44 protein-coding genes are annotated in these 42,287 nt (G+C 56.1%); 23 read left to right on the top strand and 21 right to left on the bottom strand.

The genetic code is table 11. The features are described from left to right. Positions 1-1,395: 1,395 nt before the first annotated feature. On the top strand, positions 1,396-1,869 hold the full coding sequence (locus HX823_RS21810) for a hypothetical protein (RefSeq protein ID WP_177076623.1): 474 nt from the start codon (positions 1,396-1,398) through the stop codon (positions 1,867-1,869). A gap of 341 nt (positions 1,870-2,210) precedes the next feature. Here HX823_RS21810 and HX823_RS21805 read toward each other — a convergent pair whose 3' ends face one another. Together HX823_RS21805 and HX823_RS21800 are read right to left on the bottom strand one after the other, a co-directional pair. Further along, complete coding sequence (locus HX823_RS21805) at positions 2,211-2,375, bottom strand: hypothetical protein (RefSeq protein ID WP_177076620.1); 165 nt, start codon at positions 2,373-2,375, stop codon at positions 2,211-2,213. Next, entirely contained in the window at positions 2,372-3,580 is a 1,209-nt protein-coding gene (locus tag HX823_RS21800; protein ID WP_177076618.1) for a zincin-like metallopeptidase domain-containing protein, read from the bottom strand. The genes HX823_RS21805 and HX823_RS21800 overlap by 4 nt, the downstream gene beginning before the upstream one ends. Before the next feature lie 237 nt (positions 3,581-3,817). Between HX823_RS21800 and HX823_RS21795 the strand changes: the two genes are divergently transcribed. The 3 genes from HX823_RS21795 to HX823_RS21785 all read left to right on the top strand — a co-directional run bounded on the left by HX823_RS21795 (position 3,818) and on the right by HX823_RS21785 (position 5,464). Beyond that, entirely contained in the window at positions 3,818-4,339 is a 522-nt protein-coding gene (locus tag HX823_RS21795; protein WP_108538173.1) for a hypothetical protein, read from the top strand. A gap of 64 nt (positions 4,340-4,403) precedes the next feature. Continuing rightward, positions 4,404-4,775, top strand: a complete 372-nt coding sequence (locus HX823_RS21790; RefSeq protein WP_108538174.1) for a histone-like nucleoid-structuring protein, MvaT/MvaU family — start codon at positions 4,404-4,406, stop codon at positions 4,773-4,775. Between the two features lie 128 nt (positions 4,776-4,903). Next, positions 4,904-5,464, top strand: coding sequence for a hypothetical protein (locus tag HX823_RS21785; RefSeq protein WP_177076616.1), 561 nt, complete (start codon positions 4,904-4,906; stop codon positions 5,462-5,464). 14 nt (positions 5,465-5,478) lie between these two features. Here HX823_RS21785 and HX823_RS21780 read toward each other — a convergent pair whose 3' ends face one another. Then, positions 5,479-6,135, bottom strand: a complete 657-nt coding sequence (locus HX823_RS21780) for a tetratricopeptide repeat protein (RefSeq protein WP_177076614.1) — start codon at positions 6,133-6,135, stop codon at positions 5,479-5,481. 148 nt (positions 6,136-6,283) lie between these two features. Then, entirely contained in the window at positions 6,284-6,994 is a 711-nt protein-coding gene (locus tag HX823_RS21775) for an endonuclease NucS domain-containing protein (protein WP_256350208.1), read from the bottom strand. A 180-nt stretch (positions 6,995-7,174) separates the two neighbouring features. On the opposite strand from HX823_RS21775, the gene HX823_RS21770 reads away from it, so the two are divergent. After that, positions 7,175-8,302: a restriction endonuclease gene (locus HX823_RS21770; protein WP_177076612.1), complete on the top strand. Its 1,128-nt coding sequence runs from the start codon at positions 7,175-7,177 to the stop codon at positions 8,300-8,302. A 102-nt stretch (positions 8,303-8,404) separates the two neighbouring features. Here HX823_RS21770 and HX823_RS31860 read toward each other — a convergent pair whose 3' ends face one another. From HX823_RS31860 to HX823_RS21755, 4 genes are all read right to left on the bottom strand, one after another. Continuing rightward, complete coding sequence (locus HX823_RS31860) at positions 8,405-9,256, bottom strand: hypothetical protein (protein ID WP_218169946.1); 852 nt, start codon at positions 9,254-9,256, stop codon at positions 8,405-8,407. A gap of 18 nt (positions 9,257-9,274) precedes the next feature. Beyond that, entirely contained in the window at positions 9,275-10,069 is a 795-nt protein-coding gene (locus HX823_RS31855) for a DUF262 domain-containing protein (protein ID WP_218169945.1), read from the bottom strand. A gap of 67 nt (positions 10,070-10,136) precedes the next feature. Further along, complete coding sequence (locus tag HX823_RS21760) at positions 10,137-10,961, bottom strand: GIY-YIG nuclease family protein (RefSeq protein WP_177076609.1); 825 nt, start codon at positions 10,959-10,961, stop codon at positions 10,137-10,139. 211 nt (positions 10,962-11,172) lie between these two features. Beyond that, positions 11,173-12,774 (bottom strand): tyrosine-type recombinase/integrase, encoded by a 1,602-nt coding sequence (locus HX823_RS21755; protein ID WP_177076607.1) that lies wholly within the window; start codon positions 12,772-12,774, stop codon positions 11,173-11,175. Between the two features lie 253 nt (positions 12,775-13,027). On the opposite strand from HX823_RS21755, the gene HX823_RS21750 reads away from it, so the two are divergent. Both HX823_RS21750 and HX823_RS21745 read left to right on the top strand, forming a co-directional pair. Then, positions 13,028-13,423 carry a nucleotidyltransferase domain-containing protein gene (locus HX823_RS21750; RefSeq protein ID WP_038848306.1) on the top strand — a complete coding sequence of 132 codons (396 nt, stop codon included), beginning with the start codon at positions 13,028-13,030 and terminating at the stop codon, positions 13,421-13,423. Continuing rightward, entirely contained in the window at positions 13,413-13,862 is a 450-nt protein-coding gene (locus tag HX823_RS21745; RefSeq protein ID WP_038848311.1) for a DUF86 domain-containing protein, read from the top strand. Before HX823_RS21750 ends, HX823_RS21745 begins: the two co-directional genes overlap by 11 nt. A 57-nt stretch (positions 13,863-13,919) precedes the next feature. Here the strand turns inward: HX823_RS21745 and HX823_RS21740 are convergent, their stop codons facing one another. Further along, positions 13,920-15,146: an MFS transporter gene (locus HX823_RS21740; RefSeq protein ID WP_038848315.1), complete on the bottom strand. Its 1,227-nt coding sequence runs from the start codon at positions 15,144-15,146 to the stop codon at positions 13,920-13,922. Between the two features lie 282 nt (positions 15,147-15,428). On the opposite strand from HX823_RS21740, the gene HX823_RS21735 reads away from it, so the two are divergent. Both HX823_RS21735 and HX823_RS21730 read left to right on the top strand, forming a co-directional pair. Then, positions 15,429-15,683, top strand: coding sequence for a hypothetical protein (locus HX823_RS21735; RefSeq protein ID WP_177076605.1), 255 nt, complete (start codon positions 15,429-15,431; stop codon positions 15,681-15,683). Between the two features lie 125 nt (positions 15,684-15,808). Beyond that, entirely contained in the window at positions 15,809-16,474 is a 666-nt protein-coding gene (locus HX823_RS21730) for a hypothetical protein (protein WP_371317973.1), read from the top strand. On the opposite strand, the gene HX823_RS21725 is transcribed toward HX823_RS21730, so the two are convergent. Continuing rightward, positions 16,464-17,426, bottom strand: a complete 963-nt coding sequence (locus tag HX823_RS21725) for a LysR family transcriptional regulator (RefSeq protein WP_177076603.1) — start codon at positions 17,424-17,426, stop codon at positions 16,464-16,466. The genes HX823_RS21730 and HX823_RS21725 overlap by 11 nt on opposite strands. A gap of 158 nt (positions 17,427-17,584) precedes the next feature. Between HX823_RS21725 and HX823_RS21720 the strand changes: the two genes are divergently transcribed. The 3 genes from HX823_RS21720 to HX823_RS21710 are packed head-to-tail and all read left to right on the top strand — an operon-like array spanning position 17,585 to position 21,188. Next, a complete protein-coding gene (locus HX823_RS21720) occupies positions 17,585-18,904 on the top strand; it encodes an MFS transporter (RefSeq protein ID WP_177076601.1) in 1,320 nt (439 codons plus the stop codon). Positions 18,905-18,917: 13 nt separating this feature from the next. Further along, positions 18,918-20,147: a Zn-dependent hydrolase gene (locus HX823_RS21715; protein WP_177076599.1), complete on the top strand. Its 1,230-nt coding sequence runs from the start codon at positions 18,918-18,920 to the stop codon at positions 20,145-20,147. Between the two features lie 12 nt (positions 20,148-20,159). Further along, a complete protein-coding gene (locus HX823_RS21710) occupies positions 20,160-21,188 on the top strand; it encodes a histone deacetylase family protein (RefSeq protein ID WP_177076597.1) in 1,029 nt (342 codons plus the stop codon). A 46-nt stretch (positions 21,189-21,234) separates the two neighbouring features. Here HX823_RS21710 and HX823_RS21705 read toward each other — a convergent pair whose 3' ends face one another. Genes HX823_RS21705 through HX823_RS21695 form a run of 3 tightly spaced genes read right to left on the bottom strand, consistent with a single transcriptional unit; the run spans position 21,235 to position 22,747 of the window. Continuing rightward, a complete protein-coding gene (locus tag HX823_RS21705; protein WP_177076631.1) occupies positions 21,235-22,107 on the bottom strand; it encodes a hypothetical protein in 873 nt (290 codons plus the stop codon). Between the two features lie 44 nt (positions 22,108-22,151). Further along, positions 22,152-22,469, bottom strand: coding sequence for a type II toxin-antitoxin system RelE/ParE family toxin (locus HX823_RS21700; protein ID WP_177076595.1), 318 nt, complete (start codon positions 22,467-22,469; stop codon positions 22,152-22,154). Then, positions 22,466-22,747 carry a type II toxin-antitoxin system ParD family antitoxin gene (locus tag HX823_RS21695; protein WP_177076629.1) on the bottom strand — a complete coding sequence of 94 codons (282 nt, stop codon included), beginning with the start codon at positions 22,745-22,747 and terminating at the stop codon, positions 22,466-22,468. The genes HX823_RS21700 and HX823_RS21695 overlap by 4 nt, the downstream gene beginning before the upstream one ends. A gap of 330 nt (positions 22,748-23,077) precedes the next feature. Here HX823_RS21695 and HX823_RS21690 point away from each other — a divergent pair, with 330 nt between their 5' ends. Continuing rightward, positions 23,078-23,980 (top strand): LysR family transcriptional regulator, encoded by a 903-nt coding sequence (locus HX823_RS21690; RefSeq protein ID WP_095017547.1) that lies wholly within the window; start codon positions 23,078-23,080, stop codon positions 23,978-23,980. On the opposite strand, the gene HX823_RS21685 is transcribed toward HX823_RS21690, so the two are convergent. Then, the gene (locus tag HX823_RS21685; RefSeq protein ID WP_177076627.1) at positions 23,972-24,730 is read right to left on the bottom strand and encodes a substrate-binding domain-containing protein; all 759 of its coding nucleotides are present in this window, start codon (positions 24,728-24,730) and stop codon (positions 23,972-23,974) included. The genes HX823_RS21690 and HX823_RS21685 overlap by 9 nt on opposite strands. After that, positions 24,730-26,034: an MFS transporter gene (locus tag HX823_RS21680; protein WP_038848342.1), complete on the bottom strand. Its 1,305-nt coding sequence runs from the start codon at positions 26,032-26,034 to the stop codon at positions 24,730-24,732. The genes HX823_RS21685 and HX823_RS21680 overlap by 1 nt, the downstream gene beginning before the upstream one ends. Positions 26,035-26,174: 140 nt before the next feature. Here HX823_RS21680 and HX823_RS21675 point away from each other — a divergent pair, with 140 nt between their 5' ends. The 9 genes from HX823_RS21675 (at position 26,175) to HX823_RS21635 (ending at position 34,195) form a co-directional block, all read left to right on the top strand. After that, on the top strand, positions 26,175-26,375 hold the full coding sequence (locus HX823_RS21675; RefSeq protein ID WP_038848344.1) for a hypothetical protein: 201 nt from the start codon (positions 26,175-26,177) through the stop codon (positions 26,373-26,375). Positions 26,376-26,583: 208 nt separating this feature from the next. Next, positions 26,584-27,306: a GntR family transcriptional regulator gene (locus tag HX823_RS21670; protein ID WP_016975198.1), complete on the top strand. Its 723-nt coding sequence runs from the start codon at positions 26,584-26,586 to the stop codon at positions 27,304-27,306. Further along, a complete protein-coding gene (locus HX823_RS21665; RefSeq protein ID WP_177076593.1) occupies positions 27,303-28,091 on the top strand; it encodes an SDR family oxidoreductase in 789 nt (262 codons plus the stop codon). Before HX823_RS21670 ends, HX823_RS21665 begins: the two co-directional genes overlap by 4 nt. A gap of 67 nt (positions 28,092-28,158) precedes the next feature. Further along, on the top strand, positions 28,159-29,091 hold the full coding sequence (locus HX823_RS21660) for a 3-keto-5-aminohexanoate cleavage protein (RefSeq protein WP_071488953.1): 933 nt from the start codon (positions 28,159-28,161) through the stop codon (positions 29,089-29,091). Between the two features lie 63 nt (positions 29,092-29,154). Then, positions 29,155-30,033, top strand: coding sequence for an SMP-30/gluconolactonase/LRE family protein (locus HX823_RS21655; RefSeq protein WP_177076591.1), 879 nt, complete (start codon positions 29,155-29,157; stop codon positions 30,031-30,033). A 73-nt stretch (positions 30,034-30,106) separates the two neighbouring features. Further along, positions 30,107-31,429 carry an MFS transporter gene (locus HX823_RS21650; protein WP_038846289.1) on the top strand — a complete coding sequence of 441 codons (1,323 nt, stop codon included), beginning with the start codon at positions 30,107-30,109 and terminating at the stop codon, positions 31,427-31,429. A 55-nt stretch (positions 31,430-31,484) separates the two neighbouring features. After that, complete coding sequence (locus HX823_RS21645; protein ID WP_038846286.1) at positions 31,485-32,801, top strand: MFS transporter; 1,317 nt, start codon at positions 31,485-31,487, stop codon at positions 32,799-32,801. A gap of 58 nt (positions 32,802-32,859) precedes the next feature. After that, positions 32,860-33,801, top strand: a complete 942-nt coding sequence (locus HX823_RS21640; RefSeq protein ID WP_177076589.1) for a LysR substrate-binding domain-containing protein — start codon at positions 32,860-32,862, stop codon at positions 33,799-33,801. A 31-nt stretch (positions 33,802-33,832) separates the two neighbouring features. Then, positions 33,833-34,195, top strand: coding sequence for a 5-carboxymethyl-2-hydroxymuconate Delta-isomerase (locus tag HX823_RS21635; protein ID WP_038846283.1), 363 nt, complete (start codon positions 33,833-33,835; stop codon positions 34,193-34,195). Between the two features lie 3 nt (positions 34,196-34,198). Here HX823_RS21635 and HX823_RS21630 read toward each other — a convergent pair whose 3' ends face one another. The 4 genes from HX823_RS21630 to HX823_RS21615 all read right to left on the bottom strand — a co-directional run bounded on the left by HX823_RS21630 (position 34,199) and on the right by HX823_RS21615 (position 39,667). Next, positions 34,199-35,134, bottom strand: coding sequence for a LysR family transcriptional regulator (locus tag HX823_RS21630; RefSeq protein ID WP_038846280.1), 936 nt, complete (start codon positions 35,132-35,134; stop codon positions 34,199-34,201). Between the two features lie 137 nt (positions 35,135-35,271). Further along, a complete protein-coding gene (locus HX823_RS21625) occupies positions 35,272-36,459 on the bottom strand; it encodes a cyanate transporter (RefSeq protein WP_177076587.1) in 1,188 nt (395 codons plus the stop codon). Between the two features lie 143 nt (positions 36,460-36,602). After that, a complete protein-coding gene (locus HX823_RS21620; RefSeq protein ID WP_038846275.1) occupies positions 36,603-38,045 on the bottom strand; it encodes an aldehyde dehydrogenase family protein in 1,443 nt (480 codons plus the stop codon). Then, a complete protein-coding gene (locus HX823_RS21615; RefSeq protein WP_177076585.1) occupies positions 38,042-39,667 on the bottom strand; it encodes a 5-guanidino-2-oxopentanoate decarboxylase in 1,626 nt (541 codons plus the stop codon). Before HX823_RS21615 ends, HX823_RS21620 begins: the two co-directional genes overlap by 4 nt. A 111-nt stretch (positions 39,668-39,778) precedes the next feature. Here HX823_RS21615 and HX823_RS21610 point away from each other — a divergent pair, with 111 nt between their 5' ends. Then, complete coding sequence (locus HX823_RS21610) at positions 39,779-40,651, top strand: LysR substrate-binding domain-containing protein (RefSeq protein WP_177076583.1); 873 nt, start codon at positions 39,779-39,781, stop codon at positions 40,649-40,651. A 60-nt stretch (positions 40,652-40,711) separates the two neighbouring features. Here the strand turns inward: HX823_RS21610 and HX823_RS21605 are convergent, their stop codons facing one another. Both HX823_RS21605 and HX823_RS21600 read right to left on the bottom strand, forming a co-directional pair. Beyond that, a complete protein-coding gene (locus HX823_RS21605) occupies positions 40,712-41,326 on the bottom strand; it encodes an NAD(P)-dependent oxidoreductase (protein ID WP_177076581.1) in 615 nt (204 codons plus the stop codon). A 33-nt stretch (positions 41,327-41,359) separates the two neighbouring features. Beyond that, positions 41,360-42,226: an MBL fold metallo-hydrolase gene (locus tag HX823_RS21600; RefSeq protein ID WP_177076579.1), complete on the bottom strand. Its 867-nt coding sequence runs from the start codon at positions 42,224-42,226 to the stop codon at positions 41,360-41,362. Between the last annotated feature and the right edge of the window lie 61 nt (positions 42,227-42,287).

The raw sequence follows: 42,287 nt of genomic DNA, 5'->3' as shown, positions 1-42,287 counted from the left end.
AGACATTGTTGAAGATAAGAGAATGGGTGAGAAAGGCTTTGAAAAAGTTAAAGGCGCAAACGAGAAATTCACAGGCTCATTAAAATTTCAGAGTTTCAAATAAGGAATTTTTTAAAAGGGTATAGAATTTTATTGCAAAGGGGTTGATGCGTTTTTCGCTTAACCCTTTTCTTTTTATTTGCAAATGCTATAATTTGGATAACTAGAAGAAGGTGAGCAACATGAAGAAGGAAAAGATTAGGTTAAATTTCTTACAGAGATTTATAATTATATACGCAGGTATCTAAACGTTGCCAATTGGAAACGTTCTCGTACAAGGTACGTCAAATGTTAATACTGCGTATTATGATGCTCACCTGATTCTCTTTCACGTCGCGCCATTCATTTTTGGATTGATTACGTTGCCAGTTTTTTATTTAATCAATCAGATTGATTACAAACCAAACTTTTCCAGTCCTGATGTTTACGATAAGCGAATCAAAGCGTTCAAGTTGATAATGAATATCCTGGTATGGGTTTTCATCTACAGGGCATCCATGGTCATGTTGTTCGGAGTGCCATTTTGGAGCTTTGCGGGGGAAACGGCAGTTGTGAAGTTTTTCCTCCATGAATTGTATTACGTCGATCTTACACAGATTCAAATGAGCTTTAAGAGAAGTGATCCTTCAGCAATGTTCGGCTCTATGTTTGCGTTTACAATAATTTGGCCGATTACTCTCCTGGTTGGAATGTTCACTTTGGTGCTGATGAAAAATAGAAGCTTACGCAATGACAATAGAAGAACTGCATGAATACAAATGTTGGGATATGAAAAGGCCACTCTTCAGTGGCTTTTTTATTGGGGATAATTTTTCGAGGTGCATTACGGCTTTGCCGTAGAGGGGAGATTTATCTGGTTTTGTACGTTGGTAATTTATTGAGAGCGCTCAATGGTAGGGAAGTACAGTAAAAATCTAACAAAGCATTTATATGCGGTTTAGGCAGAATCAAAACTTGTTCATTGGGGGTAATCAAATTTTTGCTAGGTAATATTAATCCGGTTTGGATGGGTAGAATCAGTTCGCATGAGTTGTTCATAATGGTAATTGTTTGTTTAGTCTAATTATACCATTCTGGTTTTGCCTTATTTGCCATTAGCGAAAATATTCATAATTATTTATTAAGTGTTTATGAGGTGGATATGAATTACTTATTAAGTAATTATGAAATACTTATTAAGTGGTTCTTAAATCATTGGTTTTTACGGGTTGGATACGGGTTGGTGAGGCTTCCGCACACGTCCTGTGTTGAAATTGGCAGGGCAATGCCTCGCAAAAAAGACCAGAATTCAACACAGAGCGCCTATGCTTGAGCGCTAATAGGCGGTTTCCACGGTTGAAAAGGAGAGGGTGGGTGATGAAGGAGTCGTACAAGCTGTTGGTGACACTCAACAAAAACGAGCTTCGCCCTTTGCTGGATGAAAAGAAGATCCTGCTATCTAGTTTGTACAGTCAGGCAATAGCGCACTGCATTGACCACGCGACCAAGCACCGTGACTACACGCTATTCGTGCCTTTGGTTGAGGTCTTCGATACACGCGACTACAAATTGTTCGTGTCAGGTTGGGTTTGTGAACGGCTTGGGTTATTGAGCAAGATGGGACCGAACGGAGCTGTCTTTGCTCGTAGTGGGAATCCGCCGAACGAGCGCATGAGCTGGAAGGTAAGTCTTGAAGAGTTCGCGGCAAGGAAATTCAAGATTGCTTTGCCCGTGAAAAAGCTAGTCCACGACACCAAGCCGGTCGAGAAGGGTAGGAAGAGCCCCAAGAAAATAGACATGCTTGATTCCTGGGCGCGGCTACCTGGGAGTTACGGTAGCGGTAAGCGCTAAAATCTGTTTCTGATGCATTTATGAAGTAGATGTGAAACCCCTATGAGGCTCTTCATAAGCATTGAGCAAATGGCTATGAGCTGGTTCTGAGCTGTTGATGAAACGCATGTGAAATGGTTCATAAGGATTTATTAACCACGTCAGAACTGTTTCATAAGTGTTTATGAAGTGCTTAATAATGTGGTGGATCATGAATTAATTTTTGGCTTCAGTAAAATGATTGATCCATGGTTTTTAGACTGAAGGGATATCAAAACCTTTAATTTACTGATTTGCGGATATCAAAGCCAAAAAAACAGGAATCTCTTCCTGTTTATTTTCTAAGATCACATTATATTTACTTAGTAAATCCTTTCTGGCGGAATTTCTTTATACGGTTCATTTGTGGATTCCTCCACAAAGCATTCCTCTGTAAGCATTCCATGCTCGTAAAGCTCCATCAGCTCTACGTCTCCATCAATGAGATCTTCAAAAGCTTGTTTTCTGTTTTTATCGAAATTATTCATATTTTCAATGTCATCTTCTTTTGTTGTTGTATGGGTGTGGCAGTCTCTACCTGGATGTCGTGGCTGCTGATGGTCGGCGGCTTCACCTGTGGCGTGGAATCCACTTCAGAGCGAGATAGGCGCTGTTTGATGAAGTCAGAGACGGGTAGGGTGGGGTCGAGTTCGTACTTTGCTTTAAGGTCATTCTCAAGCTTGTAGATGATCTCGTTCGCTGTGCGATCTGCATCTGCTGCGGCTTTGAAAACCTGATCAGGCTTGTCTCTCAAGCCCTTTAATGCCCAACCCACATCGTAGGTTTGGTGGTTCTTGAAAAAGGCATCGTCTAACTGGTCGCGCATGCCATCGGTGATGTTGAAGTTCAGGTGCTTAATCACGGCTTGAGCTGACAGATTAGCTACCAACTCTTCATAGGCCCTGTGTTCATCACTCAGAGCATATTTTGCGAGGCTTTCACGGTTCTTGCGACTGGGTACTCCGTATGAGTGACTGACCTCATGCAATAGAGTGGATAGCTCGTGTAGGTCGCTCTTGAAGTAGCTAGACGGGGCAAGGTAGATGGTGTCTTCACCTGGGGAGAAGTAATTGCTGTGTTCCGCCCCTGCGTGCCTTTTGAGCGGTGTGGGCATGGTATCCATTACTGACTGAAGCACGGTCTGTACTTCTGACGGGGTAGGGATCTTGGCGCGCTGCGCCATCTGCGCTTTTATCTTCTCGGGTAGCTCGCCCGTGAACTGCTGCAGGTTGAAGACAGGGGATAGCTTTGAAGCACGTCTATAGATGGCTTTGCCTTCCCCATTGGGCTCCTGGTCATCGTTACCCCCAGTACCTGGCTTTTCGCCGTCTTTTACAAAGCCGATCTGCATACCGAAGTTGTGAACAACGAAGTCTCCCTTCTCGCCCTTGTTTGACAGGCCAGCGTCGTAGCCCTGTTTCGCTGTGAGGTAGTAGGGCAGTTCAAAGCCTTTCTCTTTCCCTAGCATGGACAGAAGCATGGAGTTTTCGAGGTTGTAGACTGTTCCTGACATGGGATTCAGGTATCGGATTTTGAAGCACGGCGAATTCCACACCGGCACGTCTGGATTTTCAGACTTGAGCATTGCGCAGATGCTATCGACCTTCCCCGCTAGGAATCCCTCTAGCTTCTCTTTACTGTTGTCGATGTACTCCTTTTTTTCTTTGTATGATTTTCGTTTAGCTACTGCCATTTGAATTCAGTTTGTTATATGAGTGATTTTACCATTTGTATTTTAGAAGGCATTCGCTACGCGAAATAAAGACTGGGACACCGTATTGAGGCAAACTGTTAGGCATTGCAGGGAAAAGCAATTTTTAAGCTATATCTGCCGGGTTTTGCAGGCACGAAAATATTTCTAGGATCGATCTTGATTGATCCTCAAGACTGGAGCTATGGTTTTGCCTCAAACCAAAATTGAGTGATTCAAATGAAAAGGATTTTGACTGCTGTAGTTATCTCCCTGTGTGTAGCTTCTGCAAGCCATGCTGACGACCGTTTCACCTTTGAGAAGTACCCAGCCTCTGCGGTTTCCAGCAAGGCTCTAGCAAAGGTAGATTGGTCGAGTAACAAAGCCCTACAAGGGCAGTGGCGCATAAAAGAATCTATCGAAGGCGCCGTTGGCAAGAAAGCCGATTTTGCGGGGCACTTTGTGGTCGCTACTTATGGTTGCGGCACGGGATGCCAAGCCACGGTCTTCGTAGATGTGAATGATGGGAAGCTCTACAAAGCCCCAATGCAATTCCCAAGCGAGTCAGACGCGCTTGCCCCAGCTAATGGTGGGGTTGCCCACAAAGCCAGTAGCAATGCAATATTTATGAGCGATTTGCGTTACTACAAAGCTGGTAGCCCTGACATGATGCAAAATGACGGCGTTGTCTTGTGGAATGAAAAGGCAAAAAAATTTGAACTTGTAGCAAAATCCAAACCTTTTCTAGTGAAGATGGATTGACCACTTTTCAGATTTAAATGATTTCATGTATGATCAAATCACAACCCATTTAAAGGTACGCACAATGTCGAAGCTTGCAGAATTCCGTCAGCTTGAAAAACACCTTGCAGAGCAAATGGCCCAACTGGAAGCCTTGAAAGGTGACGCTGGTTTGGCTGAAGAAATCAAATTTGAAGAGAAGCTGCGCAATCTGCTAGGTCAATATGGCAAAAGCTTGCGTGACGTGATCGCAATCCTCGATCCAGCTTCGCTTAACCGCAAAGGTGCTGCTGCTCCTGTAGCTGCCAAAGCAACCCGTCGCGAGCGTGTGGTTAAGGTTTACAAGAACCCGCACACTGGCGAAACAATCGAAACCAAAGGTGGAAACCACCGTCAGTTGAAAGAATGGAAGAGCGAGTTCGGTGCTGACACCGTTGAATCGTGGTTGAGCAAGTAACACCAGCTATCATGCCGCCGCAACGGCGGCATGTGCCTCACCTGTTCTCCTTCTGCCCCTAAATCTATGATGACGTAATTGGGTGTACTATCCCATACTCATTGCGTTTGAACAGGGGTACGACAAGGATGAACAAGGCCACAGCCGCTTTTCTATGGATTTTTTTCTGCGCTGCCTCTCAAGCCCAAGAATTCGACTTCAATGGTGCCGTGTTGGGAATGAAGCTCACTGAGTTTCAAGCTCTTCCCGTAATCAATGGAAAGCTGACCCCTGACGGTAAGGCCGGTTGGTGCGACCAGAGAGCAGGGAAACTGGTGTGTCATCGCGTTGGGGATGATCCATTTGGGCAAATCTATGGTCCTGCATTGGGCGACTACCACTTCGACAAAGACAAAAACGGTGAGCTTCGCCTTTACATGATTATGCTCATGGCCGACCGTAGAAATTATCCGATTGCTGAGTCGGGACTTACCCAAAAATGGGGGGCTGGCAAATCGGTCGTTTCAACTGCAACCAACGGACTAGGGCAAGAAATCAAGGCAACTACTCTGAGCTGGAACAAGCCGGATTCCGCTATCACGCTTGAGGCCCCTTGTGGGAACGTCAAGTACCTTTGCCTGACATACACGCACAAATCCCTAGCTAAAGATGTAGCAGGTTCAGTACCGCCTTCAGGTTCCGGCTTCTAAGACCGTGACGAAAATCATTCGGCGGGTTTTCTATATTTTCTGACCTTATCTAGAAAGCTTTTTGCCGGTTTGAGTGATGAGTATTTTGAATACAAGGCGTAGGAATCCATCATAGCCTTGTCTCTCTGAGCTACAGGCAATAACTGAAAAGCATCAGTTGTCTTTTGACTGGTTTTGGTTAGTTGAAATACCGCATTCCATACCGCAGCTGAATATTTATCACTGATAGATCCGCTGCCATAGGTAGAGGAAATCATTAGAGCGGCACTACCTTCTCCCAGTAAAAATGCCTTTTCGTAGTATTGAATAGCCTTAAGCGCTTCTACAGAAGAATTACTTTCTCTATAGAAATCTGCGTGTCTATTACCTAATTCTCGAAGCGCTGCTATCGACCCTGCTTCACTAGCTTTGGTTAGGTAGCTTTCACCTATAGTAGTGTTCTGTGGGACACCTTTACCGTCCAGGTAAGCTCGCCCAAGGAAATACATAGCGTCAACGTCGCCCTGGTCAGCAGCTAGCTTGAAGTAGTGCACTGATTTGGCATCATCCTTGAAATCCTTTTGGAGGTAGGCCATTCCCAAGATGAGCTGCGCACGGTAGTCACCTTTATCTGCATAGGGCTGAAGAGCCGAAGCGGCTGGGCCAAACTGACTCTGAGTGTACAGAGACATTCCTTGCTCGAGGGTAGGGGGCTTATCGCAGCCTACAAGCATCATGGCTACCAAAACCGCAGAGTACAGGCGCATCCAACACCTCGGGCCGAAGGGATGAGTGCAGCATAGACGCTGATCTGTCTACAGTAGGTAGGGCTGGTATTCATCACCCCCTGAAATTGGCGGCTTTGACCTCGTTCAAAGTGAAGCTGATGTGATACTCGAAAAGCGAGACGTTCGGTACTGCCACGACTGCATGACGCAAATTCTGGCTAATGTCCTTTGCGACAATGACTCCCTTCACCTTCGTTCCTCCTTCCCTGTTCGTAATCAGCCAGCCCATGTACCGGCTTATCTGGCCTATGGCTTTGTCGGCTACGCGACCGCGTTTCAGCTCAAAGACGACATAGGCGCCATCGCTGTCTATTGCCAGAATGTCTATAGGGCCAACACCAGTGGGGTATTCAACGCCGTCTCGTCCTTGGTCATCGACGTATAGGCGCAAGCTTTTGCCATCAACAGACAGTGATTCGATGTTATGAGCAATGAAGTCTCGCAACTGCCATTCCAGCTCAAAGACGCTGCCCCGAGCATCGTCAGGCGTTTCATCACCTTCCTGCTCTAGCTCTTCGTTTTCCAGGTCTTTAAGTGCCGTTTGCGGCGTTCCTGGGTGAAGGATCAAAACCTGTGTCTCGGTTTCTTCAATGACCCAACCCATGCGGGCAAACCCTTTACGAAGCTGCTGTGAGTTAGCTTCGTTAGGGTTCATTGGAGGGGCTTCAGTTGGGTTCTGCCTGCACCACTCTTTCATAGGGAAGAGGCCGTTGGCACCTTCTTGACCCGCTTTCACTATCAGGTATTTCTTAGGTGGCTGCATGAGCTGACTCAAATCCTTTCGTAGCGTAGTAGCGTAGATTACCCAGTTTTGCGACCAGAAAGGTCAATTGTTCTGGCTATTTCCTACCGAATAACTTGCATGTGAGGGTCAGATTTAGCGTCGAAACTCAGATCAACCTGTGGTAGATTTCAGAGAATAAGTGATTTCACGGAAAATAAAATGGCATATGAAACTGGGTTGGGAAATAGGAATTCGTGTGCAGTGATTCTTGATCCATTTTACTTATCTAAAATGATGGATGAGGAATTTAAAGCGTCTGGGGAAATACAAGTTCACCATTTAAATCGACTTGCTAGCTATCTAAATTCTGTCCGTGATTCATTAGACACTAAAATTAAAGGGCTTCGTGATTCGGATATTTATCATGAGCAAGCTCACTACCAAAAAATAGCAGATGATCTTAAGCTTGAAATCGACCTTATCACCGAAGAGGGTAGGTCTGATGACAGTAATCTTAATGATAAATGGTGGTCTGCGCATTTAGTTGCTGAGAACGCAAAAGATCGGAATGTAGGCGAACCACTTAATCAGGAACGATATCAAGATTTAGCATCGGTCGAAATCCACGGGTTTTTAAAATTCGTTGAGAATGGACCCGGTTTGCGTCTCATCCAGCCTAATGCGCTGGAGCTTTTTGCTGAAATTGCAAATGGACTTCGATTTAGTGGTGGTTTAGAAGCAGTCAATGAATTTATATCTAGACTCACCACTTTAAGTCTTGAGGTCAGCAGGTTTGAGTCCGCTTTTGTAAAAATATACAATCAAATTGACTTGATAAGAAACGCTTTTTCTTCGCAGAAAATAACATACATCAATGGCGAGATTGATTACGCAAAAATATATAGAATTCTCAAAAAGAATTTTGGTTATGACTACCCGCATAGCTTGATATGGTGGGGGGCAGTTGTTTATACCGCGATGAATACGACGGAAACTCTGGAAACCTATCAACCCTCCACGCTTCAAGTTGGCTTGGGTTTTGAAAATCACGTAGAGAAACTTTATAGAGGTTTTGGATACTCCGTTTCCACCACGCCTTCTTCGGGTGATTTTGGAGTCGATTTAATAGCTATTTCAAACACAGAAAAGATTGCAATCCAATGTAAGAGATACGCTACTCCCGTTGGACCTGAAGCGGTCATGCAAGTGTATTCTGGTGCCGCATACTATGAATGCACCCGTTTTGCGGTTTTTTCAATTAACGGCTTTACTAATGCTGCTACCGAAATGGCAAAGAAATTGAGAGTTGAATTGTTCAATATCGACGCATCTGATATTGCTCAGTGAAGGTACTCAGTATGTTGAACATAATGGTGATGAAAGAGCCAAAAGGTATTAGGAAGCTGTGCTTGCAGTTTGCAACTGCCAGCATCAGCTTCCTTATGTGCTTTATAGCTCTGGATTTAGCGCTTCATTGAGAGCAGCAGCAATCGCGGCAGATCGTTTGTCAATAAACTTGTCATAGTCATCATCAAGCACGCCGTAGGTTTTTGGGCTGCCAATGAAGTGCGACTTCAATGTTGCTGATAGTTTTGAATTAGTACCTTCGAATTCTCCCACATACAAGCTTGGTGCCTTTGCACGAATCTTATTATTTGAAGCCGAATCAATCAGAGTGATATTGGCAACCAAATTTGGTTCGCTCTCTTTGAAATTTTTATTAACGAAAGCCTTGGGGAAAAAGTGATGGTAGTTTCTGCTGGACGCAATTTTCAGGTTTGAGTTATCCAATATCACGTCGCTGTTATCGTCAAGGTTTTTAGGCTTTTGAGAGGCGAGTAAACAAAGTATAGTTTTAATGTACGAATTACCCGCAGAGAACCAGGTTTCAGCAATGTCTTCAGCAGATACTTTAAGCTCATCCCCTGGGTATTTAGGTTTGCGCTCCTTTAATATTTGAGCAATTTTTTTCAGGTCTTCCGCTATTTTGGTTTCGGTTGAGCCACTATAACGCCAGTTCAATCCGACCCAATAGAAAAATTGCTTCAATAACTTTGACTGTGTTTCAGTTGGACGCTTGTTGTCATTTTTGTAAAAGAAATAAGTTAGCGGAACTAGTAATGAGGAATAGGGGAGAAGTTGGGATACTGGAACATGTAGAGTTGTTCTGATGAAATCAACCGCAGAAAACATTGACGAAACCATGGGGTCCCAATTCGTAATGAACTTCTCACGTCCAATTTTTAAAATATCTTTAGCGCGGATACTACCTACTGCAATGGCTGCGACAGCCTGAAGCACTGTAGCTGCAGGAATCGTTTAAAATTTTGCTCTGACTAAACTTTTTGAAACCTCATCGCTACCATAAATTAACTCTTCATACTTCAAAGCAAGGTCAAACCCCCTAGCTTCATCGTAGGTCATAGCTACCATGATTTCAAATAAGGTCAGCGGTTTACCGCCTGTATTTATCCGGGCAAATACGTCACAAGCAATTTCAATTGGATAGTCTTTGATAGTGATCGTTGCAAAGTCATATGTTGTTAAATTAGTTTTGTACTCTTGAAATTTCTTGGCTTTTTCTTTTCCGATATCTTCAATGAAGTCTAATGCGTCCGAGGTTAGGAGGTCATGTACAGAAACATAAATCTTGTCCTCCTCTTGCTGGCTCGTTACTATCTGTTCGTCGGTCAAAGGATCGTAATCAAGATTTACATAAATATCTTTGTAATCAATTTCCTTTTTGTCTTTGGTTATGCGAATGCCCTTGCGAATAGCATATAGGGAGGTGATGCGTTGCTGACCGTCCAGTATGTATTGCGCATAGTCGCCTTTAGGCGTATCTGGTAATTTATGGTTGCCAATGTCTTTTACGGACCGCAAGGTATCCTTGGTCTTCCATAAGATGAACGTGCCGATTGGATAGCCTTTGAGAATGCTGTCGATTAGTTTGGCACTTTGTTCTTTATCCCAAACAAATTCACGTTGAAACATTGGCAGTTTAATTTGGCCAGAATCAATTTCAAGGAAAAGCGCTTCATATTTTTTGACGGCGTTTTCCGGTCGTAGAAGAAATTGAGGTTCTGCCTGGATTACCTTGCTTTTAACTGCCATGTATATTTCCTTATAAGTATTGCTTTCACAATAGTAATGAATGATTTTTTAAGGTTTCGTATTCTAGTCAGTTGCCATTCAATCCACTGTCACGAGTCAATAGTCTCTTTTTCCAGTGAATTTCCTTATCCTTCATCTCGTCAGCGCCAGTGTGCTTATCGGCAATTTCTAAGATGCTGAACCTGAAATGTTCAGAAAACGACTCACCCCGTTTCAGGTGAAGGTCACGTATTCGGGTGTTACCGCCATGCCCATTCTTTGAGTAAGTCACCCAACGATCCCACAAGCCACCTGTGCCCGTGGCAGAGCCTACATATAGCTGGTGTTCACCCTCGGTGCGGTCGGATATCAGGTAAACGCCTGCAACGCTGCTCAAAGCAGTCTGCCACGACACGATCCCTTCCCTGGCGATGATTTTCAATTCTTGGAAGCTAATGTCTACATCCTTAAAGCCGGGGAATCTCCCCACGGTCATTTTCCTTTCTAGGATTTCGGACAGCTTCATCGTGGGCATGCATGTCTTGAGGTACAGGTAGTTGGCCCTTGGTTTTTTGTACTCCAGGACCAGTCGCCCCGCCAGTTCTTCGAACTCTGGCACTCGGCGGTATTCGTAAACGTAGTCACGATGGACCTTGTCTTGGCGTACCTCTTTCACTTTCAACGAATCGTAGATCCCAGCTAGGAGCCAGTTCTTGGACTCTGGAATCTCAACAAGGCCGATGACGTATCGGCACTCGAAATTCTTCCTTGACTGCCACGACTGCCACTCATCAAAGTCACCAGCCAGGTACACGTCCATTGGGTGTTCGATCCCATTGTGCTGTGCCAAATGGATCTTGGTGTTATCGGGTGTCAGGGAAGGCAAGAGGCTGGTCAGGAACTGCATGAGCATGTTGGTAGAAATCCTCGGGCGATTCGAGAATCTAGCATTTGACGCATTCCGCTGCGCGGGGATATTTGCCTACCGGGTGTGATGAGTAGATGCAGGATTTCGAAAAAGAAAAAAAGGCGCTTCAGCCCGGTCTTTTTGGATACTGAGACGTGGGCTGAACGGAGCCAGTGGTAACGGGGTTTTGGGTAGTGATGAATAGAAGATCCTCTACCTAGTCAGCAAATTCATATTTCAACTTTTTTATCGCCTCAAATTTCTGTTCTGGAGACGCACCGTCACTGTAGATGTCCCATGTCACTTCACCAGTTTCATGCCCAACAATACATTTGACGGTCAATTCTGCGACGCCAGCGCGTTGGAGCTGTGTAATTACCGTGCCACGAAAGCTGTGAAAAACGTACTGTTCGTTAAAACCCATCGAAGTTTTCAATCGCCCAAAAGCCTTGCTCAAAAAATCTGACCTAATTCCATACTTGTTTCCAGCCGGGGAGGGCACCAAGAACCCATCCTTGGAGTTTTCTTTCATGCGTTTAATAATTGGGAGTAAATCGGGATGGATCGGCACCTTACGAATTGAGGAGCGGTTTTTGCCCTCATCCAAGGAAATACAGTAAACACCTTCGTCATCCACCAAATCTCGTTGAATTTCTAGCTGGCATATTTCTTCAATTCTCATGCCTGTGAAAGCACCAATGCGAATCGCATCCATCAAGTGTTGCCGGTTTTTACCTTTAACTTCTTTAGCTTTGGCATAAATTTCTTCGGCTTGTTTAACCGTGTAATTTTTACGCTCTGCTTCTACTTGAGCTTTACCTTTACGTGATGTAGGGAATTCGTGGTTTTGAAATGGGGGTTTCATATTCTGATATTTAGCTTCGAAACGTGTAAGATTATTCATTCCCCATTTGTAAAATGTATTGCCTGCCAAAACGTATTGTTTCTTTGTTTTAGGTGAAAGGGATGTTTGCGACTCAAGGTAGAGACGCACGCTTTTATGTTCCAATGGCAATTTTTCTTTTTTTAGCCAATCGTTAATCTTCTCCAAGCGGCTAACTTGCATGTCTACTGTCTTGTCAATGACTTTCCGAATCTTCTTTTGATACTCTGAAAACTTTTCTAGGTTTGCTTTGGTAAAGGGCGTTTCAGGTGCGTGTGATTCATAATGTTTAGCGGATTCCACCACATCTTTTCGCTCTGTAATGGTGAACTCATCTGTTTCGGAAAGTTCTCCCATAAGCATTTTTAAATCAAGCTGAGTGGTTAATCTGTTTAAGTACTTTACTGCGGCGACGATGGTTTCAAATCCTAACTTACCTTCCTTTTCAATGATCATGCTGTGTTTGACGTACCAGACATCAAACTCTTCTATAAGGTCTTCATATTCCTGATCAGAAATATAGCCTTGAATATGAATGTGCATAACCCTTTCTTTTTGTTCATCCCTTTTCACTACTAATTCAGTTTCGCCAAATTCAGCGCCATTGCCGATCAGGTCGTTTACCAGTTTGGCTAGATAATCCTTTTCTTTTTCCGCCTTTGTAGCCATGTACGACACGGCTACTTCTTTAACCTCTTCAAAATCCATATTCAGCTTTAAATCACCGCTTTCGTCACGCAGCAATTTTCGCTTCGTTTCTATCTCAGCTTTCCACCGCTTGATGTGAGGAATTTTAAGATTTTGTGCATCGGCTTTAGAGCCAGTCTTCAAGGATTGGGAAAACTGACTCTTCCCAAAATATTCTCGTAGGTCCTCTGGGATGACGAATCTGGCGTGCCATGTGCCCGCTTTGAGGATAAGATTGTCCGCTGCCATGCTAGGGCTCGCCTTTTTCGGTGGAGATACTGTTTTGTACCAGTATTTTGTACCAAAATGAAGCGGGATCTTCGCAGGGCTTGGGGTGTAAGGGCTGTAGAGAAGGTGGCGTATTTTCCCTATCTCTCCGCCATTATTGAATAACGAAAAACCCCCGATAACCTAAAGGTTGTCGGGGGTTTTTTGTTTGGGGCAGAAATTTGAAGATGAATTCTGCTACGGTCACTCATCGGATGGCACCATGAGTCGCAACATGAACGTTGAAGCAGTGTTGGCGCAGTTATTGGCGAGTGTCCCTGATCTGATGGCTGTCTATGTGTTTGGCAGTCAAGCGACGGGTGAGGCGAATGCCGACAGCGATCTCGACCTGGCAGTGCTTGCTGCCGGCACAGTGGACCCGCTACTGCTGTGGCAGACAGCGGGGGAGCTTGCTGACATCGTGGCGGTGCCCGTCGATCTGCTGGACCTGCGCGCGGCCTCCACGGTCATGCAATATCAGGTAATAACAACCGGGCGTCGGCTCTGGAACAAGGACAGTCAGGCAGGTATTTTCGAGAGCTATATCCTCAGTGAAAAAACCGCGCTGGACACTGCAAGGGCAGCGCTGTTGGCCGATATTCAGACGGAAGGAAAAGTGCATGGTCGATGATGTGCTCCTCAACAAGGCTTCGAGCATTGAGCGCTATGTGGCTCGCGCTCGCGAGGAGTACGACAAGGACCCTGACAGTTTCGCGACTGATTTCACTCGGCAGGATGCGGCGATTCTCAACATTCAGCGTGCCTGCGAAGCTGCACTGGATATGGGGCAGCATTTGATCCGTCGTGAGCGGCTGGGCGTCCCTCAGGGCGCACGTGACGTGTTCCAATTGCTATCCCAAGGTGGGTGGGTGAGCCCGTCCTTGTTGACCAACCTGAAGAATATGGTCGGTTTTCGTAATATCGCCGTTCATGAGTATCAAACCCTTCAATTGCCGATCACCGTTGCGATCATCACTCAGCATCTAGGGGATTTTCTGGCGTTTAGCTCATTTATTCTGACTAAGGATGCAAGTCAGTCAGGTGCCACCACCGATACTCATCCCCATTAAACGAAAAAGCCTGCTGAGCTCAACACTCAGCAGGCTTTTTAGTCAGTACTTCTCTGGTCAGGCAGGTTGCGCCGCCAAGCTATTGCTGACATTGCGCCCCAGCACCAGCACCGTCACAAAGCCCACGCCCACCAACGCCGTCGCCAGGCTCAACAGCACCGAAGTGCCCATCTGATCAACGATCCGCCCGCCAAAGAACGACCCCAGCGCAATGATCACCTGGAACAGCGCGACAAACAGCGGCATGCCACGCTCCACATCCTTGGGCGCTACCACAAACATCCAGATACTGGCGCAGGCCGGGAAGGCGCCGAAGGCGAAGCCCCAGAGCGCTATCAGCATGGCGGCGCCGGTCAGGCCGGTGGCGAAGTAGGGGAACAGGGCGGTGCTGGTGCCGATCATCAGCGCAACCAGCAGCAGGGTGTAGCGCACGCTGCGGTTGGCGGCGAATCCGGCAAAAATGTTACCCGCCACACCGGCTATGCCAAACATCAGCAGCAGTGAGCCGATAGTCGGGCCATCGAAGCCGGAGCTGTTCTTGAAGAAGGGCGCGACGTAGGTGTACGCGGCAAAGTGCGCCAGGCCGATCAGCAAGACCGCGATCAAGCCGACCCGAGCCCGTGGGTTGATGAACAACGCTGGCAGGTCGCTGACAAGAATGGCTTTTTCCGGCTTGAGCAATGGCAGCAGAAGAACCTGCGCCAACAGCACCGGCAGGCCCACCAGCGCGGTGACCAGGAAGGTCATGCGCCAGCCCATCAGGCCGCTGAGCCAGGTGCCGACCGGTACGCCGAGTACGGTGGCGAGGGTCACCCCCATCATGATGATCGAAGTGGCCTTCGCGACGTCCACGCCTTTGGGCGCCAGGCGGCCGCTGAGGGCGATGGCCGTGGCCCAGAAGCCGCCAATGCTGATGCCCAGCAATACACGGCCGAACAGTAGCAGGCTGAAGTCGCTGGCGAAGGCCACGACCATATTGGCGATGATCATGATCAGTGTCAGGCCGATCAGCAAGTAACGGCGATCCATCGCGCCAATGATCACTGACAGCAGAGGCGCGGCGATCGCGGCCATGATGCCGGGTAGGGTGACCATCAGTCCGGCGTGGCCGGCGCTGATGCCAAGGTCGGCAGCGACGTCGTTGAGTACGCCCACCGGCAGAAACTCGCTGGTCACCAGGGCAAAGGCGCCCACGGCGACCGAGAGAATCGCCAGCCACTGCTGTTTGACGCTCTGTTGATTATGTTCGGGAAGGCCGCGAGGGGCCTGGCTGGCACTTGGCATGGTGTTGGGTTCCAGGGTGAACGTCGCCCGAAGCCAGGCGAGGGGGAAGGAATTAGGGGGCGATTATAGGAATCAGTGCAGAAAATCGGGCAGGCGCTCGTTTCGATAGTAATCATCAGTGCTATCGATGCGACGCTCTAGTACGCACTACGTGGGCCATACACCTTTCATACAGGCTTCCCCAACGCGGCCTACAGGGAGGACATTGCAGTAGCACCGGCGACTTATTACCTTGTGATGGCGCACTCGATCCCGCGCGACCCACTGCAAAGGAATTGCATCATGAGCAAGAACACGAAAAAAACCTCCGGCAAGATAGCGGCTCTGGCGGCCGATACTCTCAATGATCCAGACACTTCAGCCATTGCCAAAAGCCTTGCCGCTTCAGCGCTGGCACAGCGTAGTACCGAGAAGCAGACGAGCGCTGAGCTGGAGGAAAAGGCGGGCAAGGTGCTTCAAAGCGACAAGTACAGTGAGGACACTAAATCCTTGGCGGCCTCGGTTCTCTCCCAAGCCAATAAAGAGCGGGGACGTTGAGTAAAAGACTCGCTGTTCTCCTGGTTTGACCACTCACATCAACCGGGCGTCCATCGGGCGCCCAGGAATGGCGACGGAATAAACCCAGGTCCTCAACCGTTAACCCTTCAGAGCTGCCGAAGTCCGTGCATACGCTGGATTTCTGTTCGGGATTATCGATTGAATTGGAGAGGTCCATGCTTGTTTATCGGAACACACTCAGCGAAGCATTGCCGCTTCGTGAACGTGCGGGCGCGATCGGTTTGGTGTTGAGCCTGGAAGGCGCCCGTTACTATGTATTCGTCAGTCGGCAATCACGCGATCAGGTCGCCAACAGCGCTGTGGGCAATAAGCTGAGGGTCAGTGCGCAGCTGCTTAAAGTCCCACCCTCCCCGCAGATACACCAGGTGAAGTACGCTGAATTGCTGCCCATTGCGCGGGACCTGGCAACGCAACGGGGGGTGGAAGCCGAAAGCCGGCATGCCGAAGAATTGTTGATTGAGCACTTTGATGAGTGCGTGCAAAACTTCGTCGCTTTACGCGGCCGTCCGCCGGCAAAAGCCGAGGTGTTTCTGTCCCACTGTCCGTGCCAGTCAAAAGACCCAGGCGCCAGCCCGGCGCGTACGCTCGCCGGTACTTATTACGAGGCCACCTGCAAGGCCAAGTTGATAAAGTTTTGCACGAGCGCTACCCGTGCCGCGATTTCATGGAAGGTGTATTACCAATTCGATATCGGCACATCGAAGCTCGATATCAATGAAAACCTCGGCAATCTAACGATGTGCAAACAGCCGGCGTTCATCAACTTTTAGAAACGTGCGCGCCGTGGTCAGCCAGGCGCGTTGCAAGGCTCTGAATAAACACGGCTTCCGCCCGACTCATCTTCTGCTCTCGATTCCACAGTAGATGAATGTCCACGTCCGTTATTCCCTCATCCGGCGGTAACCGCCAGAGCAGCCCGTTTTTCACATCCTCCGCCACCACATGGATCGGCAGGCAGCCCAGGCCGAAGCCGGCGATCACCAAGCGCCGCACTTCTTCCAGGCTTGAGGACGAAGCCACAATCCGCCCGCTGAACCCCTGCTGGTCGCGGAAAATCGTCAGCGGTGAGAGCATCCCGCCGATCTGGTCACTGGTGAAGCTCACGAAGTTCTCCGACTGCAGATCGCCCTCCGCCAAACCAATGCGCCCGAACAGCGGGTGATGGCGCCCGCAAAAAAACGCATAGCGCTGGCGCAGGAACAGGTGCTGTTCCAAGCGTGGCTGCGGTCGGCGGTTAAGACTCAGCCCCAGGGTCGCGGTTTTTTCCAGGAGCGCGGCGACGATGTCCGAGCTGCGCATTACCTCGACTTCCAGGTCGACCCGAGGATGCTCACGATGAAACTCCGCCAGAAATTCATCGAAGGTGTCCGAGTTGATCCGGCTGATCATCAGCAATCGCACTTTACCGATCACCTCATCGCCCGGTTTTTGCAGGGCATTGCTCATCTGGGACACCTGGCCGTACATCTCGCCGGCGATGGCGAAGATCTGCTCACCGGCCTCCGTCAACACAAAGCGCGGCCCACGGCGGACGATGAGTTGGCAGTCGAGCTGTTCTTCCAGGCGCTTGAGCGCCTGACTGATCGCCGGCTGGGTCAGGTGCAGGCGGGCGGCGGCGCGGCTGATGCTCAGCTCCTGGCCAATCACACGGAAGGTGCGCAGCAGGTTCCAGTCCAGGCGGTCGTTGAGCAAGGGATGAATGTCGCGGCGGGCTTCGGGCATGGCGCAGCTCGATAATAAGCAGAATTTATAATTGGAATAATAAATAGAAAATTGACTAATCATAGCCCCAAGACGATAAATCACCCCTAACAAGCGCCATCAGAGCGCATGCGTTCGACCTTTCTCCTGCCAAAAAAATAACCAAAGGAGCCAGCCCCATGAAGCCTTCCGCTTCGCCCCAGCCTCGCCGTGCTGCGGCCGCCGCTTTTATCGGCACCATGATCGAGTGGTACGACTTTTACATCTATGCCACCGCCGCGGCGCTGGTGTTTGGCCAACTATTTTTCCCCTCCGAAGACAAACTCTTCAGCACCATGGCGGCATTCGGCACCTTTGCCGTGGGGTTTTTCGCGCGGCCGTTGGGCGGCATCGTGTTCGGGCACATCGGTGACCGGATCGGCCGCAAGAAATCCCTGGTGATCACCCTGGTGATGATGGGCGTGGTGACCGTGTGTATCGGTCTGCTACCCACCTATGCGCAGATCGGGGCCGCGGCGCCGGTGCTGCTGATCCTGCTGCGTGTGGTGCAGGGTATTGCCGTTGGCGGCGAGTGGGGCGGTGCGGTGTTGATGGCGGGCGAGCATGCGCCGAAAGGTCGGCGCAACTTCTTTGCTTCCTTCGCGCAATTGGGCAGCCCGGCTGGGCTGATCCTGTCGCTGCTCGCGTTCAGTGCGGTCACCCGTCTGCCGGAAGACGCGTTAATGAGTTGGGGCTGGCGCGTGCCGTTCCTGGCCAGCGCGTTGCTGTTGGTGGTTGGCCTGGCGATTCGCCTGGGCGTGAATGAGTCGCCGGAATTTCTTGAAGACAAAGCCTTGGCGGAAAAAGCGCGGGCGATCAAGAAAGACCAGGCCCCAGTCATTGAAGTGCTGCGAACCGCTTGGCGCCCACTGCTGCTGTGCATCGGGGCCAATACCTTGGGCATTGCCGGTGTGTATTTCACCAACACCTTCATGATTGCCTACAGCACTCAGCAACTGGGCCTACCGCGCTCGTTGATTCTGGAGTGCCTGTTCTTTGTAGCCATCATCCAGTTTTGCGTCCAGCCGCTGGCCGCCTGGGTCGCGGAGAAGGTCGGCGCCACGCGTTTCCTGTGCGCAATGACGGTGCTGGCCATGGCTTCGCCTTATCCCATGTTCGTATTGGTCAGCAGCGGCCAGGCGCCGTTGATCATCCTCGGTATTGCCCTGGCGGTGGTGTGCATGGCGTCGTTTTATGCGGTGATCGCAGGCTTCGTCAGCGGCCTGTTTGAAACCCGCGTGCGCTACACCGCGATCTCCCTGGCCTACCAGGTTTGCGGTGCGCTGGCGGGCGGCCTTACGCCGTTGATCGGCACCTGGCTGGCCCACGAATACCAAGGCCAATGGTGGCCGATGGCAGTGTTTTACAGCTTGATCGCGGCGGTCTCGCTGGTGTGTGTACTGGCGTTGTCGCGCCGGCATGCCACCGCCCACCGTCATGAAATGGCCCATAGCGTTTGATGGAGTGTCTGTAATGTTGAAGATCAATGGCGAGCGCCTATGGGCCAGCCTGATGGCCATGGCCGAGATTGGCGCCACGGCACGCGGCGGCAGTTGCCGCCTGGCTTTGAGCGGCGAAGACAAAGCCGGTCGCGAACTGTTCAGCCACTGGTGCACGGCCGCCGGGCTGACCCTGAGCGTGGATGCCATCGGCAACCTGTTCGCCCGTCGTGCCGGAACGGACAAGGACGCGGCGCCGGTGATGATGGGTAGCCACCTCGACACCCAACCCGAAGGTGGGCGTTTCGACGGTGTCTACGGTGTATTGGCGGGTCTGGAGGTGATCCGTAGCCTTGACGATCATGGGATCCAGACACGCAAGCCACTGGAAATCGCGGTATGGACCAACGAGGAGGGCGCTCGTTTTACCCCAGCCATGCTCGGTTCGGCGGTATTCACCGGCACCCTGGCACTGGACAAGGCCCTGGCCACCGCCGATGTCGATGGCATCAGTGTGGCCGAGGCTTTGCGTGCTACCGGCTACAACGGCTCACGCCCCTTGGGCGGCGCGGTGGATGCGTATTTCGAAGCGCATATCGAGCAGGGCCCGATTCTTGAGGACAACGCCAAGAGCATCGGTGTGGTCACCGGCGGGCAGGCGATCCGTTGGCTGGATGTGCGCGTCGAAGGCATGGCTGCCCACGCCGGCACTACGCCGATGCCGCTGCGTAAAGACGCCTTGTATGGCGCCGCACAGATGATCCAGGCGCTGGAAACGCTGGCGGCGGATTTTGCCCCGGAAGGCCTGACCACCGTGGGTGAATTGAGCATCGCCAAATCGTCGCGCAACACCATCCCTGGACTGCTGAATTTCACTGTCGACTTGCGTCATCACCGCGACGGCGATATCGATGCCATGGAACAGCAGGTGCGCCAACAATCGCAGGCCATCGCCGAGCAACGCGGATTGTCTGTGACCGTCAGCCCACACTGGATCAGCCCGGCTACACCTTTCGACGCCGATTGCGTCGCCTGCGTGCAAACCGCCGTGGATGCCCTGGGTTACAGCCAACAACGCATCGTCAGCGGTGCCGGCCACGACGCCATCCACCTGGCGCGCTATTGCCCAACGGCGATGATCTTCATTCCTTGTGTCGGTGGCCTCAGTCACAACGAAGCCGAAGACGTGTTGCCCGAGGACGTGCGCCAGGGCACCGACGTATTGCTCAATGCCGTGTTGAAACGCGCCGGTCAGGTTCAGTAAGGAGATTTCTTCATGCGTACGTTTTTTCATCCCGAACAACTTTTGCATCATCCGCGCAGCTACTACTCCCGTGGCCAGATGCGTACGCCGCAAGAGGTTCCCGAGCGGGCCCGTAACCTGTTGTTGGCCGCGCAAACCTTGGGTTTCGACATCCAGCAGCCGCAGGACTACGGCCTTGATCCCTTGCTGGCCGTACACGGTGCGCCCTACCTGGCTTTCCTGCAGGAAGCCCACCAGCGCTGGAAGGAAATCCCCGAAGACTGGGGCGACGAAGTCATGTCCAATATCTTCGTGCGCGAACCCAACGCCCTGCGCGGCATCCTTGCCCAGGCGGCGCGTTACCTCGCAGATGGCAGTTGCCCGATCGGCGAACTGACCTGGCGCTCGGCCTACTGGTCGGCCCAGAGCGCCGTGGCTGCCGCCCAGGACATTCTTGATGGCGCACCGGCTGCCTACGCCCTCTGTCGTCCACCGGGCCACCATGCGCGTTACGATGCCGCAGGAGGATTCTGTTACATCAACAACGCTGCGGTAGCTGCCCAGGCATTGCGGGAAGGTTTCCAGCGCGTCGCCGTACTCGATACCGACATGCACCACGGCCAAGGTATCCAGGAGATTTTCTACGACCGTGACGACGTGCTTTACGTCTCGATTCACGGTGACCCCACCAACTTCTACCCTGGCGTTGCCGGCTTCGCCGAAGAGCGCGGTAGCGCAGCAGGTGAAGGCTTTAATCTCAACCTGCCAATGCCCCACGGTGCCAGCGAGGCGGTGTTTTTCGAAAAACTGGAACTGGCCTTGGCGGCGGTGAAAAACTTCTCGGCAGATGTGCTGGTGTTGTCACTGGGTTTCGATATCTACGAGCTGGACCCGCAGAGCAAAGTCGCCGTTACACGGGAGGGTTTCGCGCGGTTGGGTGAGTGCATTCGCGGGTTGGGATTGCCGTGCGTGATCGTGCAGGAGGGCGGCTATCACCTGGAGACGTTGGATAGCAATGCGCGGGCGTTTTTTAATGGTCCGCAGGTTTGGGGGCCGCTTTAACCTGTGTCCACCGCCTCAACGCATAGATGAGGCGATGGTGCAGTGTTTACGGTAAGGATTTGCCTGTCTCGGGCACCAGCTCCAACACTCGGTCCCGCCCACCTTCGGCCAGCAGATAGGTCCCTCGACCGGTTGGCACAATCGACTGCGGCGCCTTCAGGAACGATAAGATCGTCTGCTGGTGCCCCAGCTTGTCTATCAGCAACAATCTCGCGCGATGCGTGGAGTCCTCATTGACCCACAGCCCGCGCTCATCGCACATCAAAAACGTCGGTTTGTTCAAGCCAGCCAGCACCACCGGATCATTGCCGTCTTCTGTCAGTTCTCGTACCACACCTTTTTTCTTCTCGGTGTAGAGCATGCGCCCATCGGTACAGCGCACAATGGACTCGCCTTCCTGAAGCTGATCACGCAGCACGGTCAGGGACTGATCGCTCCAGCGATAACGCAACAGTCGCCCGAAAGGCTTGCGGTCTTCGATGGCATAGAGGTAGTCACCGTCATCCCACAGACCCTGCACGCTTTCGCCCCTGAACAGTTCGGTGACGACACCGTCCTTGAGAAAACTCACGGGCAGGTCGGTGGACTCCTGGCTGAATACCCAACCACCGCGGGTGGCGAACAAACCATCGGGTTTGGACAGACTGCCCACCACTACTTCACGGGTGCCGTCCTTGAGGATGCGCACAATGCTGCCCTTGGCGTCATCGAGTTCCTGGCTGACCATCAACGACCCATCCCCCAAGGGCATCAACGAAGCGGCCTTGGGCACATCGCGATGCAGCACCTGCACACTCCAGCCGCGGGCTGCGCTGACAGGGTAGAAGCTTTGCCAGGCGAAAAAGCCCAGGGTGGCGGCGCACAGCAGGCCGATTACGCAGAGGCCCGGCTTGAGTGCTCGGTGCGCAGCGCTGCTCATTCTTCCATCTATCTTGTTCATTGATCACTCTTGTTGGTCTGGGATTACTCCCCATCGCCCGGCAACAATGCCGTGAAGTCCTGCCCGCCGTAAAAAAGCCCCAGGATCGAGACCGTTTCGGTATCGGAGTCCACCATGAATGCGATAACGGTGGTGCGCCGATAGTGAGTGATGCGCAAGTCTTTGAGCAGGTCATCACGGCGGGTGCCGCGCAAGGGAACCAGGCAAAGGCCTTCGCAGTAGCGGATGAGGCTGTCGATAAAGCGTGCAGCTATAACTGGGGAACTGGCATCGCTGATGTAGTCTTCAAGGGCGTCGAGTTGCGCCAAGGCTTCAGGCGAAAAGGCTACCGCGTAACTCACGCTTTCCCGGTGCCTTTTCGCTGACGCTTGGCTGCCATGTGTTCTCGAACCTGTTCGACGGACAGCGCGCGCTCGGGCTTGGCCTTGAGGGCTGCCGCAGCTGGGATCACCTCGTCCCGTAGCCAGTCTTCCATGGCGCGATCACGGGCCAGCAATACTCTCAGGCCGTCGCGGATCACTTCGCTCTCGGATGCATATTCACCGGCCGCGACCTTGGCTTTGACCAGGGCAGCCATTTCGATGGGCAAGGTAATGCTCATTTGCTGGGTTGAGCGCATGTGGAAGTCCGCCGAAGGAGGGTAGGATTCAATCCTACTTGACCACTGGCGTGATGCAAGAAGCAACTGATCGATGCCGATATCCAGCATCTCGTCGTCTGTCCAGAAGTAAGGGGTTTCCATGCGTGCTACATCTCCCGTTGTGAAGGTCAGGCCGCAAGTATTGACCCATTTCGACGATTGCGTGGCCGCATAAAACCCAATAACCCACTGATATGTATGACTTCATATTTGTAGCAGGGTTATTACGACAAGCCGCTCCCGGCATGCATGGCGCGCCATCGGCTCCCATACGATAATGCCCGCCACCTCGACCATATTGGCACTCCCGTGATCATCAACTTCGACCTCAACGACCTCCAAGCCTTTCGCGCCGTGGTAGACAAGGGCAGTTTCCGCGGGGCCGCCGAGGCCATCCGGATCTCGCAGCCGGCCCTCAGCCGGCGTATCGAAAAGCTCGAGACTGCCCTGGATGTGAAGCTGTTCGAACGCACCACGCGGCGCGTCAGCCTGACCATGGTCGGCCGCGCATTCCTGCCGCAGGTCGAGCGCATGCTCGACGATCTCGATGTCGCGCTCATGGGCATCAGCAATGTCGCGTCCACACGCATGGGCAATGTCACCATCGCCTGCGTGCCGTCCACTGCGTATTACTTCATGCCCCACGTGATCTCTGAATTCCACAAGTTGTATCCGAAAATTCGCCTGCGGGTGCTGGATGCCAGCGCCGGTGAAGTGTGCAATGCCGTAGAAAGTGGCGAGGCGGATTTCGGCGTGAGTTTCAGCGGCAGCCTGGCCGATGAAGTGGAGTTCGAACTGCTGCTGCAGGAGCGTTATGTGCTGGCCTGTCGCCGCGATCATCCCCTGGCCCAGCGTGACAGCGTGACCTGGTCCGAAGCCTACGAACACGACTACATCACCGTGGACAAGACTTCCGGCAACCGCTTCCTGCTCGACCAGGCGTTGCGTGGCGTGCGGGTGAAAAAGCCGAGTATCTGCGAGACGCACCACGTCACGACGATGATCGGGCTGGTGGAGGCAGGGCTGGGGGTCGCGATGGTGCCCTCGATTGCGATGCCGGCCGGCGAGCATCCGATCCTGGTGAGTGTGCCGCTGGTGGAGCCGCAGGTGATGCGCAATGTGGGCTTGATAAAACGCCGCGGGCGGACCTTGCCGCCAGCGGCGCTGGAGTTGGAACGGTTGGTGCGGGAGATGCCGTTTCGGTCAGCGTGACACCGAGTCCAGGCCGGTGGCTTGTACCACCGGTTGCGCCTGGGGCGACGCCAGGTACTGCAACAAGGCCTTGGCCTGCTCAGGGTGTTCGGCATTCACCGGAATGCCGGCGGCAAAACGGGTCACCGATTGCACATCCTCCGGGATCTTGCCAACGTAGGTCACACCCGCCACCGGCAGCAATTCCGCGACCTGTTGCAAGCCCACTTCGTAGTCACCCTTGGCGACCTGTTCGGCCACCGGCAGGCGTTCGATCATGGTGCCTTTGGCCGGCATGCCGAGCTTCTTGAACAACTCCTTCTCGACATACACACCGCTGGCGCTGTCCGAGTAAGCCACGGATTTGGCCTTGCTCAGCGCGGCTTTCAATTCGGCATCCGTACCGATTGCAGGTTTGACCGCGCCGGCCTTCACCACCAGGCCGATGCGCGAGTCCGCCAGTTCCACACGGGAAGCCGGGTCGACCTTGCCTTGTTTGATCAGGTTATCCAGGGCGTAGCCGACCATGATTACCACGTCGGCATGTTCGCCACGGGCGAGACGGTTGGGAATCGCTTCCGGCGCCTTGCCCATGGACGGACCCAGGATGGTGTCGAGGCTGTCACCGCTTTGCTTGGCGTACTGCGGGCCAAGCAACTTATACGCGGCGGTGAAACCACCCGACGTCATCACCTTGAGCTGTTCGGCCTGTGCCGACAGCGCCAGGGCGCCGAGGGCCAGGGCCGTCAGGGTCTTGAGCAACGGCTTCATCATGCCGCCTCCTGCATCACCTGCCCACGGGTGTTGGCGCGACGATACAACGCCAGGGTCGAGCACAGCGCGCAGGCGGCGGCGAACATCATCCAGTAGGCCGGCGAGGCCTTGTCTTCGGTGATGTGGATGAACCAGGTGGAGATTGCCGGGGTGAAGCCGCCGAAAATCGCAGTCGCCAGGCTGTAGGCCAGGGAGAAACCTGCCACACGCACTTCCACCGGCATGATTTCGGTCAGGGCCGGGATCATGGCACCGTTGTACAGGCCGTAGAGGAAGGAGAACCACAGCAGGGTTTCCAGCATATGGGCGAAGCTTGGGGCATTTACCACGTAGGATAGCGCTGGATAAGCCGTGAGAACCGTCAGCACGGTCATGGCGATCAGCACCGGCTTGCGGCCGAAACGGTCGCTCAGGGTGCCGCCGATCGGCAGCCAGACAAAGTTCGACACCGCCACCAGCAGGGTCACCAACAGCGCGTCGGAGGTGCTCAATTGCAGCACGGTCTTGCCGAAGGTCGGTGCATACACGGTGATCAGGTAGAACGCGGTGGTGGTCATGGCCACCATCAGCATGCCGCCGATGACTACGGTCCAGTTCTTCACCAGGGTCGCCAGCACTTCACGCATGGTCGGGCGATGCTTGCGGTTGGCGAACTCTTCGGTTTCCTGCAGGTTGCGACGCAGGATGAAGATGAACGGGATGATCACACAGCCGATGGCGAACGGAATGCGCCAGCCCCAATCGGCCACCACGGCGGGTTCCATCCACACGTTCAGGCCATAACCCAGTGCGGCGGCGACCACGATGGAGATCTGTTGGCTACCCGATTGCCAGCTGGTGTAGAAGCCTTTGCGGCCGGGTGTGGCCATTTCGGACAGGTACACCGACACACCGCCCAGTTCCGCGCCGGCCGAGAAACCTTGCAGCAGGCGGCCAAGCAGCACCAGCAGCGGTGCCCACAGGCCGATGGTGTGATAACCCGGCACCAGCACGATCAGCAGCGTGCCGCTGGCCATGATCGACAGGGTCACGATCAGTCCTTTGCGGCGACCGACGTCATCAATGTAGGCACCCAGGATGATCGCGCCCAATGGACGCATCAGGAAGCCCGCGCCGAACACGGCGAAGGTCATCATTAATGACGCAAACTCATTAGCGGCAGGGAAGAACGCGGCAGCGATGTAGGTGGCGTAAAAACCGAACAGGAAGAAGTCGAACTGTTCGAGGAAGTTGCCCGAAGTCACGCGGAAAACCGCGCCCACTTTCGAGCGGGCAGAGTCGGGTCGGGTAGGGCTAGTCATGGTTTTGTGTCTCCAGCGTTCTTTTTAAAGTGCTTGTTTCGCCTAAGACCGAGAATAGTGGCTGACACATTTAGAAATGATAAGTGACAAATTTGGATAGATTGATGCGCATTGGCTATCAATCAGTGATGCGGTCATAAATGCGTTCGCTGTTCTATGCTGAAGGTGTGACCAATTCTTACGGATGGGAGGTGGCGATGACTGATCAACAGAAACGGCGGGACGAGCCGGAGCGTGAACAACCCCGGCGGCGGGAGGAAGAAAAACCGCAGACCTGGAAGCATCCCGATGATGGGACGGAGCTTTCCGAGCGGGATCAGGAGCGCCCGCTAAAACCCTAATATCAGGCTAAACGCGGTCCAAATGTGGGAGCGGGCTTGCTCGCGAAGACGGAGCGTCAGTCAACAGTGCTGTGACTGATCAACCGCTTTCGCGAGCAAGCCCGCTCCCACATTTATCTGTGCACTCTCATAAATGGGAAACTATTTGACATATTTGATTTGTGATCACATATTGAGGCCATAAGAACGACAACACAGGTTTTGCCTCATGACAGATGGTCCGCTCCTCCTGCCCACCCTGCGCCAGGTGTCCCGCGATACCTTGCAAGACCAGGTCTACCGCCAGATCCGCGAAGCCTTGATGAGTGGCCGTTTCCAGCCTGGCCAGAAACTCACCATCCGCGGTCTCGCCGAAGCGCTCGGTTCCAGCCCGATGCCAGTGCGCGAAGCGCTGCAACGCCTCAGCGCCGAAAACGCCTTTGAAGTCACCGAAACCTCCCGTCTGCGTGTGCGGCTGATGACGGTCGAACGCTTGCGCGAAATCCGTGATGCGCGGGTCGCCCTCGAAGGTTTGCTCGCCGAAAAGGCGGTGCTGCTCCTGCAAAAAGCCGACCTCGACGAAATCACTGACCTCTGCCAGCAGATGCAACACGCTGCCGACGAAGTCGACGTGTCGCGCTATCTGTGGACCAACTTTGCGTTTCACCGGCGCATCTACGCCGTGGCCCAGGCCGAGTTGACCATGGCTGCCGTGGAAAACTTCTGGCTGCACATGGGCCCGTGCTTTGCGTTGGTCGCCCCGGATAAAGCTCACCTGCAACGCTCGATGGAGGCGCACACGCGCATCGTCGAAGCGCTGGCTGCCCGCGACGGCGCCGGCGCACGCGCAGCGGTGACCGATGACATCATGCAGGCCGCCGATTCCCTGGCGCGCCTGCTCGTCAAGAACGACCGTTCGCGGTCGTCAGCTTCAGGAGGTAAACGTGCATGAGTGTCCTACAACGGCTGCAGCCCTATCCTGGGTTACGTGTGTTGATTTCCGGCGGGGCTGCCGGTATTGGTGAAGTGCTGGCAGCGGCGTATCTGGAAGCCGGTGCGCAGGTGCATGTGTGTGATGTGAGTGAGCCGGCCCTGGCGGCGTTTCGCGACAAATACCCAGGCACCGTCGCCACCCGCGCGGATGTCAGCGATGCCGCGCAGATCGAGGCGGTGTTCCAGGTGCAGCGCGAGCAGTTCGGCGGCCTCGATGTGCTGGTCAACAATGCCGGAATCGCCGGGCCTACCGGCGGGATCGATGCGATCAGCGACGCCGAGTGGCAAGCCACCATCAATATTAATCTCACCGCGCAGTACCGCTTTGCCCACCACGCCGTGCCGATGCTCAAGGAATCGTCCCACGGCCATTTGCTGCATATCGCCTCGGTGGCGGGGCGCTTGGGCTACGCGTGGCGCACGCCCTATGCGGCGACGAAATGGGCGATCGTCGGCTTGATGAAATCCCTGGCCTCGGAGCTGGGCGAGAACGACATCCGCGTCAACGCCTTGCTGCCCGGCATCGTCGAAGGCCCGCGCATGGACGGCGTGATCCGCGCGCGTGCGGAGCAGGTCGGCGTGCCCGAAGCCGAGATGCGCCAGGAATACCTCAACAAGATTTCCCTCAAGCGCATGGTCACCGCCGAAGACGTGGCCGCCATGGCGTTGTTCCTCTGTTCGCCCGCCGCACGCAACGTGACCGGCCAAGCGATCAGCGTCGACGGTAACGTCGAGTACCTGTAAGCCACGGAAGAACACATCGCGCTGTACCCAGGATTTTTTTCATAAGAATAAAAGTCGGAGATTCGTCATGCCCAAAAATCGTCCTGTCATCATTACGTGCGCCGTTACCGGTGCGATTCATACGCCGTCGATGTCACCGCATTTGCCGATCACCGCCCAGGAAATTGCCGACGCCGCCATCGGAGCCGCCGAAGCCGGCGCCGCGATTGTGCACCTGCATGCCCGTGACCCCAACGACGGCCGCCCCAGCCAGGACCCGGCGCTGTTCGCCGAATTCCTGCCGCAGATCAAGGCCGCCAGCGACGTGGTGATCAACATCACCACCGGCGGCGCGCCGACCATGGGCGTGGAAGAACGCCTGCAGCCGGTGATGCAGTTCAAACCGGAACTGGCCTCGCTGAACATGGGCTCGATGAACTTCGGCCTGTACGAAATGCTCAACCGCTTCACCGATTTCAAGCACGACTGGGAGCGGCCGTACCTCGAAGAAAGTGACGACCGGATCTTCCGCAACACCTTCCGTGACATCACTCACATCCTCAATTCCTGCGCCGAAAACCGTACGCGTTTTGAGATCGAGTGCTACGACATCGGCCACCTCTACACCGCTGCGCACTTCCTGGAGCGCGGCCTGCTCAAGCCACCGTTGTTTATCCAGTCGGTATTCGGCTTGCGCGGCGGCATCGGCGGGCACCCGGAAGACCTGGCACACATGCGCCGTACCGCCGACCGTCTGTTTGGCGACGACTACGTGTGGTCGATCCTCGGCGCCGGGCGTGGGCAGATTCCTCTGGCGACCATGGGCCTGTCCATGGGCAGCAACGCGCGCGTGGGGCTTGAGGATTCGCTGTGGGACGGGCCGGGCAAACTGGCGGCGTCGAATGCCGATCAGGTCCGGCGCATTCGTACCGTGATCGAAGCGCTTGGCCACCGCGTCGCCACGCCGGATGAAGCGCGGGAAATCCTCGGGCTCAAGGGGCGCGACCAGGTCAACTTCTAACCCAACAAACCGCCGCGTCAAGCCGCGGCTTGCATCCCGCACAACAACAATAAGGGGATCACCATGCGTATCGAAGTGCTCGTCGACGTCAAGACCACCCTGGGCGAAGGCCCGGTGTGGGACGTCGAGCAACAACGCCTGTATTGGATCGACAGCGCCGACGGCCGCATCCTGCGTTGCACCGACGACGGTCGAGAGCTGCGGGCCTGGGACGTGGGCCAGAAAATCGGCTCCATGGCCCTGCGCCGTGACGGCGAGTCGGCCATCGTCGCCCTGCAAAACGGCGTGCACACCCTCGACCTCAACAGCGGCGAACTCAACCTTGTCGCTGATCCGGAACCGCACCTGCCCAACAACCGCCTCAATGACGGCAAGGTCGACCGCCAAGGCCGCTTTATCTTCGGCTCCATGGACACCCAGGAAGACAACGCCAGCGCCAAGCTTTATCGCCTGGACGCTGACCTGAGCCTGCACACATTGGACGAAGGCATCATCGTGTCCAACGGCCCGTGCTGGAGCCCGTCGGGTGACACCTTCTACTTTTGCGACACCTGGTCCGGCGAGATCTGGGCCTACGACTACGACCTGGCCTCCGGCAACGTCAGCCACCGTCGCACCTTCGCCAAGGTCGATACTTCCGGCGGTGGTGCCGCCGATGGTTGCACCGTGGATGCCGAAGGCTGCCTGTGGCAGGCGTTGGTCTACGCCGGAAAACTGGTGCGCTATACCCCCGACGGCCACGTCGATCGCATCATCCAGATGCCGGTGAAAAAGGTTACCAGCCTGACCTTTGGCGGGCCGAACCTGGACACCCTGTTTGTGACCTCCATGGCCAAGCCGCCGCTGCCGCGTTTTCCGGCAGACGGCCAGCAGCGCGGAGCGCTGTTCGCCATTACCGGGTTGGGCGTGCAAGGAATAGCCGAGCGACGGTTCGCCAGCTAGCGCGTGTGTGTGACAAGGCATATTCCTTCGCAACCTTGTGTCAGTGCGCGCCCTTGCGCGCCTGGAGAGGCCCATGGCAACTATCAAAAAAGCGTCGCTGCGCAGTATTCACCGGCATTCCTGGGTGTCGCTGCTGGTCTGCTGGATGATCTGGATTCTCAACGCCTACGACCGTGAGATCGTGCTGCGCTTGGGGCCGACAATTTCCAAGCATTTCGATTTATCCGCCGACCAATGGGGCACCGTGGCTACCGTGGTGATGCTGGCCCTGGCGCTGCTGGATATTCCCGGTTCGATGTGGAGCGACCGTTATGGTGGCGGCTGGAAACGTGCGCGCTTCCAGGTGCCGCTGGTGCTGGGCTACACGGCGATCTCGTTTCTGTCCGGCTTCAAGGCGTTGAGCGGCAACCTCGCCACCTTCATTGCCCTACGCGTCGGCGTCAACCTCGGCGCCGGCTGGGGCGAGCCGGTGGGAGTGAGCAACACTGCCGAATGGTGGCCGGTTGAGCGTCGCGGTTTTGCCCTGGGCGCGCACCATACGGGTTACCCGATTGGCGCGATGCTCAGCGGTATCGTCGCGAGTTTTGTCATCACCGTGTTTGGTGAAGAGAACTGGCGCTATGTGTTCTTCTTCGCGTTCGTGGTGGCGCTGCCGCTGATGATTTTCTGGGCGCGTTATTCCACCGCCGAGCGCATCACTGCACTGTACGTCGACATCGCCGCCAAAGGCATGACCCCGCCGGACAACGCGCCGGCCAGTCAAGTCAAAGGCGAGGCCTGGCGTACATTCCTTGCCACCTTGCGCAACCGCAATATCGCCCTCACGGCGGGCAACACCATGCTCACCCAAGTCGTATACATGGGCGTCAACATCGTGCTGCCGGCCTACCTCTACAACATCGCCGGGCTGTCCCTGGCCGAGTCGGCGGGGATGAGCGTGGTGTTCACCCTCACCGGCATCCTCGGGCAACTGGTGTGGCCGTCGCTGTCGGACATCATCGGCCGACGCACCACCCTAATCATCTGCGGCGTGTGGATGGCGGCGAGTGTCGGCGCGTTCTACTTCGCCAACACCCTGACGCTGATCGTCGTGGTGCAACTGCTGTTCGGCCTGGTGGCCAATGCGGTGTGGCCGATCTATTACGCCGTGGCCTGCGACTCGGCCGAACCGTCAGCGACGTCCACCGCCAACGGCATCATCACCACCGCGATGTTCATCGGTGGCGGCCTGGCGCCGGTGCTGATGGGCAGCTTGATCGCCATGGGCGGCGGCTGGACCACGTTGCACGGCTACACCGTGTGTTTCTTCGTGATGGCCGGCTGCGCCCTGGGCGGCGCGCTGCTGCAACTGTTTTCCCATCGCCCCCAGGCGTTGGCTATGCAACTCGACTCCTAGAACAACACCGATGCGCCCCCCAGCCCGGCTGGCGGGGCGCCAAGAGGAATTGCCGATGACTACCGCGACTTCCGCCCGCACACCGCAGGCGTTGAACAAACTGATGTTCGTCAAGCTGATGCCCTTGCTGATCATCGCCTACATTCTGAGCTTCCTGGACCGCACCAACATCGCCCTGGCCAAGCATCACCTGGACGTCGACCTGGGCATTTCCGCCGCGGCGTACGGGTTGGGCGCGGGGCTGTTTTTCCTGACGTATGCACTGTCGGAAATCCCCAGCAACCTGATCATGCACAAGGTCGGCGCACGGTTCTGGATCGCGCGGATCATGGTGACCTGGGGCCTGATCTCGGCGGCCATGGCCTTTGTGCAGGGCGAGACCTCGTTCTACGTGCTACGCCTGTTGCTGGGCATTGCCGAAGCCGGACTCTTCCCTGGCGTCATGCTCTACCTGACCTACTGGTTCAACCGCGAACAGCGGGCACGCGCCACCGGTTATTTCCTGCTCGGTGTGTGCTTCGCCAACATCATCGGCGGCCCGGTGGGCGCGGCCTTGATGCGCATGGACGGCATGCTCGGCTGGCACGGCTGGCAGTGGATGTTCATGCTCGAAGGCCTGCCGGCGGTGGCGTTTGCCTGGGTGGTCTGGCGCAAACTGCCGGACCGTCCGAGCAAGGCGCCATGGCTGTCGGCCGAGGAAGCGCGCGGCATCGAACAGCGCATCGCCCAGGAAACCGAAGAGGGAGCGGGCGAGGGTGGTCACTCGTTGAAAAACTGGCTGACCCCGCAAATCCTGCTGGCGATCTTTGTGTACTTCTGCCACCAGATCACCATCTATACCGTGATCTTTTTCCTGCCGAGCATCATCAGCAAATACGGCGAGCTGAGCACCATGAGCGTCGGCCTGCTGACCTCGCTGCCGTGGATCGCGGCGGCACTTGGGGCCTTGCTGATACCGCGTTTTGCCACCACGCCCGGGCGTTGCCGGCGGTTGCTGATCACGGGCCTGTTGACCATGGCGCTGGGCCTGGGCATCGCGTCGATATCGGGGCCGGTGTTCAGCCTGCTCGGTTTTTGCCTGTCGGCGGTGATGTTCTTTGTGGTGCAGTCGATCATCTTTCTGTACCCGGCTTCGCGCCTCAAAGGTGTTGCGCTGGCGGGTGGGCTGGGTTTCGTCAACGCGTGCGGGCTGCTTGGTGGGTTTGTCGGGCCGTCGGTAATGGGTGTGATCGAGCAAAGCACCGGCAATCCCATGAACGGCCTGAAGGTGATTGCGCTGGTATTGGTGGTGGCGGCTATTGCGGCGCTGCGGTTGCGCATGGGGCACGAACCTGAGCGTGGCGCACAGGCCAGCGAAGCGTCCTACACGTAGACGCCGGCAACGGGGCTTTCTACACTGCGGCTTGTCTTGGGGAAAGGGGCAGGCGCCGATGAATCGCAATGAATTACGCAAGGCCGACATCAACCTGATGGTGGTGTTCGAAGCACTGATGCTGGAACGCAACGTCACGCGGGTGGCAGAGAAGCTGTTTCTCGGCCAGCCGACCATCAGCTCGGCCCTCAACCGCTTGCGTACTTTGTTCAATGACCCGCTGTTCATTCGCGTCGGCCACCGCATGGAGCCCACGGCGCGGGCCGAGGAAATCATCCAGCATTTATCGCCAGCGCTGGACTCGTTGTCCTCGGCCTTGAGCCTGACCCATGACTTCGACCCGTCGATCAGTACCATGACCTTTCGCATCGGCCTGTCCGATGATGTCGAGTTCGGCCTGTTGCCGCCGTTGCTGCGCGCCCTGCGCCAGGAAGCGCCGCAAGTGGTGTTCGTGGTGCAACATGTGGATTACTGGCGCATCCCCGATCTGCTGGCCTCTGGCGATATCACCGTCGGCATCACCCAGACCCGTGGCCTGCCAGCGAATGCCAAGCGCAAGCTGCTGCGCCATATCCGCCCGCGTATCCTGCGTGCCGATGCCTCGGACACACCGCTGACCCTTGACGAATACTGCTCACGCCCTCACGTGCTGGTGTCCCACACCGCCAACGTGGCGGGGTTCGCCGATGAGTGGCTGGCGGAAATCGGCCGCAAGCGCCACGTGGTGTTGTCGGTGCCGCAATACAGCGCACTGCCGGCGTTGCTCGCCGGCACCGACCTGATCGCCAGCCTGCCGGACTACACCGCCGAGGCCATGGCCGTGTCGGGCCACCTGTTCTGCGAGCCGTTCCCGTTCGAGACGCCGACCCTGGATTTGTCCATGGTCTGGCTCAGCCACGTGGACACGGACCCGGCCGAGCGCTGGGTACGCTCGCGACTGGAAGCGTTCATGAGCGATCGAGGGTTTGGCGACCAAGGCCTGACTCCGTGGTATATCTAGGATTCTTCCTACCAAAGACTCGGAGCCCTCCATGCCACACCTGCACCTGGAATACACCGCCAACCTGACGAACCTGGCCGTTGAGAAAACCCTGCTACGGCTAAACAACGTGTTGATGGTGTCTGGCCAGTTCGGTTCCGAGTTCGATATCAAAAGCCGTGCGGTCAAGGTCGAGACGTTCCAGGTGGGCACCTCCCTCGACCCGCGCGGTTTTATCGCGGTGAAGCTGTCACTGCTCAGCGGGCGTTCGCCGCAGGTCAAGAAGCAGTTGTCGGAAAGCCTGCTGGCAGCCTTGCAGGACCTGGGCGACTGGCCGGAGGGCGTGCAGGTTCAACTGAGTGTCCTGTTGGTCGACATGGACCGCGATTCCTACAGCAAAGTCGCAATTGGCTAAGCCCTACAACAACCCCTGATCCGCACACACCTTCACCACCTGCTCACGAAACCAGGTATTGGCACTGTCCTGTTCACTGGTTTCGTTCCACTGCATCTCCAGGGTGAACCCCGGCAAGCCGTTCGGCGCTTCGCAATGGCCGAACACCGTGGACGGCGCCAGCAACTTTTGCACGCGACGGGGCAAGGTGACGATGAAGTCCGTGCCGGTGATCATCTTCAAGGCTGCGCTGTAGCTGTTGGCACGGGCGATGACCTGGCGCTTGTGGGCCTGGCGTGCGAGCCAGCCGTCGATCATGTTGGTGTCGGAGGTCCACGGCGTGGGAAACACGTGGCGTCGTTCGACGAAGGACTGCAGGCTGAAGGCCGGTTCCCGCGGCGCCGAGTGTTTATCGAACACGCACACCAAGTCGTCCTCCAGCAGCATCTGGGTGCGGAAGTCTTTGTGGGCGCGATGGAAGTTGGGGCCGAAGCAAATCACCAGGTCGAGACGACCTTCGCGCAGGTCGTCGGCGGGGATGTCGGTTTCCAGCTTCTGCACATTGACGATCACCGGCAGGTCGGCGCGGTCAAAGTTTTTCAACAGGCGCGGCAGGATCAACTGTTCGAAATATTCCGGCGCACACACGTTGAAGGTCACGGCCTTCAGCGTCGGATCGAAGGCTTGGCTGCCGGCGTGGCACAGGTTGATGCTTTCGAGGATCTTCTGCACATGGCCGTACATGGTGGTGGCCTTGTACGTCGGGCGCATGCCGGCGCGCGTGTTGATAAACAGCTCGTCTTCAAAACTGGTGCGCAGCTTCTTCAGGCTGTAGCTCACGGTGGACTGGCTGACAAACAGCGTTTCAGACACCTCGGTAACGCTGCTCTGGTCATAGACGGCGATAAACACCATCAAGTCCTGCATATCGAGCTTTCTGAGCAAGTTACTGTTTAGCATCGGTTTCGTCCGTAAACCCTTTGTACCGAACTCAGTACAAGACAGCACAAAAGCTTAACGGAACGAGCGTGCCAATAGAATGCTCTGTAGGGCGTTTCTATGTTTGGTGTGAGACAAATACTGTTTGCAACACGACCTCAACGGATATGTCGTGCGTAATGCTTTGGGTTGAAGCGCGTGACGATCAACAGCATCACCACGATCACCGCCGTCAGCGACCACCAGGCCCATTCGAAGCTGCCCAGTTGATCGCGGATCATCCCGGCGATCAGCGGCGACAACCCGGCAATCAGGTAGCCGATGCCTTGCACAAACGCGGTGAGGCCACCGGCGCGGCGCGGGTTGTCGAGGTGGTCGAGGGACAGGATCAGGCTCATCGGGAACAGGCCGCCGATGCCCAGGCCGAGCAGGCAAGGCCACAGCAGGCTCAGGTGTTGCGGGCTGAGAATCAGGCCACAGAAACCCAGGATGATCAGCACCAGCAACACCGCCACCACGCCGCGTTTATCCTGGCGACGGTTGGCGATGGCGGGGGTGATCAGGCCGGACACAACTTCCATCGCCGTCAGGAAACCCAGCAGCAAGCCGGCGTTCTGTTCACTCCACCCTTGCTCCACGTAGTACGGCGCCAGCCAGGCGAGCACGCAGGTGTAGGACGCGGTACCGAGTCCGAAAAACACCGCGAGCAACCACGCGCGACCGTTACCGAAAAATGACTCCTGAGGACCAGCACCGGCTTGGGGCAGTGGCGGCAACACCGAGCGCTGGGCGTACCAAAACACCAAGGCCAACAGCGCCAGCACGGCCCAGATCGCCAGGCCGATGCGCCAACTGCCGGTCTGCACCTGCACGAACGGTGCAAACGAGGCGGCCAGCGCCGCGCCGCCCATGATCGCGGTGACGTACAGGCCCATGAACAGCGAAACATTGTCACTGAACCGCGACTTGATCAGTGCGGGCATCAGCGCCTGGATCATCGCAATCCCCACACCGGCGGCAATGGCGCTGACAATCAACTCCAGCGCCGAATCGAGGAACAACCGCGACAATGTCGCCACGCCAATCACCAGCAGCGACACCACGATGCTGCGGTGCTCGCCAAAACGTTTGGCCAGGCCCATGCCGAAGAACATCGCCAAGCCCATGGCCATCACCGGCAACATGGTCAGCAGGGCCGCGCTGCTGAAACTCAACGGCACGTCGCCACGAATCGAGGACAACAGGGGGCCGACAGCGGCCATTGAGGGGCGCAGGTTGAGGGCGACCAGCACGACACTGATCATCAGCCAGACGGCGGTGGTGGGTTTTGTTTGGACGGTTTCCATGGGACGGCCTTGAGTGAACAGGGGCGAATCAGGCCATGGGTGGAGGAGGGGGGCAAATGAGAAAGTCGCAGGGGCTATCTAAAAAATGCGGATGACTTTGTGGCGAGGGAGCAAGCTTCCTCGCCACAAAAGATCGTTATGGGCTAAAGGGACCGGATCACATGCTTGATCTCCTGAAACGCCGCCAACCCCCAAGGCCCCAACTCGCGGCCAAGGCTGCTCTGCTTGTAACCGCCCCACGCGGCCTGCGGGAAGATCACCTGCGGTGCGTTGATCCACACCAGCCCGGCCTGCAAGGCGTTCGCCACGCGCTCGGCGGTTTCGTGGCTGGCGCTGACCACACTCGCCACCAGGCCGAAATCACTGTCGTTGGCCAGGGCAATGGCCTCGGCTTGCGAGGTGAAACGTCGTACACAGAGCACCGGGCCGAAGATCTCTTCGTTCCACAACGCGCTGTCCAGCGGTACGTCGGTGAACACGGTCGGGCGGATGAAAAAGCCCTTCGGCAGGTCCGCAGGTCGGTCACCGCCACACAGCAAACGTGCGCCGTCCTCAACACCGCGCTGGATATGCCCCAACACGCGTTGATATTGCACGCGGTTGATCAACGCGCCCATTTCCACGTGATCGGCAAACGGGTCAGCCACGCGAATGCCTTCAGCCCGTGCTTGTACACGTTGCAGGAATTCATCCGCCAGGCTGTCAGCTACCAGCACGCGACTGGTGGCGGAACACATCTGCCCGGCGTTGAAAAATCCACCGCCACAGGCCAGTTCCACCGCCAGGTCCAGGTCGGCATCGGCCAACACCAGCAGGGAAGATTTGCCGCCCAGTTCCAGGCTCACACCCTTGATGGTTTCGGCGGCGCGCTGCATCACTTGCACGCCGACGGCGTTGCTGCCGGTGAAGGAGATCTTCGCCACGCGGCGATCCGCCGCCAGTGGCGCGCCCACTTCCAGGCCCGTGCCGCACACCAGGTTGAACACCCCGGCCGGCAAGCCTGCCTCGGCGATAATCCGTGCCAGTTGCAGTTCCGCCAATGGCGTGACTTCCGATGGCTTGAGCACCACGCAGCAACCGGCCGCCAGGGCGGGAGCGAGTTTCCAGGCGGTGGTGACCATCGGGAAATTCCAAGGCACGATCAGCCCGACCACACCGCACGGCTCACGACGCAGGCGTGCGCTGAAGTCCGCGCTGGGCAATGCCACCGGGCTATCCTGGCTGGCATCCATCGCTTCGGCCACGCTGGCGTAATAGTCGAAGGTGGCGATCACATCGTCCACATCAATCGCGGCTTCAAACAGCGGTTTGCCGTTGTTGCTCGACTGCAGGTGCATCAGCTGTTCGCGCTGCTCGCTGACGCCTTGGGCGATCTTGCGCAACAGCGCGGCGCGGTCGCGGCCGGTGCTTTTTGACCAGTCGATGAACGCGGCGCTGGCGGCGTCGACCGCCTCGGTGACCGTGCTCGCATCGCCGACGCTGACGTGGGCCAGGACGGCTTCAGTCGCGGGGTTGATCACATCAAGCGAGGCCAGTCCGGCACGCCATGCGCCATTGATATACACACCGTTCAATACCGCGCTCATACCGTCACCGCCTTCATCCACAGCCCCTGTTCAATTTCAATCAGCGTCGGCCCTTGGCGATCAGCCGCTGCGCGTAGTGCCACGCGCAGCGACTCAATCCCTTGGATGCTGTCGGCGGCGCAACCGAGTGCCTTGGCCACGCCGATAAAGTCCGGCGTGTAGATGTCCACGCCGACCGGCTCGATGGCGCGGTTGACCATGTATTTCTTGATCTCCTCATAGCCGTGGTTATTCCACAGCAACACGATCACCGGCGTGCGCGCTTCCACCGCGCTGGCCAGTTCCGGGAGGGTGAATTGCAGGCCGCCGTCGCCGATCAGGCACACCACCGGCTGCCCATCGCCACGCCCCAGCCAGGCGCCGATGGCGGCAGGCAAGGCATAGCCCAAGGTGCCGTAGCCGGTGGACGAGTTGAACCAGCGGCGCGGGTGGTCGAGGTTCAGGGTCAGGTTGCCGCTGTACACCGGTTGGGTGGAGTCGCCCACCAGCACGGCGTTGGGCAGCTCTTCGAGGACGGTATTGAGGAACAGGGTTTGCGCGCGGGTGGCGGCGTCCCAGCTGGGGGTCAGTTCCGCCCACAGGCGCGCTACGCGTTCAGCGCCCCACGCGCTGTTACGCGGTGGCAACGACTTGCTGGTCAACTCGTCCAACAGCGCTTCGGTGGCGATTTGAGCATCGGCCACCAAGGCCACTTGCGGCGGGTAGTTGCGCACGGTCTGGTCGGGGTCGATATCGATGCGCAGCAGCGCGCCGGGAATCTCGAAACCACCGGCGAAGGTCACGTCGTAGTCGGTTTCCGCCAGCTCGGTGCCGATGGCCAGTACTACGTCCGCTTCGGCCACCAGTGCGCGGGTGGCAACCAGGGTCTGGGTTGAGCCGATCAGCAGCGGGTGGTGGCCGGGCAGCATGCCTTTGGCGTTGATGGTCAGGGCCACCGGTGCGCCGAGGGCTTCGGCCAGTCGGGTCAGTTCCGGCGCTGCGTCGATGGCGCCACCACCGGCCAGGATCAAGGGCTTCTTGGCGGCTGCGAGCAACTGGCTCATTTGCTTGACCGCCGACGGCGCCGCGCCGGCACGGGCCACGCTGACCGGTTCACTGCCCAGCAACGCGTCGGCATTTTCCACCAGCACATCCAGCGGGATTTCGATGTGCACCGGGCGCGGCCGTCCGGCCTGGAACAACGCAAACGCCCGCGCCAACACGCCGGGCAACTCTGCCGCCGACATCAGGGTATGGGAGAACGCCGCCACGCCGGCCATCATCGCGCCCTGGTTCGGCAGCTCATGCAGCTTGCCGCGCCCGCCGCCCAATTGGCTGCGCGACTGCACGCTGGAAATCACCAGCATCGGGATCGAGTCGGCATAGGCCTGGCCCATGGCGGTGGTGATATTGGTCATGCCGGGGCCGGTGATGATGAAGCACACGCCGGGTTTGCCGCTGGTGCGCGCGTAACCGTCGGCCATGAAGCCGGCGCCCTGTTCGTGGCGCGGGGTGACGTGGCGGATGCTGGAACGGGCCAGGCCGCGATACAACTCCACGGTGTGTACGCCGGGAATGCCAAACACCTGGTCCACGCCGTAGCCTTCCAGGAGGTTGACCAATACTTCGCCGCAGGTCGCCATAAAGGTCGCTCTTATTGTTGAGATAAGGCGTTATTGGACCGGCTGGCCGGTAGCGGCAACAATCGATAAAAAGTCATACTAGCCATGTCCTCACGTCATGGCTGCGCCCCGATGAAACGCCTCCCGCCACTGCCCGCGCTGCACACCTTCTGGGTCACGGCCCAGTGCTGCAACTTCACCCGCGCCGCCGAGCAACTGCACATCACCCAGGGCGCGGTGAGCCGGCAGATTGCCGGGCTGGAAAGTCATTTGGGTTATGCGCTGTTCCAACGCCAGGCGCGTGGCTTGAGCCTGACCGAAGAGGGCCGCGAATGGTCACTGCGCGCACAGCAGGTGTTTGGCCTGCTCGGCGAAGCGGTGGAGCAGATCGGCAGTCGCCGCCAGGTCCTGCAACTCAAGGCGTCCACCTGTGTGATGCGCTGGCTGCTGCCGCGCCTGATGCAATGGCAGAAGGAACGCCCGGACGTGCCGGTGGAACTCACCACCACCGTGGCCTACACCGTGGACTTTCGCCGCGAGCAATTCGACGCGGCGGTGATCTATGCGCCCATCGCCGAGCAATCGGCCGAGGCGCGGCATCTGTTCGATGAACAGCTCACGCCGGTCTGCGCACCGGCACTGCTCACGGGCTTGCACAGACCGCAAGATTTGCAGCAACAGGTCCTGCTGCATCCCACGCGGGATGAACGGGATTGGGCATTGTGGCTCAAGGCGGCGCAGACGCGGCTGGGCAATTTGAGCCAGGGCCATCATTTTGAAACGCTGGATTTGGCGATGACGGTTGCGTCACAAGGTTCCGGCGTGGCGATTGGCGACAGTGCGTTGATCGGCGAGGATTTGAAGGCGGGGCGGTTGGTGATGCCGTTTGAGCTTCGGGTGCCGACGGGGATGGGGTATTACCTGGTGTATCCGCCGGGGACCGAGCCTTCGGCTGGGCTTGAGGCCCTGATGGACTGGTTAATGAGCCAAGCGCAACAGTCGTAACACCCGAGATCAACTGTGGGAGCAGGCAAGCCAGCTCCCACAGTTTTTAACCGCGTTGCATCAGTAACCTACGGTGAAACGCTGGCGTGAGTGTTTCGGCGATTCAACTTCGTCGATCAACGCAATCGCATAGTCCGCAAAACTGATCCAACTGCGACCTTCACTGCTCACCAGCAAGTCATCCTGGCCCACCCGGAATTGACCGGTGCGCTCGGTCTCGACGAACTCCGCCGACGGCGACAGGAACGTCCAGTCCAGTTCCTTCTCCTGGCGCAGTGCGTCAAGAAACATCGCACCCGCGGTGGCTTCCGCTTTGTATTCCTCAGGGAAACCCACGCTGTCGATCACCCGACCGCCACCTGGCAGCAACAGCGAACCGGCACCGCCCACCACCAGCAGGCGTTTTACCCCGGCCTTTTTCACCGGCTCGATCACGGCGCTGGCGGGCAGGGTCGCGAAGTGCGCCGCGCTGATCACCACGTCGCTGCCACTCACCGCCTGTTGCAGGGCGTTGGCGTCCAGGGCGTCGACTTGTTTGACGGTGACGCCAGGGCGCACGGCCAGCGTGTCGGTATTACGAGCGATGGCGGTGACGGTGTGCCCACGACGCAGCGCTTCTTCCAGCAGTTGGCTACCGGCACGGCCGGTGGCCCCAATGATTGCAATCTTGCTCATGACGTTCTCCAGTACGTTAGGGTTTGAAACGGTTCACCACTTCATTTCGCCCTTGGCGACTTTGGCGCTCAGTTCCAGCGAGCTTTCGTCGGCGAGGGTGGGGTAACGCTTTTTCATGGCCGCGATCAGGGCGGCGGAATCCTTGGCCTGGGCGGTCTCGGCGTCGAAGGCCTTGATGTAGTCCGCGGTAAAGGCCACCGATTGCAGCGTCGGTGTGCCGAGGTAGTGGCCCGGGATCACGGTCTTTGGTTTCAGCTGTTGGATGCGTTGCAGTGTCGCCAGCCAGTCTTTATGGGACTTCGCGCTCTGGGTATCGGCCATCCACAGGTGGATGTTTTCGGAGACAACCACGCCACCGACCACGGCCTTGATCGACGGGATCCACACAAAACTGCGATCCGGCTGCGCGCCATCCAGGCCGATGACCTCCAGTGGCTGGCCTTCCAGGCTCAGGCTGTGACCTTCGAGGACCTGCGGCACGATGGTTTTAGACGGCTTGTCTGCGCCCATTTTCGGGCCCCAGAACTCCAGCTTGCCGGCGACGGTGGCCTTGATGTGGTCGACCACCGGTTGCGGCGCCAGCACCTTGGCCTCGGGGAAGGCGGCGGTGAGGGTGTCGAGGCCGAAGTAGTAGTCCGGGTCGCCATGGCTGATGTAGATGGTGGTGAGGTGCTTGCCGCTGGCGCGGATCTTCTGCACCAATTGCTCGGCCTGGCCTTTGCCGAATTGGGCGTCCACCAGGATCGCGTCCTTGGCGCCGCTGACCAGCACCGAGCTGACCGGGAAGATCGCGGCTTCGCCTGGGTTGTACACGTCCAGCTTCAGCTCGGCCGCAGCCGCATGGGCGGCGAAGGCCAGGGCGGCGGTGGCCAGGGTCAGGCGCTTGAAGGTTGAGAACATCGGGCAACTCCAGCATCGGTAAAGGATGCACAGAGCTTAGTTGCACAAAACCAGACTAAAA

Origin of the sequence: Pseudomonas sp. P7759, assembly GCF_013386445.1 — a bacterium.
GTDB lineage: Bacteria > Pseudomonadota > Gammaproteobacteria > Pseudomonadales > Pseudomonadaceae > Aquipseudomonas > Aquipseudomonas azotoformans_A.
Note: the sequence above shows the minus strand (reverse complement) of the source record. Positions and strands in the feature narration are given on the sequence as shown.

Coding starts and splice junctions, on each gene's coding strand:
- HX823_RS21605 (WP_177076581.1), bottom strand. CDS start 41,326: ATGAGCAAGATTGCAATCATTGGGGCCACCGGCCGTGCCGGTAGCCAA.
- HX823_RS21685 (WP_177076627.1), bottom strand. CDS start 24,730: ATGAAGCCGTTGCTCAAGACCCTGACGGCCCTGGCCCTCGGCGCCCTG.
- HX823_RS21770 (WP_177076612.1), top strand. CDS start 7,175: ATGGCATATGAAACTGGGTTGGGAAATAGGAATTCGTGTGCAGTGATT.
- HX823_RS21810 (WP_177076623.1), top strand. CDS start 1,396: ATGAAGGAGTCGTACAAGCTGTTGGTGACACTCAACAAAAACGAGCTT.
- HX823_RS21780 (WP_177076614.1), bottom strand. CDS start 6,135: ATGTCTCTGTACACTCAGAGTCAGTTTGGCCCAGCCGCTTCGGCTCTT.
- HX823_RS21640 (WP_177076589.1), top strand. CDS start 32,860: ATGAATCGCAATGAATTACGCAAGGCCGACATCAACCTGATGGTGGTG.
- HX823_RS21650 (WP_038846289.1), top strand. CDS start 30,107: ATGGCAACTATCAAAAAAGCGTCGCTGCGCAGTATTCACCGGCATTCC.
- HX823_RS21660 (WP_071488953.1), top strand. CDS start 28,159: ATGCCCAAAAATCGTCCTGTCATCATTACGTGCGCCGTTACCGGTGCG.
- HX823_RS21725 (WP_177076603.1), bottom strand. CDS start 17,426: ATGCCCGAAGCCCGCCGCGACATTCATCCCTTGCTCAACGACCGCCTG.
- HX823_RS21790 (WP_108538174.1), top strand. CDS start 4,404: ATGTCGAAGCTTGCAGAATTCCGTCAGCTTGAAAAACACCTTGCAGAG.
- HX823_RS21620 (WP_038846275.1), bottom strand. CDS start 38,045: ATGAGCGCGGTATTGAACGGTGTGTATATCAATGGCGCATGGCGTGCC.
- HX823_RS21795 (WP_108538173.1), top strand. CDS start 3,818: ATGAAAAGGATTTTGACTGCTGTAGTTATCTCCCTGTGTGTAGCTTCT.
- HX823_RS21750 (WP_038848306.1), top strand. CDS start 13,028: ATGAACGTTGAAGCAGTGTTGGCGCAGTTATTGGCGAGTGTCCCTGAT.
- HX823_RS21785 (WP_177076616.1), top strand. CDS start 4,904: ATGAACAAGGCCACAGCCGCTTTTCTATGGATTTTTTTCTGCGCTGCC.
- HX823_RS21740 (WP_038848315.1), bottom strand. CDS start 15,146: ATGCCAAGTGCCAGCCAGGCCCCTCGCGGCCTTCCCGAACATAATCAA.
- HX823_RS21615 (WP_177076585.1), bottom strand. CDS start 39,667: ATGGCGACCTGCGGCGAAGTATTGGTCAACCTCCTGGAAGGCTACGGC.
- HX823_RS21610 (WP_177076583.1), top strand. CDS start 39,779: ATGAAACGCCTCCCGCCACTGCCCGCGCTGCACACCTTCTGGGTCACG.
- HX823_RS21630 (WP_038846280.1), bottom strand. CDS start 35,134: ATGCTAAACAGTAACTTGCTCAGAAAGCTCGATATGCAGGACTTGATG.
- HX823_RS21705 (WP_177076631.1), bottom strand. CDS start 22,107: ATGAGCAGCGCTGCGCACCGAGCACTCAAGCCGGGCCTCTGCGTAATC.
- HX823_RS21665 (WP_177076593.1), top strand. CDS start 27,303: ATGAGTGTCCTACAACGGCTGCAGCCCTATCCTGGGTTACGTGTGTTG.
- HX823_RS21625 (WP_177076587.1), bottom strand. CDS start 36,459: ATGGAAACCGTCCAAACAAAACCCACCACCGCCGTCTGGCTGATGATC.
- HX823_RS21805 (WP_177076620.1), bottom strand. CDS start 2,375: ATGAATAATTTCGATAAAAACAGAAAACAAGCTTTTGAAGATCTCATT.
- HX823_RS21680 (WP_038848342.1), bottom strand. CDS start 26,034: ATGACTAGCCCTACCCGACCCGACTCTGCCCGCTCGAAAGTGGGCGCG.
- HX823_RS21635 (WP_038846283.1), top strand. CDS start 33,833: ATGCCACACCTGCACCTGGAATACACCGCCAACCTGACGAACCTGGCC.
- HX823_RS21735 (WP_177076605.1), top strand. CDS start 15,429: ATGAGCAAGAACACGAAAAAAACCTCCGGCAAGATAGCGGCTCTGGCG.
- HX823_RS21800 (WP_177076618.1), bottom strand. CDS start 3,580: ATGGCAGTAGCTAAACGAAAATCATACAAAGAAAAAAAGGAGTACATC.
- HX823_RS21760 (WP_177076609.1), bottom strand. CDS start 10,961: ATGCTCATGCAGTTCCTGACCAGCCTCTTGCCTTCCCTGACACCCGAT.
- HX823_RS21755 (WP_177076607.1), bottom strand. CDS start 12,774: ATGGCAGCGGACAATCTTATCCTCAAAGCGGGCACATGGCACGCCAGA.
- HX823_RS21670 (WP_016975198.1), top strand. CDS start 26,584: ATGACAGATGGTCCGCTCCTCCTGCCCACCCTGCGCCAGGTGTCCCGC.
- HX823_RS21695 (WP_177076629.1), bottom strand. CDS start 22,747: ATGCGCTCAACCCAGCAAATGAGCATTACCTTGCCCATCGAAATGGCT.
- HX823_RS21720 (WP_177076601.1), top strand. CDS start 17,585: ATGAAGCCTTCCGCTTCGCCCCAGCCTCGCCGTGCTGCGGCCGCCGCT.
- HX823_RS21715 (WP_177076599.1), top strand. CDS start 18,918: ATGTTGAAGATCAATGGCGAGCGCCTATGGGCCAGCCTGATGGCCATG.
- HX823_RS21710 (WP_177076597.1), top strand. CDS start 20,160: ATGCGTACGTTTTTTCATCCCGAACAACTTTTGCATCATCCGCGCAGC.
- HX823_RS21655 (WP_177076591.1), top strand. CDS start 29,155: ATGCGTATCGAAGTGCTCGTCGACGTCAAGACCACCCTGGGCGAAGGC.
- HX823_RS21645 (WP_038846286.1), top strand. CDS start 31,485: ATGACTACCGCGACTTCCGCCCGCACACCGCAGGCGTTGAACAAACTG.
- HX823_RS21600 (WP_177076579.1), bottom strand. CDS start 42,226: ATGTTCTCAACCTTCAAGCGCCTGACCCTGGCCACCGCCGCCCTGGCC.
- HX823_RS21775 (WP_256350208.1), bottom strand. CDS start 6,994: ATGCAGCCACCTAAGAAATACCTGATAGTGAAAGCGGGTCAAGAAGGT.
- HX823_RS21745 (WP_038848311.1), top strand. CDS start 13,413: ATGGTCGATGATGTGCTCCTCAACAAGGCTTCGAGCATTGAGCGCTAT.
- HX823_RS21675 (WP_038848344.1), top strand. CDS start 26,175: ATGCGTTCGCTGTTCTATGCTGAAGGTGTGACCAATTCTTACGGATGG.
- HX823_RS31855 (WP_218169945.1), bottom strand. CDS start 10,069: ATGGCAGTTAAAAGCAAGGTAATCCAGGCAGAACCTCAATTTCTTCTA.